Origin of the sequence: Oceanihabitans sp. 2_MG-2023 (assembly GCF_030547245.1) — a bacterium.
Lineage (GTDB): Bacteria > Bacteroidota > Bacteroidia > Flavobacteriales > Flavobacteriaceae > Oceanihabitans.
On sequence record NZ_JAUOQT010000007.1, the window covers coordinates 57,672 to 115,342 of the forward strand.

47 protein-coding genes and 3 tRNA genes (1 of these 50 only partly in view) are annotated in these 57,671 nt (G+C 31.2%); 32 read left to right on the top strand and 18 right to left on the bottom strand.

Going from position 1 to position 57,671, the window contains the following annotated elements; translation table 11 throughout:
- Both gyrA and Q4512_RS13835 read left to right on the top strand, forming a co-directional pair.
- Positions 1 to 772, top strand: partial view of a DNA gyrase subunit A gene (gene gyrA / locus Q4512_RS13830; protein WP_303425713.1) — the 3' portion only. It extends 1,778 nt beyond the left edge of the window; only the last 772 of its 2,550 coding nucleotides appear in the window; its start codon lies beyond the left edge, outside the window; the stop codon is at positions 770 to 772.
- Positions 773 to 803: 31 nt separating this feature from the next.
- On the top strand, positions 804 to 2,048 hold the full coding sequence (locus Q4512_RS13835) for a tetratricopeptide repeat protein (RefSeq protein ID WP_303425715.1): 1,245 nt from the start codon (positions 804 to 806) through the stop codon (positions 2,046 to 2,048).
- 51 nt (positions 2,049 to 2,099) lie between these two features.
- Here the strand turns inward: Q4512_RS13835 and Q4512_RS13840 are convergent, their stop codons facing one another.
- Positions 2,100 to 2,849 carry a C40 family peptidase gene (locus tag Q4512_RS13840; protein WP_303425717.1) on the bottom strand — a complete coding sequence of 250 codons (750 nt, stop codon included), beginning with the start codon at positions 2,847 to 2,849 and terminating at the stop codon, positions 2,100 to 2,102.
- A gap of 57 nt (positions 2,850 to 2,906) precedes the next feature.
- Positions 2,907 to 4,085 carry an acetyl-CoA C-acyltransferase gene (locus Q4512_RS13845; protein ID WP_303425719.1) on the bottom strand — a complete coding sequence of 393 codons (1,179 nt, stop codon included), beginning with the start codon at positions 4,083 to 4,085 and terminating at the stop codon, positions 2,907 to 2,909.
- A 124-nt stretch (positions 4,086 to 4,209) separates the two neighbouring features.
- On the opposite strand from Q4512_RS13845, the gene Q4512_RS13850 reads away from it, so the two are divergent.
- The 5 genes from Q4512_RS13850 (at position 4,210) to Q4512_RS13870 (ending at position 6,957) form a co-directional block, all read left to right on the top strand.
- Complete coding sequence (locus Q4512_RS13850; protein WP_303425721.1) at positions 4,210 to 6,258, top strand: HD family phosphohydrolase; 2,049 nt, start codon at positions 4,210 to 4,212, stop codon at positions 6,256 to 6,258.
- A 100-nt stretch (positions 6,259 to 6,358) separates the two neighbouring features.
- A tRNA-Ser gene (locus Q4512_RS13855) sits at positions 6,359 to 6,447 on the top strand.
- A gap of 29 nt (positions 6,448 to 6,476) precedes the next feature.
- Positions 6,477 to 6,551 (top strand) — tRNA-Pro (locus Q4512_RS13860).
- 29 nt (positions 6,552 to 6,580) lie between these two features.
- Positions 6,581 to 6,654 (top strand) — tRNA-Arg (locus tag Q4512_RS13865).
- 51 nt (positions 6,655 to 6,705) lie between these two features.
- A complete protein-coding gene (locus tag Q4512_RS13870; RefSeq protein ID WP_303425722.1) occupies positions 6,706 to 6,957 on the top strand; it encodes a GIY-YIG nuclease family protein in 252 nt (83 codons plus the stop codon).
- 162 nt (positions 6,958 to 7,119) lie between these two features.
- On the opposite strand, the gene Q4512_RS13875 is transcribed toward Q4512_RS13870, so the two are convergent.
- Together Q4512_RS13875 and Q4512_RS13880 are read right to left on the bottom strand one after the other, a co-directional pair.
- Positions 7,120 to 8,241, bottom strand: a complete 1,122-nt coding sequence (locus Q4512_RS13875) for a GTP cyclohydrolase (protein WP_303425723.1) — start codon at positions 8,239 to 8,241, stop codon at positions 7,120 to 7,122.
- Between the two features lie 15 nt (positions 8,242 to 8,256).
- On the bottom strand, positions 8,257 to 9,261 hold the full coding sequence (locus Q4512_RS13880) for a transporter (RefSeq protein WP_303425724.1): 1,005 nt from the start codon (positions 9,259 to 9,261) through the stop codon (positions 8,257 to 8,259).
- Positions 9,262 to 9,368: 107 nt separating this feature from the next.
- On the opposite strand from Q4512_RS13880, the gene Q4512_RS13885 reads away from it, so the two are divergent.
- From Q4512_RS13885 to Q4512_RS13900, 4 genes are all read left to right on the top strand, one after another.
- Positions 9,369 to 9,644 carry a DUF4834 family protein gene (locus Q4512_RS13885; protein ID WP_303425726.1) on the top strand — a complete coding sequence of 92 codons (276 nt, stop codon included), beginning with the start codon at positions 9,369 to 9,371 and terminating at the stop codon, positions 9,642 to 9,644.
- A gap of 118 nt (positions 9,645 to 9,762) precedes the next feature.
- Positions 9,763 to 12,168: a YfhO family protein gene (locus Q4512_RS13890; RefSeq protein ID WP_303425728.1), complete on the top strand. Its 2,406-nt coding sequence runs from the start codon at positions 9,763 to 9,765 to the stop codon at positions 12,166 to 12,168.
- 73 nt (positions 12,169 to 12,241) lie between these two features.
- Complete coding sequence (locus Q4512_RS13895; protein WP_303425730.1) at positions 12,242 to 13,531, top strand: glycosyl transferase family 1; 1,290 nt, start codon at positions 12,242 to 12,244, stop codon at positions 13,529 to 13,531.
- Positions 13,532 to 13,591: 60 nt separating this feature from the next.
- Complete coding sequence (locus Q4512_RS13900) at positions 13,592 to 15,049, top strand: oligosaccharide flippase family protein (RefSeq protein ID WP_303425732.1); 1,458 nt, start codon at positions 13,592 to 13,594, stop codon at positions 15,047 to 15,049.
- A gap of 87 nt (positions 15,050 to 15,136) precedes the next feature.
- Here Q4512_RS13900 and Q4512_RS13905 read toward each other — a convergent pair whose 3' ends face one another.
- Positions 15,137 to 16,237 (bottom strand): hypothetical protein, encoded by a 1,101-nt coding sequence (locus Q4512_RS13905; RefSeq protein ID WP_303425734.1) that lies wholly within the window; start codon positions 16,235 to 16,237, stop codon positions 15,137 to 15,139.
- 276 nt (positions 16,238 to 16,513) lie between these two features.
- On the opposite strand from Q4512_RS13905, the gene Q4512_RS13910 reads away from it, so the two are divergent.
- Positions 16,514 to 17,344: a TlpA disulfide reductase family protein gene (locus Q4512_RS13910; protein ID WP_303425736.1), complete on the top strand. Its 831-nt coding sequence runs from the start codon at positions 16,514 to 16,516 to the stop codon at positions 17,342 to 17,344.
- Between the two features lie 90 nt (positions 17,345 to 17,434).
- Here the strand turns inward: Q4512_RS13910 and Q4512_RS13915 are convergent, their stop codons facing one another.
- Together Q4512_RS13915 and Q4512_RS13920 are read right to left on the bottom strand one after the other, a co-directional pair.
- Positions 17,435 to 17,815, bottom strand: coding sequence for a RidA family protein (locus Q4512_RS13915; protein WP_303425738.1), 381 nt, complete (start codon positions 17,813 to 17,815; stop codon positions 17,435 to 17,437).
- Between the two features lie 74 nt (positions 17,816 to 17,889).
- Positions 17,890 to 20,625 carry a putative LPS assembly protein LptD gene (locus Q4512_RS13920; RefSeq protein ID WP_303425739.1) on the bottom strand — a complete coding sequence of 912 codons (2,736 nt, stop codon included), beginning with the start codon at positions 20,623 to 20,625 and terminating at the stop codon, positions 17,890 to 17,892.
- A 127-nt stretch (positions 20,626 to 20,752) separates the two neighbouring features.
- On the opposite strand from Q4512_RS13920, the gene Q4512_RS13925 reads away from it, so the two are divergent.
- The 9 genes from Q4512_RS13925 (at position 20,753) to Q4512_RS13965 (ending at position 32,953) form a co-directional block, all read left to right on the top strand.
- Positions 20,753 to 21,871, top strand: a complete 1,119-nt coding sequence (locus tag Q4512_RS13925) for an N-acetylmuramoyl-L-alanine amidase (RefSeq protein WP_303425741.1) — start codon at positions 20,753 to 20,755, stop codon at positions 21,869 to 21,871.
- A gap of 55 nt (positions 21,872 to 21,926) precedes the next feature.
- The gene (locus Q4512_RS13930; protein WP_303425742.1) at positions 21,927 to 22,874 is read left to right on the top strand and encodes an MlaD family protein; all 948 of its coding nucleotides are present in this window, start codon (positions 21,927 to 21,929) and stop codon (positions 22,872 to 22,874) included.
- Between the two features lie 12 nt (positions 22,875 to 22,886).
- The gene (locus tag Q4512_RS13935) at positions 22,887 to 24,200 is read left to right on the top strand and encodes a (Fe-S)-binding protein (protein ID WP_303425743.1); all 1,314 of its coding nucleotides are present in this window, start codon (positions 22,887 to 22,889) and stop codon (positions 24,198 to 24,200) included.
- A 136-nt stretch (positions 24,201 to 24,336) separates the two neighbouring features.
- Positions 24,337 to 25,128 carry a (Fe-S)-binding protein gene (locus tag Q4512_RS13940; RefSeq protein ID WP_303425744.1) on the top strand — a complete coding sequence of 264 codons (792 nt, stop codon included), beginning with the start codon at positions 24,337 to 24,339 and terminating at the stop codon, positions 25,126 to 25,128.
- Positions 25,129 to 25,168: 40 nt separating this feature from the next.
- Positions 25,169 to 25,654 (top strand): ABC transporter ATPase, encoded by a 486-nt coding sequence (locus Q4512_RS13945; RefSeq protein WP_303425746.1) that lies wholly within the window; start codon positions 25,169 to 25,171, stop codon positions 25,652 to 25,654.
- A 21-nt stretch (positions 25,655 to 25,675) separates the two neighbouring features.
- Positions 25,676 to 26,899, top strand: a complete 1,224-nt coding sequence (gene serB, locus Q4512_RS13950) for a phosphoserine phosphatase SerB (protein ID WP_303425748.1) — start codon at positions 25,676 to 25,678, stop codon at positions 26,897 to 26,899.
- A gap of 236 nt (positions 26,900 to 27,135) precedes the next feature.
- Entirely contained in the window at positions 27,136 to 30,093 is a 2,958-nt protein-coding gene (locus Q4512_RS13955) for a glycoside hydrolase family 3 N-terminal domain-containing protein (RefSeq protein ID WP_303425749.1), read from the top strand.
- Between the two features lie 111 nt (positions 30,094 to 30,204).
- Positions 30,205 to 31,341: an N-acetyl-alpha-D-glucosaminyl L-malate synthase BshA gene (gene bshA, locus Q4512_RS13960; protein ID WP_303425751.1), complete on the top strand. Its 1,137-nt coding sequence runs from the start codon at positions 30,205 to 30,207 to the stop codon at positions 31,339 to 31,341.
- A gap of 85 nt (positions 31,342 to 31,426) precedes the next feature.
- Positions 31,427 to 32,953 carry a GH3 auxin-responsive promoter family protein gene (locus Q4512_RS13965; protein WP_303425753.1) on the top strand — a complete coding sequence of 509 codons (1,527 nt, stop codon included), beginning with the start codon at positions 31,427 to 31,429 and terminating at the stop codon, positions 32,951 to 32,953.
- Here Q4512_RS13965 and Q4512_RS13970 read toward each other — a convergent pair.
- Positions 32,950 to 33,510 carry a hypothetical protein gene (locus Q4512_RS13970; RefSeq protein ID WP_303425754.1) on the bottom strand — a complete coding sequence of 187 codons (561 nt, stop codon included), beginning with the start codon at positions 33,508 to 33,510 and terminating at the stop codon, positions 32,950 to 32,952. The genes Q4512_RS13965 and Q4512_RS13970 overlap by 4 nt on opposite strands.
- A gap of 140 nt (positions 33,511 to 33,650) precedes the next feature.
- Positions 33,651 to 34,136 (bottom strand): hypothetical protein, encoded by a 486-nt coding sequence (locus Q4512_RS13975; RefSeq protein WP_303425755.1) that lies wholly within the window; start codon positions 34,134 to 34,136, stop codon positions 33,651 to 33,653.
- A gap of 111 nt (positions 34,137 to 34,247) precedes the next feature.
- Here Q4512_RS13975 and Q4512_RS13980 point away from each other — a divergent pair, with 111 nt between their 5' ends.
- Positions 34,248 to 37,175, top strand: coding sequence for an FAD-binding and (Fe-S)-binding domain-containing protein (locus tag Q4512_RS13980; RefSeq protein ID WP_303425756.1), 2,928 nt, complete (start codon positions 34,248 to 34,250; stop codon positions 37,173 to 37,175).
- Here Q4512_RS13980 and Q4512_RS13985 read toward each other — a convergent pair.
- Entirely contained in the window at positions 37,167 to 38,009 is an 843-nt protein-coding gene (locus Q4512_RS13985; protein ID WP_303425758.1) for a UDP-2,3-diacylglucosamine diphosphatase, read from the bottom strand. The genes Q4512_RS13980 and Q4512_RS13985 overlap by 9 nt on opposite strands.
- 205 nt (positions 38,010 to 38,214) lie before the next feature.
- Positions 38,215 to 39,099, bottom strand: a complete 885-nt coding sequence (locus Q4512_RS13990) for an anti-sigma factor (RefSeq protein ID WP_303425760.1) — start codon at positions 39,097 to 39,099, stop codon at positions 38,215 to 38,217.
- A gap of 168 nt (positions 39,100 to 39,267) precedes the next feature.
- On the opposite strand from Q4512_RS13990, the gene aroC reads away from it, so the two are divergent.
- The 8 genes from aroC to Q4512_RS14030 all read left to right on the top strand — a co-directional run bounded on the left by aroC (position 39,268) and on the right by Q4512_RS14030 (position 46,892).
- A complete protein-coding gene (aroC, locus tag Q4512_RS13995; RefSeq protein ID WP_303425762.1) occupies positions 39,268 to 40,329 on the top strand; it encodes a chorismate synthase in 1,062 nt (353 codons plus the stop codon).
- Positions 40,330 to 40,505: 176 nt separating this feature from the next.
- On the top strand, positions 40,506 to 41,825 hold the full coding sequence (locus Q4512_RS14000; RefSeq protein WP_303425764.1) for a dicarboxylate/amino acid:cation symporter: 1,320 nt from the start codon (positions 40,506 to 40,508) through the stop codon (positions 41,823 to 41,825).
- A 42-nt stretch (positions 41,826 to 41,867) separates the two neighbouring features.
- Complete coding sequence (gene gshB / locus Q4512_RS14005; protein ID WP_303425766.1) at positions 41,868 to 42,908, top strand: glutathione synthase; 1,041 nt, start codon at positions 41,868 to 41,870, stop codon at positions 42,906 to 42,908.
- A 24-nt stretch (positions 42,909 to 42,932) separates the two neighbouring features.
- The gene (locus tag Q4512_RS14010; protein ID WP_303425768.1) at positions 42,933 to 44,096 is read left to right on the top strand and encodes a sulfurtransferase; all 1,164 of its coding nucleotides are present in this window, start codon (positions 42,933 to 42,935) and stop codon (positions 44,094 to 44,096) included.
- 1 nt (position 44,097) lies between these two features.
- Entirely contained in the window at positions 44,098 to 44,925 is an 828-nt protein-coding gene (locus Q4512_RS14015; protein ID WP_303425770.1) for an N-formylglutamate amidohydrolase, read from the top strand.
- 9 nt (positions 44,926 to 44,934) lie between these two features.
- Positions 44,935 to 46,092, top strand: a complete 1,158-nt coding sequence (locus Q4512_RS14020; protein ID WP_303425771.1) for a flavohemoglobin expression-modulating QEGLA motif protein — start codon at positions 44,935 to 44,937, stop codon at positions 46,090 to 46,092.
- Positions 46,093 to 46,215: 123 nt separating this feature from the next.
- Entirely contained in the window at positions 46,216 to 46,482 is a 267-nt protein-coding gene (locus Q4512_RS14025; protein WP_303425773.1) for a hypothetical protein, read from the top strand.
- Between the two features lie 35 nt (positions 46,483 to 46,517).
- Positions 46,518 to 46,892, top strand: coding sequence for a hypothetical protein (locus tag Q4512_RS14030; protein WP_303425775.1), 375 nt, complete (start codon positions 46,518 to 46,520; stop codon positions 46,890 to 46,892).
- Between the two features lie 3 nt (positions 46,893 to 46,895).
- Here Q4512_RS14030 and Q4512_RS14035 read toward each other — a convergent pair whose 3' ends face one another.
- On the bottom strand, positions 46,896 to 47,312 hold the full coding sequence (locus Q4512_RS14035; protein ID WP_303425777.1) for a thiol-disulfide oxidoreductase DCC family protein: 417 nt from the start codon (positions 47,310 to 47,312) through the stop codon (positions 46,896 to 46,898).
- Between the two features lie 31 nt (positions 47,313 to 47,343).
- The gene (locus tag Q4512_RS14040; protein WP_303425779.1) at positions 47,344 to 49,509 is read right to left on the bottom strand and encodes an endonuclease MutS2; all 2,166 of its coding nucleotides are present in this window, start codon (positions 49,507 to 49,509) and stop codon (positions 47,344 to 47,346) included.
- Positions 49,510 to 49,663: 154 nt separating this feature from the next.
- On the opposite strand from Q4512_RS14040, the gene Q4512_RS14045 reads away from it, so the two are divergent.
- Positions 49,664 to 50,602, top strand: coding sequence for an alpha/beta fold hydrolase (locus Q4512_RS14045; RefSeq protein ID WP_303425781.1), 939 nt, complete (start codon positions 49,664 to 49,666; stop codon positions 50,600 to 50,602).
- Positions 50,603 to 51,220: 618 nt separating this feature from the next.
- Here Q4512_RS14045 and Q4512_RS14050 read toward each other — a convergent pair.
- Together Q4512_RS14050 and Q4512_RS14055 are read right to left on the bottom strand one after the other, a co-directional pair.
- Positions 51,221 to 51,919 carry a LytTR family DNA-binding domain-containing protein gene (locus tag Q4512_RS14050; protein WP_303425782.1) on the bottom strand — a complete coding sequence of 233 codons (699 nt, stop codon included), beginning with the start codon at positions 51,917 to 51,919 and terminating at the stop codon, positions 51,221 to 51,223.
- Positions 51,919 to 52,866 (bottom strand): sensor histidine kinase, encoded by a 948-nt coding sequence (locus tag Q4512_RS14055; RefSeq protein WP_303425785.1) that lies wholly within the window; start codon positions 52,864 to 52,866, stop codon positions 51,919 to 51,921. Before Q4512_RS14055 ends, Q4512_RS14050 begins: the two co-directional genes overlap by 1 nt.
- 230 nt (positions 52,867 to 53,096) lie before the next feature.
- On the opposite strand from Q4512_RS14055, the gene Q4512_RS14060 reads away from it, so the two are divergent.
- Positions 53,097 to 54,185 carry a serine hydrolase gene (locus Q4512_RS14060; RefSeq protein ID WP_303425786.1) on the top strand — a complete coding sequence of 363 codons (1,089 nt, stop codon included), beginning with the start codon at positions 53,097 to 53,099 and terminating at the stop codon, positions 54,183 to 54,185.
- A 207-nt stretch (positions 54,186 to 54,392) separates the two neighbouring features.
- Here the strand turns inward: Q4512_RS14060 and Q4512_RS14065 are convergent, their stop codons facing one another.
- The 3 genes from Q4512_RS14065 to Q4512_RS14075 form a co-directional block, all read right to left on the bottom strand.
- Positions 54,393 to 56,039 (bottom strand): serine hydrolase, encoded by a 1,647-nt coding sequence (locus Q4512_RS14065; protein WP_303425788.1) that lies wholly within the window; start codon positions 56,037 to 56,039, stop codon positions 54,393 to 54,395.
- A gap of 279 nt (positions 56,040 to 56,318) precedes the next feature.
- The gene (locus tag Q4512_RS14070) at positions 56,319 to 56,513 is read right to left on the bottom strand and encodes a hypothetical protein (RefSeq protein ID WP_303425790.1); all 195 of its coding nucleotides are present in this window, start codon (positions 56,511 to 56,513) and stop codon (positions 56,319 to 56,321) included.
- A gap of 332 nt (positions 56,514 to 56,845) precedes the next feature.
- Positions 56,846 to 57,565, bottom strand: coding sequence for a DUF6090 family protein (locus Q4512_RS14075; RefSeq protein WP_303425791.1), 720 nt, complete (start codon positions 57,563 to 57,565; stop codon positions 56,846 to 56,848).
- Between the last annotated feature and the right edge of the window lie 106 nt (positions 57,566 to 57,671).

A 57,671-nucleotide genomic window follows, 5' to 3' on the forward strand; every position in this document is an offset into this window, starting at 1 on the left:
AGTAATGGCATTTATTTGTACTCAAGATTTAAAAGATGAAGAGTACATAAATAGTAATTTTGTAATCATGGCTACTAAAAAAGGACAAGTAAAAAAGACTTCTTTAGAGCAATATTCTAGACCTAGAACTAACGGTATTAATGCAATTACCATTAAAGAAGGTGATGAGTTATTAGAAGCTAAACTTACAACAGGTGAGAGCCAAGTAATGTTAGCGCTTAAATCTGGAAAAGCAATTCGTTTTGAAGAAGCTAAAACACGTCCAATGGGAAGAAATGCTTCTGGAGTTCGTGGTATAAGACTTCAAAATGAAGACACTGATGAAGTTATCGGTATGATAGCTGTTAACGACATGGAAAGCAATATACTTGTTGTTTCCGAAAATGGTTATGGTAAACGTTCTAGCTTAGAAGATTATAGAATAACTAATCGTGGAGGAAAAGGAGTAAAAACTATTTCTATTACAGAAAAAACAGGTAACTTAGTGGCTATCAAGAATGTAACAGATACAGACGACCTAATGATTATTAATAAATCTGGAATTGCTATACGAATGGCTGTTAAAGATTTACGAGTAATGGGAAGAGCAACACAAGGAGTTAAGCTTATTAATTTAAAAGGAAATGACTCTATTGCAGCTGTTGCAAAAGTAATGCAAGATGAAGATGAAGTAGAATTGGATGAAGATGGAAATGTGATAATTCCTGAAATCACTCAAAATACTAGTGATAATGAAGATGGCACAACTCTTGATATTACTGAAGAAGAATAAACAATACAATTAATTAAACAAACTTTAAAAAATGAAAAAAAGAGTAATTATAGCTTTAGCACTATCTGTTAGTGTATTTTCTTTTGCGCAGAAAAAAGAGCTTAAAACTGCCGAAAAAGCAATTAAAAATAATGATTTTTCTGTGGCTAAATCTATTTTAGATAAAGTAGAAAGTACTTATCCAGATATGGATGAAAAGTCTAGTGACAAATTTTATTATTTAAAAGGTAAAGCCCTTTATGCTAATGGAGCTGGTAATGATGCCGATTTAGATTTAGCAATTGAGAATTTTGACAAAGTAAAAAGTTCTTATAAAGTTGAAATTGGAAATGTAAAGCAGAATTTAATAAATACCCTTTTAACTAATTCTAATGATCAATATCAAGCATCACAATATTTAGAAGCAGTAAAAGGATTTGAAAAATTATATAAGCTAATTCCAACAGATACTACTTATTTATACTATGCTGCATCTAGTGCAATTTCTGGGAAAGATTATGAATCTGCAGGTAAAAACTATGAAAAATTATTAGCATTAGGGTATACAGGAATTGAAAAACAATATGTAGCAACTAATGTAGAGACTGGTGAAGTGGAAGCATTTCCACAATCTCAAAGAGATTTATTTGTAAAAGCAGGATCGCATGTAAAACCAACGGAGAAAATTTCAGAATCTAAAAGAGGAGAAATAGTAAAAAACCTTGCTTTTATTTATTTAAATAGTGGAGAATCTGAAAAAGCATTAACTGCTGTTCAAGCTGCTAGAAAAATGGATCCTACAGATGCTAATTTAATTTTATCTGAAGCTAATCTGCATTATAAAAATGGAGATAAAGAAAAGTATAAAATGTTAATAGAAGAGGCAATTCAATTAGATCCAGAGAATACAGATTTAATTTTTAACTTAGGAGTTGTTGCATCTGACAATGGTGATATTGAAAAAGCTAAGGAATATTACAATAAAGTAATCGAATTAGAACCTGAAAATATAAATGCACAAACCAATATGGCTGCATTGATTTTAAGTCAAGAAAATGCTCTAATCGAAGAGATGAATGGTTTGGGTACATCGAATGCAGATAATTTACGTTACGACGAATTAAAAGCAAAACGAACAACCATATACCATAGCGCAATTCCTTACTTAGAAGCTGTTTTAAAAGTACAACCTAAAAATATCGATGTTGCTAAAACATTATTAAATATTTATGGTGCAATCGGAGATACATCAAAAGAACAAGGAATAAAAACATTAATCGATTCTTTAGGGAACTAAAAGACGAATTTATTCATAAAAAAAAGCCACTTATTATAAGTGGCTTTTTTATTATATAATCTTTTTTATTACTCGCAGTTTGTGTGTATGCAGTCGCTTATCAGCATTGTAAATTCCTGAGTGATCTAAACGATCTATTCTAACTTTACCATGTGCATGAATAATATAATTATCTTCCATAATAATGCCAACATGGATTATATCTCCTTCATTATTATCAAAAAAAGCTAAATCTCCTGGTTCACTTTCTTCAATAAAACTTAAAGCTTCACCTTGGGTAGCTTGTTGTGATGCATCCCTTAATAGTTTATATCCATTAAGTTTGTACACCATTTGTGTAAAGCCAGAACAATCTATTCCTAAAGGTGTTTTTCCTCCCCAAAGATATGGTGCATTTAAAAAGGAGAATGCGGTTTGTATAAGGTTTTCTTTCGGTTTAATAGTTTGCGTAGTAGATCCATCAAAAGTATGATCTAATAAGTTTAAACCGTTTAAAGAAGCTCCTAAAGTAACCGGATATAAATGTTGTTCTTTGTCTTGTACAAATTCAATTAAGTCATTAGAAAGAATTGGGGTTTCTTGATCTAAAGTACTGTACTGTTCTTCAGTAATTTCAATATATTGTTTATTATCAATCCAACCTTCATATTTATCAAATGCTAAACGAATTTTGCTCCAAGATTTACGTTGCTCCAAAACTTTAAAATAATCACCATATAAAACTTGCGAAACGAGTTCGGTTTTGTCTGAAGGTTCAAATCTTAAAGGAACAATGCTTAAGTTACAAATTCCGTATTGCATTAATTAGAATTGAATTTAGATTAGGTTTTAGATTAATTTATTTAAATTTCTAATTAGTTAGGAACGCTCGATAACAATTGCAGAAGCACCACCACCACCATTACAAATAGCAGCAGCACCAATTTTCGCATTGTTTTGCTCTAACACATTTAATAGTGTAATAATTATTCTAACACCAGAGCATCCTAAAGGGTGACCTAAAGAAACAGCTCCACCATTTACGTTTACATTGCTATCGTTTAAACCTAGAATTTTCATATTGGCTAATCCTACAACAGAAAAAGCTTCGTTAAATTCAAAATAATCTACATCCTTAATAGATATTCCAGCTTTATCTAATGCTTTTGGTAAAGCTTTAGAAGGAGCAGTTGTAAACCATTTTGGTTCTTGAGCAGCATCAGCATAACTTTTAATACTTGCTAAAGGTTTTAAACCTAAAGCATTCGCTTTTTCTCTACTCATTAAAACCATGGCACCAGCTCCATCATTTATTGTAGAAGCATTAGCAGCAGTTACGGTTCCATCTTTACTAAAAGCTGGACGTAGCGCAGGGATTTTATCCATTCTTACATTCGAAAATTCTTCGTCTTTATTTATAACAACAGGTTCTCCTCGTCTTTGCGGTACTTCAACAGGAACCACTTCATTGTTAAATTTTCCAGCTTCCCAAGCGGCAGCAGAACGTGTGTAAGACTGAATAGCATAAGCATCTTGATCTTCTCTTGAAAACTCATATTCTGTTGCACAAGCGTCTGCACAAACTCCCATTGCATTTTGGTCGTAAGCATCCACTAGGCCATCACGTTGCATGCCATCTTCCATTTTAGCTGGACCAAATTTTGTAGCAGTTCTAGCGTGAAAATAGTGCGGAATTAAACTCATGTTCTCCATTCCTCCAGCAACCACAATATCTGCGTCTCCTAAAGCAATAGCTTGTGCTGCTTGCATTACGGTTTTCATACCAGAAGAACAAACTTTATTAATAGTAGTACAGGGTACTGTATCTGGAATACCAGCATAAATAGCTGCTTGTCTTGCTGGTGCTTGACCAGTACCAGCTTGAACAACATTACCCATTAAAACTTCTTCCACCATTTCTGGATTTAAGTTTATTTTTTCTAGTGCTCCTTTAATTGCTATTGCTCCTAATTTAGGAGCAGGAATTGTAGATAATGCGCCTAAAAAGCTACCAATTGGTGTTCTTGCTGCAGATACTATTACTACTTCTTTACTCATAAGAATGTACTTTTAAATTTAATTATTGCGAAATTAATCAATTTTTAGCATAAATTAATACGATTAACATTTTATAAGTATTTAAAAAGTATATTTTATTACATTTGAAAATAGTATTACCTCTATGAAAGACTTTATCAACAATTTATATAAAAACCATGCACTAATATATAAGGTGCTACTATTTATAAGTGCCACCGTATTGATTGTGTATTTATTTCCTAAGCAAGGAAAATTTAAATATAATTTTGAACAGGGCAAACCTTGGCAATCTGAAAATTTATATGCGCCTTTCGATTTTGCAATTAAAAAAACTTCAGAAGAAATAAATAAAGAAAAGCTACTTATTGAAAAACAAGCAAGTTTGTATTTTAACTTAGAGGATAAAATAGAAAACAATGTTCGAATAAATTATAAAGCTGGTTTTTATGAGATTTTTCCAGATTCTCTTTCAGATGCATCTCTAAATAAATTATTTAAAACTGGTGAATTAATTTTAGATAATTTATATAATAATGGAGTATTAAGCGAAAACTATACTTTTTCCGAAGATAAAAAAAGTGTTATTCTTAACGCACAAACTACAATTAAGCAAACGTTGTTTTCAAATTTAGTGAAACAAAAAGATCTTTCTTCTATAGTAAATAAAGTTTTAGCAGATAGGGAACAAGATTATTTTCAAACTCAATTTCTAGCCTTATTTTTTGATGTTGTAGAACCAAATCTCACCTATAATAAATCGTTAACAGAAGGCGCTTTACTAGAAGATTTAAATAGAATAGCCTACACAAGAGGAAGTATAAAAAAAGAGACCTTAATTATCTCGAAAGGGGAAGTTGTAGAAGGAGAGAAGTATCAAACTTTAGAGTCTTTAAAAAACGAATACAAGTCGCAAGTGTGGACTGCTTCAAACTATAATTGGGTTGTTTTTGCTTATACTTTATTAGTGGCATTAGCTTTATTAATGCTATTACTATTTTTAAGAAAATATAGATTAGATGTTTTTAATAACAACACTAAAGTTACTTTTATATTTTTTAATGTTATTTTAATGGTATTGTTAACCACTTTGGTTATTAGCTACAATTCGAAATATTTATATGTAGTTCCAATTTGTATACTACCATTGGTTTTAAAAGCTTTTTTTGATGCTAGACTCGGTTTGTTTACACATGTAATAACTGTTGTATTATTAGGGTTAATTGTGCCTAATAGTTACGAATACATGTTTTTACAAATTATAGCAGGTATTGTAACAATACTAACGGTTTCTGAGTTGTATAAAAGAGCGAATTTATTTATTTCGGTAGGACAAATAACACTTATTTATATCATTGCATATTTTGCGTTTTTTGTAATTCATGAAGGAAGTGTAGATGCCATACATTGGGAGACTTTTGGTTTATTTGTGTTATGTGGACTAGCAACACTATTTGTACAACCACTTATATACGCTTATGAAAAATTATTTGGTTTAGTTTCCGATGTGTCTCTATTAGAATTGTCGGATACTAACTCAAAATTATTAAAAGAATTATCTAATAAGGCTCCAGGAACTTTTCATCATTCTTTAAACGTGGCTAATTTGGCTGAAGCTGCTGCGAATGAAATAGGAGCAAATGCTATGTTAATTCGAGTAGGAGCATTGTATCATGATATTGGTAAAATGAAGAACCCTACATTTTTTACCGAAAATCAATCTACAGGAATAAATCCTCATGATGAATTGTCTTCTATTGAAAGTGCGAATGTTATAGTAGATCATGTTATAGATGGTATTGAAATAGCAAGAAAAAACAACCTTCCAGATCGTGTAATAGATTTTATTAGAACCCATCATGGTACCAGCGTAGTTTATTATTTTTATAAAAAAGAGAAAGCTATAAATGAAGACATAAAGAAGGAAAACTTTATGTATCCTGGTCCTAAGCCATTTAGTAAAGAAACAGCAATATTAATGATGTGTGATAGTGTAGAAGCAGCTTCTAAAAGTTTAAAAGAACCAACATCTACCAAAATTGATAAATTTGTAGAGAATATAATAAATAAGCAAATGGAAGGCGAACAATTCTTGAATGCCAATATTACTTTTAAAGAAATTCAGTCTATAAAAAAAGTGCTAAAACACAAGCTTGCAAACATTTATCATTTACGAATAGAGTATCCAGAATAATTTTTTAAAAAAAGTAAAAAAAATGCTTGTGTTGTTTAAGATGAAAACTTACATTTGCATCCGCGTTTAAATATAAATGCGATGTTCATATAAAATTATTGGAGAGGTGCCTGAGTGGCCGAAAGGAGCGGTTTGCTAAATCGTCGTAGGTGGAAACACTTACCCAGGGTTCGAATCCCTGTCTCTCCGCAATTTTCAAATTAATTTTTGATAACCTTCGGGGTGTAGCGTAGCCCGGTTATCGCGCCACGTTTGGGACGTGGAGGCCGCAGGTTCGAATCCTGCCACCCCGACACTGTTTTCGTAGAAACATAAAAACTACGGGCTCTTAGCTCAGCTGGATAGAGCACCTCCCTTCTAAGGAGGCGGTCTCAGGTTCGAATCCTGAAGGGCTCACTTAAAGCTTCACAGAAATGTGAGGCTTTTTTGTTTTAAAAAACTATTACAATGACTTGCTTTACGTATATACTATTTTCAAAAATAATCGACCGTTATTATGTTGGTTACACATGCAGTGCATTAGAAGAAAGGTTAAGAAAGCATAACACCAACCATAAAGGTTATACTGGTAAATCAAACGATTGGGAAATAGTTTATTCTGAAAATTATGAGAGTAAAACCGAAGCGTATTCCAGAGAAAGAGAAATTAAGAGTAAAAAATCTAGAAAGTATATAGAGAATCTTATTCATAAAGAATAGAGCATTCCGCATTTCTTCGGAACGGTCTCAGGTTCGAATCCTGAAGGGCTCACTTAAAGCTTCACAGAAATGTGAGGCTTTTTTGTTTTTATGGTTTTTTTATTTAGTAATAAAAAAAGCTTCCAATTTCTGGGAAGCTTTTTTTGTTTGTAATAAAGTTACTTATTGTATAACTTTTTTAAATGTCTTTCTGCGTTTAATAATTTTAGGATTAAAGTGTTTCCAAATTTGTTGTATAGCAATATTGTTTGCTAATTCTGGAGTTCGTATACAGTTTTCTATTCCTAAGGCATCAAAAGTTTTGTAGCATTCATTAAATATAATTGCTGTAATACCTTTGTTTTGGTATTCTGGAGCAATTCCTATTAAATAAAAAATAACATCTTTACTTTCTCTTTTAGCTTTTAGAAGTTTTAAAAAGCCAAAAGGAAAAAGCTTTCCATTAATTTCTTGTAACACTTTAGAGAAGGAAGGCATAACTATCGCAAAAGCAATCATTTTATCGTCTTTATCGAAAACAAATTTTATGAATTCTGGATTAATAAAACTAATAAACTTCTTTTTAAAATATGCTTTTTGTATATCTGTTATTTCAACAAAAGAAGATAGAGACGCATAAGATGTATTAAACAAATTAAACATTTCATCGACATATGGCATAACTTCTTTTGTTTGCGTAAAATTACGCGCTTTAACTTTGTAGCGTTTTTTAATTAAATCATTTGCTTTTGTAAAAGAGGTTGGATCTATATTTCCAAAAGGAAAACTGCTTTCTATCCATTCCTTTTCTGGTAGGTAGTTATGCTTTTCTAAATGTGTTACGTAATAGGGGTGATTATACCAAGTAATCATAGTACCAATAACATCATAACCTTCGGTTAAAACACCAACTTTATCTAGATTAGAAAACCCTACAGGACCTTCTGTATACTCTAAATTATTTTGCTTGCCAATTTCTGCAACTTTGTCTAAAAGCGCTTTAGATACATCTAAATCATCCACAAAATCAAACCAACCAAAACGCATTTTCTTTTCATTTTGGTTATTAACTTCAAGCCAATTAATAATTGCAGCAACGCGTCCTACAATTTCGTCGCCTTTGTAGGCAAGAAAAAAATAGGCATCTGCATCGTTAAAAACAGGGTTTTCTTTTTTGTCGAAAGTTTTTAATTCTTGCGAAATTATTGGCGGTACCCAATATTTAGAATTCTTATAAAGCTGGAATGGAAATTTAACAAATGCTTTAAGCTCTTTCTTTGTGTGTACTTGTTTTATGGTAATCATAAAATCAATAGTTCTTTATTCTTCATCAAAATTCTGTTCTTGCTTTTCTCTATTGTTCTTTTTAGATTTTCTAGATTCTTTATTTCCTTTTTTACCTTTTTCTTTTTTACTTTTCTTACCATTTCCAAGTTCACCACCATTATCTATTTCTTTATCTTGATGAAAATCTAATCTATAAGATGCGCCAACAGTAACTCCAAAAACAGAAGGAGTGTCTTTAGTGTTTAGTGTTAGTGCAGTATCTAATTGAAAATTTCTATTCCAAAGATATGCACCTCCAAATCGAATTAAGTTATCTGCGTAAAAATCACTGCTTATTCCTTGAGCCTCACCAAAAACAACCCATTGTTCGTTTATAGATTTGGTAAGTGTTAATATATAAGAAAAATCAGATTGATCAGTACCAATCCTATCTTTTACAAAGTTCATAACATATACCCATCCACCTGCAAAGTTGTTTTGAGTTGCAACCATGATTTTTGGACTAAATCCTTCTACACCATACGCTGTGAACGGATTATCTTTAGTGTCAAAATTTGCACCAACATAAACTGCAACAGCAGGAACTAAGGACTTCCATTTAAATTTATGGTTCGCATTCCAGCTATATATGTTTGGTTTTTCATCTCCTGCTTTTTTGTACGGATCGTAGACTAGGTATTTTGCTCCAATAGTAAGTGTTTTAAAATTACTGAATTTGTCTTCGTTAGCAACTGTATTTGTAAAAGTTCTTTTAGTAGATTGATAAGTCCCTTCAATATTAAGCTCTAATTGCTCCCATAATAAACCATATCTAGCGGTGAAATCGATACCAAAACTTTTGTCATCTCGTTTTAAACGTGAATGGTTTTCATTTAACATATATGGTCCTGCTTCAAATTGAATAACATTTGTGCCTACTGAAAATGCACTTTTAGAAACACCTGGTCTGTTAGAGTTTATTACTTCTGTATATTGTGAGTATCCAGAAAGCGAAACAGAAAAAGCAAAAATTGCTATATAGAATTTTAAGAACTTCATGTTTTATGGGTTTATTTGGCTTCAAATATATATATTTTATATTTTTTTTAAGTATTTATAAGATAAATTAAGACTTAAGAATTGTATTTTTGTTAAAAAATGATTTTATGTTGCAATTAGCATCTGTTACTGGAGTTGTAAAAATTATCTTAATCATACTTTTAATCTATTATGGTGTGAAAATTTTATCAAGAATATTTGCTCCTATTTTATTAAAATTTATTACCAAAAAAGCGGAACAGCGTTTTGGTGAACAGTTTGGTGGTTTTAGAAATCCACAACAAACAAAAAAAGAAGGAGAAATTACTATAGATAAAATGCCAGAGAATAAATCTTCTAATAAGAATGTTGGCGAATATGTAGATTACGAAGAAGTAGAATAATGCTATTTTTTTTATTCTTTGTACTTCTATAAAAATTCCAAAATATTAGCTTCACATAAATTGGCTTAGTTTCAAAAATTATGATTATTTTTCAAACTTATTGTTATACATATAATTCATGCAGTTTTCTATAAAAAAAGTACTTCCTCATTTTCTTGTTCTAGTTGGTTTTGTAATTCTTTCACTTGCATATTTTAGCCCTGTTTTAAAAGGAAAGCAAATTTTTCAAAGTGACATCATGCAATATACAGGGATGGCTAAACAGCAAATCGATTATAGAGCAAACACTGGAGAAGAAACCTATTGGACCAATAGCGGATTTGGAGGTATGCCAACCTATATGCTTGGTGCAAAATACCCGCATAACTACATAAAAAAACTAGATTTAACTTTACGTTTTTTGCCTAGACCAGCAGATTATTTATTTCTGTATTTTATAGGCTTTTATGTGCTATTGTTAGTTTTAAAAGTAGATTTTAAACTAGCAGCTTTAGGAGCTTTAGCATTTGGTTTTTCTACCTATCTCATAATTATTTTAGGAGTTGGACATAATAGTAAAGCACATGCTATTGCATATATGCCATTAGTTTTAAGTGGAATAATTCTCACTTTTAGGCGAAAATATATAGTCGGATTTTTACTAACAACTGTTGCTATGGCTTTACAGTTGGTGGCTAATCATCCGCAAATGACATATTATTTAATGTTATTGGTTATTATTTTAGGAATTGCCTATTTAATAGATGCTTACAACAAAAAAGTGTTGCCACATTATTTTAAATCTGTTGGTTTGTTAGTTGTTGCTGTTATTTTTTCTTTAACATTAAATGCAACGAACCTTTTGGCTACGCAAGATTATGTAAAGGAAAGTACTAGAAGTAAAAGCGAATTAACTATTAATCCAGATGGATCACCAAAAGAAATAACCTCTGGACTTAGTAAAGAGTATATAACAGAATATAGTTACGGGTTTTTAGAATCTTTTAATCTATTTATCTCCAGAATTGTTGGTGGCGGAAATTATGAAAATGTAGGTAAAGACTCTGCTTATTTTGATTTATTAGTTGCTAAAGGAACCCCTCCTTTACAAGCAAAAGAATATGCAAAAGAAGCTCCTACTTATTGGGGAAATCAACCAATTGTTGAAGCTCCTGCTTATGTTGGTGCTGTTGTAATTTTTCTATTTGTTTTTGCGCTTTTCTTGGTGAAAGGACGATTAAAATGGTGGATTGTAGGCGGAACCATTTTCTCCTTATTACTTTCCTATGGAAAAAATTTAGGCTTACTTACAGACTTTTTTATTGATTATGTACCACTATATAGTAAGTTTAGAGCTGTTTCTTCTATTCAAGTAATCTTAGAATTATGCATTCCTATTTTAGCTATATTTGGTTTAACTAGGCTATTTAACAATTTTGAAAAAGATGAAGAAAAGCTTAAAGCTTTAAAATATACTGTTGGTATAACTGCTGGAATTGCTATTTTGTTTTTACTCTTTAAATCTGCTTTTAATTTTTCTGGTGTAAATGATGCATTTTTCAAACAAAAATATGGTCAGCAGTTTATAGATGCTGTTCGAGAAGACAGAAAAATGTTGTTTTCAAAAGACACTATTAGAACGCTTATTTTAGTGCTACTTTCTGCCGGAACTATATTTATGTTTTTAAAGAAAAAATTATCCGAAAACTTAGTAATTGTAGCTTTTGCAATATTGATAGTTTTCGATTTAGTTTCAGTAGACAGACGCTACGTCAATAATAACGATTTTGTTTCTGCCTTAAAGGTTAAAAAACCATATCAAGCAAATCCTGCAGATATTGAAATTCTTAAGGACACTACACATTTTAGAGTTTTTGATCTTACTGATAATTACTCCAGAGCATCCTTTTTTCATAATTCATTAAGTGGTTATCATGCTGCAAAAATGAGGCGCTATAACGAGCTTTTCAATTTTCATATTACTAAAAACAATATGAATGTTTTAAATATGCTAAATACCAAGTATATTATTGCAGAAGAAGAAGGAACTATTTTTCCGTTTACCAATACAGATGCGAATGGAAACGCTTGGTTTATTGAAGAATTAGAGCAAGTTGCAACTGCTAATCAAGAAATTATAGCTTTAGATAGTTTAGACACAAAAAGAAAAGCTGTGTTTCTTAAAACGGAAGCTATTAATGGGAATACAAGCTTTAAAGTAGATTCTCTTTCAAACATTACTTTAAAAGAATATAAGCCTAACTATATTAAATATCAGTCAAATAATAACAATCCTGGGTTTGCTGTATTTTCTGAAGTCTATTTTAAAGAAGGATGGAATGCATATATTGACGGAAAATTAGAAAAACATTATAACGTAAATTATGTATTACGTGGTATGAAAATACCAGCAGGACAGCATATAGTAGAATTTAAATTTGAACCAAAAGTTATACAAACAGGTAGTACAATTACCTTAACAAGTTCTATTCTTTTCGTTTTACTATTTATAGGGGGATTGTTTTTTATATTTAAGAAAAAGTAGCTATCATTCCTGTAAAACAGGAATCCACAATAGTTTCAATTTTTAAGATTCTTGCTTTTAAAGGAATGTCAAAATGAATAAAAAAAAAGTACTTATTATAAGCTATTACTGGCCACCAGCTGGAGGGCCAGGAGTACAGCGTTGGCTTAAATTTGTAAAGTACTTACCAGAATTCAACATAGAACCTATTGTTTATATTCCTCAAAACCCTAGTTATCCTTTAATAGATGAAAGCCTTGTTGAAGAAGTGTCTAATGCAACGACTATACTTAAACAACCTATTAGCGAACCTTATAAGTTAGCAGGAATTCTTTCTAAAAAAAACACAAAATCTATTAGTAAAGGCTTGATTCCTGATGTAAAAAAGCAAAGTATTTTACAGCGTTTATTATTGCTTATTCGTGGTAATTTCTTTATTCCAGACGCTAGAAAAGGTTGGGTAAAGCCATCGGTAAATTATCTTTCTACTTACATAAAGGACTATCATATTAATACAATTATTACAACAGGACCACCACATAGTCTTCATTTAATAGGCTTGAAACTTAAAGAGAGGTTAGGAGTAAATTGGATTGCAGATTTTAGAGATCCTTGGACAACTATTGGCTACCATAAAGAGTTAAAGCTTACCAGTGCTTCCAAACAAAAACATATCGATTTAGAACGTAAAGTTTTGCAAACTGCAGATCAAATTATTGTAACAAGTACAATAACAAAATTAGAGTTTCAAGAAAAAACAAAGCAACCAATAGCAGTAATTACAAATGGTTATGATGTTGAAAAAACAAAAGCAATTTCATTAGATGAAAAATTTACATTAGCACATATTGGTTCTTTATTAGCAAAAAGAAACCCGGAAGTTTTATGGAGAGTTTTAAATGAATTAATAACAGAGAATAATGAATTTGCAAAACAGTTTCAGTTAAAATTAGTTGGAGCTGTTAGTCCAAATGTAATTAATAGTATTGAGCGTTATGGGTTAACTATTCATTTAGATATGGTTGGATATGTTTCACATAGTGAGGCAATTATGTTTCAGAAGGAATCGCAATTATTGTTGCTGATTGAAATCGATTCAGAAGAGACCAAATGTATCATTCCTGGGAAATTATTTGAGTACATGGTTTCTAACAGGCCTATAGTTGCATTTGGTCCAAAAGGAACAGATGTAGAAAAAATTATAGTAGAAACCAATACCGGAAATTATTTTATTTATTCGGATTATGAAAAATTAAAAAGTGTAATTTTAATGCATTTTAAAGCATTTCAAGAAAACAAACTAAAATCGAATGCTATTGGATTGCAAAAATATAGTAGGAGAGAACTTACTGGTAAATTAGCAGAATTACTTCGTGAAAAATAGAATTAGCAAAAATGTAGTAACTTGCTTTTTGGAATTTAAATTTAGGGATTATATAATAATATGGGAATAGTTGCTTCACAATCCATTAAAAACACCATCGTTACCTATTTAGGTTTTGGTGTTGGAGCAATTAACACCTTATTTTTATATACCGCTTTCTTATCTCCTGAACACTATGGATTAGTAATTTATGTACTTTCTACTGCAAATTTAATGATGCCATTACTAATTTTTGGCGTTAATAATACTTTAATAAAATTTTACTCTTCGTACAAAACAAAGAAGCTTCAAAACAGCTTTCTAACTTTCATGTTGTTTTTACCTTTGCTTTTTGTTATTCCTGCTGGTCTTTTAGGTTCCTTATTTTATGAAACTATTGCTAATTGGTTAGCAAATGAAAATCAAATAATAAAAGATTATACATGGTTAATATATGTATTAGCCGTTGCTTTTGCATATTTTGAAATCTTTTTCTCATGGAGTAAGATTCACTTTAAATCGGTGTTTGGTAATTTTATGCGAGAAGCTTTCCATAGATTAGGTACAATGACTTTATTACTAGCAGTATTCTTTAATAAACTAACTGTAGATCAATTTATTTACGCAATAACTATAGTGTATATTATTCGTATGTTGATTATGATGGGCTATGCTTTTAGCATTCGTTTTCCTAAGTTAATCATTACTAGATCTTTTGATTATATTACTGTTTTAAAGTATAGTTTTCTTATCATTATTGCTGGTTCTGTATCCATGATATTATTAGAGTTAGATAAGTTTATGCTTGGTGAGTTAATAGAAATAGAAAATGTAGCATATTATAGTGTTGCCATTTTTATTGCAACAGTAATTGCTGTGCCTGCTAGAGCAATGCAACAAATTGTGAATCCGTTAACAGCTTCCTATTTAAATAATGAAAACCATTGGGATTTAGAACAACTCTATAAAAAAAGCTCTATAAATTTATTTATAATTGGAGGTTTTATTTTTGTTTTGATACTGGTTAATATCAATCAGTTATATGCTTTATTAAAACCAGAATATAGTCAAGGATTATTTATTGTAATTGTTATTTCTGCAGTAAAATTAGTAGATAATCTTTTAGGAAATAATAATGCTATTATTTTTAATTCTAATTATTACAGAATTATATTAACCTTTGGTTTCTGTATTGTATTACTTGCTGTTAGTTTAAATTATTTGCTCATTCCTATCTATGGAATAGAAGGAGCAGCAATTGCAAGTGTTATTGCTTTTACTATTTATGATGCATTAAAATTATGGTATGTAAATTTAAAATTTAAAATACATCCTTTCACAAGTAAAACAGGATATACATTAGTGTTAATTTTATTCCTTAGTTTAGGTTTTTATTTCTGGGAATTCCATTTCCATCCTATTATTAATATTGTTATTAAAAGCACACTGGTAGCAATTTGTTATGCATTTGTTGTGTTTAAATTCTCTTTATCTAAAGATATCACAACACTAATAAAAAAATTATTAAAAATTGAATAAGATATAGGCTTTCTAATAAAAGAAAACCCTATCAAGTTGCTTTGGGGCAAACTAATGATAGGGTTTTCAACTAACTAACCAAAATTTTTATCTTCTACTTTTTGTGCTTCTTGAGCTAGAGGTTGTTCTATTTGTATTTCTAGATGATCTGCTTGTAACTTTGCTATTTGCTCTAACGGATGCATTACTCGCTACTTTTCTATTGGTTCTTGGTATACTAGTAGATACATTAGAGTTTTTTCTAGGTGTACTTGTTGTTACTCTTGGTGTAGACCTCGTTTTTTGTTTTGTAGAAACCGAAGTTCTAGGTCTAGGTACATTTGTTGTTGTTCTAGGTTTTGTTGTATTCGTTATTACTCTAGGACTAGAATTATTAGTTCTAGGAGTACTTGTAGCTACTCTTGGCCTTGGAGTGTTATTTCTAGGAGAAGAAGTTGTTACTCCACTTCTAGGTCTTGGCGTGTTTGCACTTACTGTATTTCGAGGTCTATCGTTTCCTCTAGTAGCCAATTCACTTCTTCTGTTTATTGTGTTTCCTCGTCTACTAGCAACTGCAGAGGTACGTCTGTAATTGTTAGAAAAAGGTCTAGTATATTGGTATCTAATAGGTCTATAATTTTGTCTATATGGTCTATTAAATACAACACAATGATTAATATTAGGAATTCTAAAAAAAGCATGCCATGGTCTATAAACATAAAAGCGGTTATACATATTTATGTAACCTGTATGGTGTGAAAAACGGTTATATCTGTTATAGTGAACATATAAACCGCCAACTTGTGTTACAAAACCAAAATTATTATAGTTAATAAAAATATTTCCCACTTGGCTAACTCGACCATAGTAATCATAAAAAACTGGAACATGTTCTACTTGAACAATGGCGCCAAACTCATCATATTGCACATATGCATTATAATCGTATCCTGAGTTAAAACTAATATTTGTATTACCATGATTCACAGACACATTTATGTTAGGCCCATAATTACGCATGTAAAAATCAAATTGACCATCCGGAAAGATTGAAAACTCTACACCTTGTTCTACAAAAATGAAAGAATTTCCATAACCTCTAGAAGTGCTACTAGTATTAATATTGTCGTCTACTGTTGTGGTTGTAGTTGCGTTTACAGTAAATCCTGTTAAAAGGATTGTTGTTAAAATTGCTAAAATCTTTTTCATAATTGTAAGTTTTAAAATTGAACTTACTATAAGAGATACAAGCATCGTGCCAAAAAAACAAACCGGCTTTTAAAGCGCATTTTTACAGCTGTTTCATTGATTTTCTTTTTATCTAAGTAGAAAGTAAAGTTTCTATTTTGCAGTATTTTTTAATGCAATTATATGTAACTATTTTTTTTATAATATAATTTTTCAACTGTAATAGTCAATATTTTATTAATTCAACTATATTTGTAGTTATACAACTGTAAATATAGTTATAAAATATTTTCCTTCATGAGTACAAATAAAAAATTAGTAAATAGAAAAAATATAATATGTAAATTAATTCTAGCTTTAAGTTTTGTCTTATTTAATTTTTATGCTTTAGCACAAGAACAAGAAATTAAAAAGCCAGAATATGTAATCATATCAAATAACAAAATAATTACAAAAGAGCAACTTAATGCGATAGCTAATAAGGGCTTAATTAAAGCCATGAATAAAGGTGTTAGTATAGAAAAGTGGCGAGAACTATTAGAAACTATAGGGGATGAAGTAGGTGACAGAGAGTTTATTATTATTATAGACCTATTTACTGAAGAAGAGAAACAGCAACTCCAAGTAAAATTAGAGGGGACACCTAAAATAGAAAAAAAACAAAAAGCGCAAGTAAAGGAGCTGAAGTTAAATATAGGGGATATTGCAAGTGACTTTAGTGTGCAAATGGTAAACAACGAAGTTATCAGGCTCTCCAATTTAAAAGGGAAAGTTGTTCTAATTAATTATTGGGCAACTTGGTGTGCGCCGTGTTTAATGGAGTTTGCAGAATTTCCTGAAAAAATATTAGAACCTTTAAAAAACAAAGATTTTGTTTTAATACCTATTGCTATTGGTGAAAAAAAAGAGGTGGTTTATAATAAAATCAGGAAAATGAAAAAATACGGTGTTAATTTTAATGTTGGTTATGATCCCGAAAGTGAAATATGGAACCAATATGCAACAGGAGCAATTCCTAAAAACTTTATTGTGGATAAAAATGGAGTTATTAAGTATATTTCTATTGGTAATGCGGAAGGAAATGTAGACAAATTAGCAATAGAAATTAATAAATTACTCGAGGAATAGAGAGCTTCAATTTTGGTAATTATCTGGTTTAAAACCCCAAAATATTTGATTGCTATTTGGGGGTTTTAATGGTATTTAAAAATGTAAAATTTAAATAACAGCTATACAGCTAATCTCTACATTTACAAATTTTGGTAAGTTAGCAACTTCAACAGTTTCTCTAGCAGGAGCAGAGCTATCATTAAAATATTGACCATATACTTCATTTATTGGAGCAAAGTTGTGCATATCGCTAATAAAAATAGATGTCTTTATAACATTATCGAAAGTCATGTTTGCAGCAGCAAGCACGGCTTTCATATTTTCCATAACTTGTTTGGTTTCAGTTTTAATGTCGTCTAAAACTAATTCTCCTGTTTCTGGATGTAAAGCAATTTGTCCAGATGTATATAAGGTGTTTCCAGAAAGTACAGCTTGATTGTATGGACCAATAGGTGCTGGTGCGTTTGGTGTAGTGATTATTTTTTTCATGATTATAAAGTTATTCAATTACTAATTATTAAGTTGTATAAATAACTTAATAATCATAACTATTTTATTAAAACCTAAAGTTGATCATCAGGCTGTCTACGTTTTTCGTACTTGATATCTTTTAAAATACTAGATTTAATTCCTATAAAGAAATTCCAAGAACTTCTTGTACTAAACGGTACCCATGAAAAGTTCATTCGCCAACTTAATAAATCCCGTTCAAAACGCAACTGTGTATAGGTGAAACCTTGATTTTTTAAATCGTAACCAGAAGATGCTCCAACAGACCACCTTGGAGCAAATTCAATATCTCCAGAAAACATTAGCGAATGCGATGATATTTCATTTTGTCTTGCAGCATTCGAGTAGTTTACAGCGTATGCAAGACGTAAACTCCAAGGTATTTTATAATTATAAAATTCACTAGGTTTTTTTTCTTCTTGCTCATTGTTGTTTAATCTTTGGTCTGCAAAATCTTGATTAACACCAAATAAATCATCTGCTCGTCCACCACTACGTAAATTTTCTTCTCTGCTGTTTTCTCTACTTTCGTCGTTATCACCACTAAAAGTTTTACTATTTAATGTATAATTCATGGTTAGGTTTGCGCTTGTAAGTCTAAATAAGCTTCCTCCATTATTTACATTGTAAGTATCTATTTTACTGTTATTATTATCTAAAGCATAAGGGTCTAATACAGCTCCAAAGTTAATAGACATTTTATCATCCAGTATTTGTGTTCCACCACTTACACGTAAAGGACTCCACTGTAGTGAATCTCCAGCAAAATTATATGAGGTGGAAAAATTTAAATTATTTAATAAAATGATTTTTTTTGCTTCGGTTGCAGTACTATCTTTATCTCTTACTTTAGCTTCAAAATTATTAGAAAGATTTAACCCTAAAGAACTGGAAAAAGTTTGACTTGGAGAACCATAAATATTATCTTCAAAACGTGTAAAATCTACAGTTTCTACTTCTTCAGCAACTTCTCCATCTGCTGTAACAACTTCATAAGAATCCCAATACCTATCAAAAGAAGGGTTAATATTATAGCTTACCGAAGGACGCATAACATGCCTAATGGCTTTTAATTTTCTATCTTCTCCTTCTTTTTCAAAATTAAACATTCCGTAAAGTGTGGTTCCTAAACTTGTGCTAAAATTGTAAGTTCTAAAAGCATCAAAACCACTTTTTTCTATTTCAACTTCTTCTTCTAAATCCGTATCGTAATATTTGTCTATAGTTTTAAACGTCCAGTTTTCTTCATAATTGGTACTAGCACTTAAACTAAAATATTTGAAAAGTTTGAAGTTTGTAGACAAAGGAATGCTATGCTGAATACCACTTTTTGCATCGTCCCACATTGCTTTTTTAAAGAAAAGAGAATCTGTTGTAGTAATTCTATTTTCTGCACTTAAATTATACTGAAAGTTTATATTTTGTATAATTCCTTTTTTGGTTCCAGTTTCGCTTGCAAATGGAAAAATTCTACTAACACTTGTTTGTATAGTAGGAAGTGTCATTGTTATGCTCTCTGTATTTGTGTTTTGAGAATGAGTTGCAGTAGCACTAAAATTTACTTGTGGTTCGCCTTGAAATGTTTTAGAATAGGAGATAGAAGAAGACAACGTATTGTTTAAAAAATTGGCAACGTTTACTTGATTTATCGAGTTTTGATAATAGGTGCTACTTCCTAGGTTTACGGATGCAGAGAAACGTGAATTTGGACTAGCTTTTGTGTCTTGACTGTGTGACCAACGTATATTGTATATGGTACTTTTTGAGTAATCTGAAAAACCACGTTCGCTAGTAATTAGATTTTCATATCTAAAACCAAGATTACCGTTAAACTTGTAGCGAACATTATATTTGCTTTCTAATCGTAAACCATAACTACCATTGGTGTAATAATCACCAAGTACTGCTAAATCTAAATAATCACTTAAAGCAAAATAATAACCGCCATTTTGTAAAAAATATCCTCTAGAGTTTTGCTCACCAAAACTAGGGAATATAACACCAGAAGTCTGTTTTTTTGTCAATGGAAAATATGCAAAAGGCAATCCAATAGGAGTAGGGACTCCATAAATAAACATATTAGTTAATCCAGTAGCAACCTTTTCGTCAGGAACTACTTTGGCTTTTCGTAACAGAAAATAATATTCTGGATCCTCCCGGTTTTCTGAAGTTGTATATTTAGCGTTTTGTACAAAATACACCGAGTCGTTTTCTTTTTTAGAGACCTCACTATCAAAAAAACCGCCAGCTTGTTCTGTTCTAGAATTAAATATTAAAGCTTTTTCTGTATCAATATTGAAACGAATAGAATCTGGTTCTACAATTTGTGTGCCTTGTTTAAAAACAGGGTGTTGGGTGTATTCGCCTAGAGAATCTTTAACCCTTCCTGCATATACTTCATTTTTGCTATAATCGATTACAATTATTCCTGCTTTAATTTCCATGTCGCCATAAATAATTTCGGCTTCGTTATATAAATACAATTTTTGCTCTTTCTTATTAAAAGAAGTATAGTCTTTCGCTTTGTAACTAACAATGTCGGTAAGGAATTCCGATTTAGGCTTAACGGAGTCTTTTTTTGTAGAGTCTTGGCCTTTTTCGGTGAGTTCCAATGTAGAAACCGCTTCTTTTGGCTGTAAAACATCGTTTACATTAACTGCAATTGTGTCTCCTTTTTTTATAGGTGCAATCTCTCCTCCAGATTTAGGTCTGTCTTGTGCAAAGCCAAACATGTTAATAAACATGGTAAAACTTAAAGCAAAAAGTATTTGAAATTTATTTGTACGCAACGCTTTTAATGTATTTTTGTAAAAGTATGGCTCGGTTTTTGAATTGCCAAAATTACATATATTTTTTATGATTAATTTAATATTAAGCAATTTAAAATAATACAAGCCTAAAATAGTTATTATCTGTATGCAAACGAATAGATTATCACAATTCTTATCTTTTATAATAGTATTAACGTTTTTTGTTAATATATCTAATACATATGCACAACAAACAGAAAAATTTGTAGTAGTAATAGATGCTGGTCATGGAGGGCATGATCCTGGAAGACCAACAAAAAATGGGTATACAGAAAAGGATATTGCTTTAAAAGTTGCTTTGCAGGTTGGTAAAAATCTAGAGAGTAATAAAAATATTAAAGTTATTTATACCAGAAAAACCGATGTCTTTGTAACACTTCGTGGAAGAGCAAAAATTGCTAATGATGCAGATGCAGACTTATTTGTTTCTATTCATTGTAATGCAAACCACACACAAGCACATGGAACAGAGACATATGTATTAGGTGTTGGTAACACAGAACGTAATTTTAATGTTGCTAAAGCTGAAAATGAAGTAATATTTTTAGAAGATAATTACGAAAAACATTATGAAGGTTTCGATCCTAATGCTCCAGAATCTTTAATAGGCTTGACTTTAATGCAGGAGGAATATGTAGATCAAAGTATTATGTTGGCAGATTTAGTAGAAAAAGGATTTCAAAACAAATTAAAAAGAAAAAGTAGAGGAGTAAAACAAATTAGCCTTTGGGTGCTGCACAACACATACATGCCAAGTGTTCTTATTGAAACTGGATTTATTACAAATACAAGTGAAGGAAAATATTTAAATTCTTCTAAAGGACAACAAGAAATCTCTAAATCTATAAGTAATGCTATTTTAGACTATAAAGGTACTTTAGATCAAAATATAGGGGAATTTGTTTTTACTCCTCAGGAAGAATTTCCAAGTGTCACTAATGAGAAAGAACAAATTATTGAAAATGTAGTTTTTAAAGTGCAAATTGCTGCTAGCTCAAGAAAACTAGCTCCAAAGGCATATAATTTTAAAGGGTTAGATGCTATTTCTAGAGAAAAAGAAGGTGCTCTTTATAAATATTTTCATGGATATACATCCGACTTTACTAAAGCTAAGAATTTACAAGCAAACGCAAAAAGTAAAGGATATACATCCTGTTTTATAGTTGCTTTTAAAGATGGAATAAAAATTACTCTAGACCAAGCCTTAAAAACAAGTGCTAATTAGAGCCATTCTTTATAAATTTATTTCTAATTTTGTTTCATAACCAATCCAATTTATATTGAAGTTATCTAGAGAAATTAAAACAGCCATACTAGTAATATTAGGAATTGTATTCCTAATTATTGGTATTAATTATTTAAAAGGTATAAACATCTTTCAACAAAAAAATGAATTCTATACAGAATTCGATTATAATGCACTTACGCCTTCATCTCCCGTCACCATTAAAGGAAATAATGTAGGAAAGATAAATAGTATTAAATACGATTTCGAATCTGGTAAAACTCGTGTAGCTTTTACCATCGATAAAGATTTAAAGTTTTCTAAAGAAAGTAAAATGCGCCTTTATGAACTAGGATTAATGGGAGGAAACGCAATGGCTATCATTCCAGTAGAAGGAGGAGTTCCTGCTAAAAACGGAGACTTCTTACAGTCTGAAGTAGAAGACGGTCTTGTAAAAAGCTTAACAAGTAACTTTTCTGGATTAAGTTCTGGATTAGATGGTACATTAGAATCTGCAGATTCCCTTCTTGTAAGCCTAAATAAATTAGTAAAAGACGATACAGAAAAAGGATTAAAAAATGCTATTGGAGAATTAAACACTACCATAAAATCTTTTCAAACGTTATCGTATTCCTTTAACTCTTTAATTGCTAAAAACGATGAAACACTTACTTCTATGCTTTCTAATTTCGATAAAGTAAGTAAAGATTTAGGTGCACTTTCTGAAGATTTAAAAGATGTAGAATTATCAAAAACTGTTAAAACCTTAGATGAAACCTTACTTAATGTAAATACACTTTTAGCAGATTTAGATAAAGGAGAAGGTACTCTTGGTAAGTTACTTACAGACGATGACCTATACAATAACTTGGAGGTAGCTTCGCAACAATTACAAGAATTATTACAAGACTTTAAATTAAACCCTAGCAGATATGTAAAAGTTTCTGTCTTCGGAAAAAAAGATAAAGCAGGCTACGTGAAACCAGAAGACGAAAGACAATAAACCAACCATTACATGAATTACTTACCAAATATAATTTTTGCCATAGCCCTAATTTTAGGCTTTGGTTACTTTGCTAAAAATGTAAAAAAACTTGTTCGTAATATTAAACTAGGGCAAGATGTAGATGTTAGTGATAATAAGTCACTACGTATGAAAAACATGATCAACATCGCTTTAGGACAAAGCAAAATGGTAAAGCGTCCAGTTTCTGGGTTTCTTCATGTTGTTGTTTATGTAGGATTTGTAATTATAAATATTGAAGTTTTAGAAATAATCATCGATGGGCTTTTCGGTACACATCGTATTTTTTCTAGTGTATTGCCAGAAGCAGTTTATGGTTTCTTAATTGGTACTTTCGAAATTCTAGCAATTTTAGTTCTAGTTGCAGTAATCATTTTTTGGATAAGAAGAAACGTAATAAAATTAGCGCGTTTCTGGAAAGACGAAATGAAAGGTTGGCCAAAAAGTGATGGAAACTTTATTCTGTATTTCGAAATGGTTTTAATGACTTTATTTCTAGTCATGAATGCAACCGATGGTACTTTTCAAGAAGCAAATTCCGGAAATATTATTAGCCAATATATAGCACCTTTGTTTTCCGGTATAGCAGAGAGCACAGTGCATTTCATTGAAAGAGCAGCTTGGTGGTTACATATTGTTGGTATTCTTATATTCTTAAACTACCTGTATTTTTCAAAACACTTACATATCCTTTTGGCTTTTCCAAATACCTATTATGGTAGAGTAAATAATAAAGGAGAACTAAACAATTTAGCATCTGTAACTACCGAAGTTAAGATGATGATGGATCCAAGCGCAGACCCGTTTGCGGCAGCTCCAGAAGGAGCAGAAGACGAAGTTCCAGCAAAATTTGGAGCAAGCGATGTACAAGATTTATCCTGGGTACAATTATTAAATTCTTACACCTGTACAGAATGCGGACGCTGTACCAGCGAATGTCCAGCAAACCTTACTGGAAAAAAGCTTTCACCTAGAAAAATCATGATGGATACTAGAGATCGTCTAGAAGAAGTGGGTAAAAATATAGATACTAATAAGGGTACGTTTGTCGATGATGGCAAACAACTGCTTGGCGATTATATTACTAACGAAGAAATCTGGGCATGTACCAGTTGTAACGCCTGTCTAGAAGCTTGTCCTGTAAGTATAGATCCGTTATCTATTATTATAGAAATGCGTCGATACTTGGTAATGGAACAAAGCGCAGCGCCAACAGAATTAAACAATATGATGACCAATATTGAAAATAATGGTGCACCATGGCCTTATAACCAACAAGACCGATTAAACTGGAAAAACGAGTAGATTAATTTGGGCGTTACCACAAGGGTCGCGCTTTCGGCAGTCGCTTTTTTTAAGAAAAATAAAAAAGAGCTTCAACAATGCCTCTATCGCTAACGCAGTTAAAAACTAAAAATTAAATTTCGAAAATTACAACATAATGAGCGAACAACTTAACGTACCAACAATGGCAGAGTGTATGGCAGAAGGTAAAACACCAGATATTTTATTCTGGGTTGGATCTGCTGGAAGTTATGATGATAGAGCTAAAAAAATAACGAAAGCCTTTGTAAAAATATTAAACAAAGCAAACGTTAATTTTGCAGTATTAGGTACCGAAGAAAGTGCTACAGGAGATTTAGCAAAACGAGCAGGAAACGAGTTTTTGTTTCAAATGCAAGCCATGATGAATATTGAAGTGCTTAACATGTACGAAGTGAAGCGTATTGTAACTTGCGACCCACACTCCTTTAACTGTTTAAAAAACGAATACCCAGGACTGGGTGGTGTGTACGAGGTTATTCATCACACACAGTTTATAAAAGAATTAATTAGCTCTGGAAAGCTAGATGTTAAAGAAAGTGACTATAAAGGAAAACAAATAACCTTTCATGATCCTTGTTATCTAGGTAGAGCAAATTCTGAATACGATGCACCAAGAGATGTGTTAAATGCTCTTAACGCTAATCTCGTAGAGATGAAACGTAGCAAAGCAACAGCGTTATGTTGTGGAGCAGGAGGCGCTCAAATGTTTAAAGAGCCAGAAAAGGGAGATAAAGATATTAATGAGCTTCGAACAGAAGATGCTTTACAAACAAACCCAGATATTATAGCAACGGCTTGCCCGTATTGCATGACTATGATGTCTGATGGTGTGAAAGTAAAAGAAAAAGAAGCACAAATAAAAGTGATGGATATTGCTGAGTTAATTGCTAGTTCGCAAAATTTGTAATTAATACCTTTTCTGTAATTCATAATCCTTAATTTAAAAAATGTTAGTAGACTTTAATACATTACCAGAAGAATCTCGCGTTTGGATCTACCAAGCAAATCGTTCTTTTTCAGATCAAGAAATGGAAGAGATTTCTAACAAGCTAAATATATTTGTTGAAAATTGGGCGGCACACGGCGCAGATTTGCAGGCAGGATATAATCTTGTTTATAAGCGATTTATAGTTATCGGGTTAAACCAAAACATGAACGCTGCGACTGGTTGTTCAATTGATGCTTCTGTGCAATTTATCCAACAATTAGAAAAAGATTACAACGTAGATTTAATGGATAAAATGAATGTCTCCTACAAACAAGGAGAGTATATTGCTTATAAATCTTTAACTGATTTCAGAAAAATGGCAAAAGACAAAGCGGTTTCTAAAAATACTATAGTCTTTAATAATTTAGTAAATACAGTTGCTGAGTTTAAAGAAAACTGGGAGGTTCCAGCTAGCGAAAGTTGGCATAGCAGATTTTTAAATTAAGTATAGCAAATAAAAGCAAGCATGAGTAATGAGATTTTTTTATTAAACATTTCTGGACCAGACAGACCAGGATTAACTTCAAGTTTAACAGGTGTTTTAGCAGAATATGGCGCTAAAATTCTAGATATCGGTCAAGCAAATATACACGACACACTTTCTTTAGGTTTTTTGTTTGAAATTGGTTCTAAAAAAAAATCAGCAGCAGTTTTAAAAGATTTGCTTTTTAAAGCATACGAACTAGGTGTAACAGCCAAATTCAGCCCAATATCTTTAGAAGATTATGAAAAATGGGTTTCCCTTCAAGGAAAAGATCGCTACATCATTACTATATTAGGAGAAAAACTTGCTGCAGAACAAATTTCGGAAGTCACTAAAGTGATTTCAGAAATTGGTTTAAATATTGATGCTATTAAAAGGTTAACGGGGCGTATCTCACTTACGCAAGAAGAAGAGTATCCTAGAGCTTCTATACAGTTATCTATTCGAGGTAAAATTGATAATAAACCAGAATTGACTGCTAAATTTATGCAGATCTCTCATGATTTAGATGTAGATATTGCCTTTCAAGAAGACAATATTTATAGACGTAACAGACGTTTGGTTTGTTTCGATATGGATTCCACGCTAATACAAGCAGAAGTAATAGATAAGCTCGCAGAACTTGCTGGTGTTGGAGATCAAGTAAAAGCTATAACAGAATCTGCAATGCAGGGAGAAATAGACTTTAATGAAAGTTTTAAACAACGCATGAAACTTTTAAAAGGCCTAAGTGAAGATGTGTTACAGGATGTTGCAGTTAATTTACCAATCACAAAAGGAGCAAAAAGACTAATTGATACTTTAAAGAAGTATGGGTTCAAAACAGCTATTCTTTCTGGTGGTTTTACGTATTTTGGTCATTATCTACAAAAAGAATTAGGAATGGATTATGTGTATGCCAATCAATTAGAGATAAAAGATGGTGTATTAACAGGAGGTTATCTTGGTGAAATTGTAGATGGTAATAAAAAAGCGGAGTACCTTAGAGAAATTGCTACAAAAGAGGGTATAGATATTAGTCAAACCATTGCAGTTGGTGATGGGGCTAACGATTTACCAATGTTAAACTTAGCTGGTTTAGGTATTGCATTTCATGCAAAACCGACGGTTAAAGATAATGCACAAAGCTCTATATCTAGCATTGGGTTAGATGGTGTATTGTATCTTTTGGGATATCATGACCGGCATATTGATCTGCTAGAATAGCTTCTTTAATTTGCTTTCTTAAATTCTAAATAATTAAAGTTTCTAGACTTACGTGTGATATTTTTTGTTTTACCTTGCTTATAGTTGAATACTCTTTGTATTATTATACTTAAAAAGGATGCACTTTTAATAAACTAGTTAATAATTCTTCTAAAATCTATCATAAAGTCTGTAAAACTTCGTTTTAAAAATGTTATTTTGGCATAGTTTTTAAGCTATACTTGTAAAACAATTTTATGCGTCCATACTATATATTACTTTCAATAATTTTCTATTCTTTTTTTAGCCAAGCACAAGAGGTTAATCCGCTTTTAAAAGGGGATGGTGTTTCCCAAAATAAATGGGTAGATAGTTTGTATAACACTTTGACACTTAAGGAAAAGGTTGGTCAATTATTTATGGTTCAGGTTTTTTCTAATCAAGATTTAAAAAACAAAGCTAAAGTTGTTGATCTTGTTAAAAATCAAAAAATAGGTGGTGTTATTTATTCTAATGGTGGACCTGTTAGACAAGCAAAATTAAACAATGAACTACAAGCTGCAGCAAAAATACCATTGTTAGTTGGTATGGATGCAGAGTGGGGTTTGAGTATGCGTTTAGATTCTACTTATGCATTTCCATGGAATATGACACTTGGTGCAATTAAAGATAAATGGTTAGTAGAACAAACGGGAAGACAAATTGGAGAACATTGCAAGCGTTTAGGTGTGCATTTTAATTTTGCTCCAGTTGTAGATATCAATACCAATCCGAAAAACCCTATTATAGGAAATCGTTCTTTTGGTGAAGATAGAGATAATGTAACCGAAAAAGCTTTGGCTTTTATGAAAGGTATGCAAAGCGCAGGAGTTTTAGCAAATGCAAAACATTTCCCAGGTCATGGAGATACCGAAAGCGATTCACACAAAACATTACCTACGGTTCTTTTTGATGAAAAACGAATAGATTCTATCGAATTATATCCATATCGAAAATTAATAACAGAAGGATTATCTAGTGTTATGGTGGCGCATTTAAATGTGCCTAGTTTAGAATCTCGACAAGGGTTTCCTTCTTCTTTATCAAAACATATTGTAACCAATATTCTAAAAGAACGTTTAGGTTTTAAAGGCTTAATATTTACTGACGCTTTAACGATGAAAGGTGCTGCAGATTATGTCGAAAAATCTTTAGATGGTAGTAGCTCAAAAAATGTAATCACTGGTGGTGAAATAGACTTAATGGCTTTTCTTGCTGGAAATGATGTAATGCTTATGTCGGAGGACCCAGAAAAAGGAATTTTAAAATTCATGGAAGCTTTTCAATCTGGAAAAATAACAGAAGCACGTTTAGCACACTCGGTTAAAAAAATTCTGCAAGCAAAATATAAAGTAGGTTTAAACAATTATTCTCCAATTGGAACAAATAATTTAGTTGCAGATTTAAATAGAATTAAAGACGATGCTTTATATGAAGAGCTTTTAGAAAACGCCATTACAGTTGCCGAAAATAAGGCTGGCCTTTTGCCTTTACAACAGCTAGAAACTAAAAGTATCGCTTATGTAAAATTTGGTGATGATGATGGAACTGTTTTTTATAATGAGCTTAAAAAATACGCTCGCGTTCATGAGGTGAAAGCAGATAATATAGAGACGCTTTTAAATAAATTAAAGCCTTACAACACAGTTATTATAGGTTTGCATAGATCGAATGATAACCCTTGGAAAAGTTATAAGTTCACAGAAAAAGAACGCGCTTGGCTTCAGGAAATAGCAAATAACAATTCTGTTATTCTAGATATTTTTGTTAAACCCTATGCGCTATTAGACATTGATCCAATTAACAATATTAAAAGTGTCGTTGTTAGCTATCAAAATAGCGAAATTGCACAACAAAAATCTGCGCAAATTATTTTTGGAGCATTACCAGCAAAAGGAACTTTACCTGTATCTGCAGGGGTAGATTATGTGGTTGGTCAAGGAGATTTGTATAATGAAATAAGTCGCTTATCGTACACAATCCCAGAACGTGTTGGCATGAGTTCTAATAAACTAAAAAAAATAGATTCTATTGCAAACCATGCTGTAAATGGAGGGATGACACCAGGAATTCAGTTGCTTATCGCTAGAAAAGGAAAAGTTATTTACAATAAAAATTTTGGGAAACACACCTATAATCAAAATGCTGAAAAAGTAAAATTTAATGATATTTACGATGTAGCTTCATTAACTAAAATCCTTGCAACATTACCATTGTTGATGGAGTTAGAAGAACAAGGAATTGTTTCGTTAGACAGCAAATTATCTGAGATGCTTCCGGAATATAAAACGTCTAATAAAAAGAATGTAACTATTAAAACAATGCTTTCGCATTATGCTAGATTAAAACCTTGGATTCCTTTTTATTATGCAACATTAGATTCGCTTACCAAACGTCCGGACCCTAAATATTATAGAAAACATTTCGATCCTGAATTCAGTATTAAAGTTGCAGACGAATTGTATATGCGTAAAGATTATAAAGATTCTATTCAAGAAATAATTAAAGATACCGACTTGCTTACTAGAAAGCGTTACCGCTATAGTGATCTACCATATTACATTTTAAAGAAATTTATTGAGGAACATTACGACAAACCTTTAGATGAATTAGTAAAAGATCATTTTTATGAGTCTTTAGGAGCTAATTATACCATGTACAATCCAAACAACAAGGTTAGTAACATTAACATTGCGCCAACTGAAGAGGATGATTATTATAGATATCAAAAAATCCAAGGGTATGTGCATGATATGGGAGCAGCTATGCAAGGTGGAGTTGGAGGACATGCAGGAGTTTTTAGCAATGCTAATGATGTAGCTAAAATCATGCAGATGTATTTACAAAAAGGTTTTTATGGTGGAAAACGTTATTTAAAACCAGAAACTATAGACAAATTTAACACTTGTTATTTTTGTGATAATAATAATAGAAGAGGAATTGGTTTCGATAAGCCTCAATTAGGAGAATCTGGACCAACTTGTGGTTGTATTTCTATGACGAGTTTTGGGCATTCCGGATTTACAGGAACTTATGCTTGGGCAGATCCGGAAGAAGAAATCGTATATGTGTTTTTAGCAAATAGAACCTATCCTAAAGCAGGAAAAAACTTATTGCTGCGAGAAGATATTAGAACCAATATTCAAGCAGCTATTTATGATGCAATAATAGATTAAAAAATAGAAAGAAGACAAAGAAATTCAAAACCTATTAGAATGAAAATGGCAGTAAAACCTTTTCTCTTCTCTAGATGCTCTTGTCTATAATATTTAGAATAAATTCATTTTATGAAAATAGGAATTGTTTGTTATCCAACATTTGGTGGTAGTGGCGTAGTAGCTACTGAGCTAGGCTTAGAATTATCTAAACGTGGTCATGAAATTCATTTTATTACCTATAACCAACCTGTTCGTCTAGAATTATTAAGTAATAATGTACATTATCACGAAGTAAATGTACCAGAATATCCTTTGTTTCATTATCAACCTTACGAATTAGCACTATCTAGTAAATTAGTAGATATGGTGAAGCTACATCAAATTGAAGTGCTTCACGTGCATTATGCAATTCCACATGCTTATGCAGCATATATGGCACAAAAAATGTTGCGAGATGAAAATATTTACGTACCAATTGTAACCACACTGCACGGTACAGATATTACGCTTGTTGGCTCACATCCTTTTTATAAACCAGCAGTAACTTTTAGTATCAATAAATCGGATGCAGTAACTGCTGTTTCTAAGAGTTTAAAAGAAGATACTTTACGCTTATTCGATATTAAAAAGGAAATAGATGTTGTCACCAATTTTATTGATGTTAAAAAATATAATCACGGATTTACAGATTGCCAAAGAGATATGATGGCAACTGAAGATGAAAAGATAATTACGCATATTAGTAATTTGCGTCCAGTAAAAAGAATTGCGGATGTAATTAAAATATTCAATAATATTCAGAAAGAAATGCCTGCTAAATTAATGCTGGTTGGAGAAGGTCCTGATAAAGAAAAAGCAGAATTGTTATGTGAAAAGCTTAACATTTCGGATAAGGTGATTTTCTTTGGTAAAAGTAATGAAATAGATAAAATTCTTTGTTTTAGTGATTTGTTTTTACTCCCAAGTGAAACCGAAAGCTTTGGTCTTGCAGCTTTAGAAGCAATGGTGTCTTCTGTTCCTGTAATATCTAGTAATACAGGAGGTATACCAGAAGTGAACAAGCAAGGAGTAACTGGGTATTTGAGTAATGTTGGTGATGTAGAAGAAATGTCTAAAAATGCAATCTACGTATTAAGTGATTCAGAAAGACTTAATACCTTTAAGGCAAATGCTAAAAAGGAAGCGGAAAGATTTGATATTCATCATATTGTTCCGCAATACGAAGCCATTTACCAAAGAACATTAAATCGTTGTCTTATATCATAATTTTTTTGGGTTAATTATTTGCGGGAATAAGTTAATAGTATTATTAATTAGCATCTATTTTTGTTAATGAATAAAAAACTATATAATGACTATTTTAGGAAATATAATTAAAAGTGTAATTACATTAAAAGATGTTTTAAGTACTGCTCCAGATCCTATTGAATCTCAGAAAAAAGTCTTGTTAGATTTGCTAAATACAGCGAAAGAAACAGCATTTGGTACACATTATAAATTTTCAGATATTCTTAATGCTGAAAATATTCAAAAAGCATATTCTCAAAATATACCTTTTTTCGATTACAATAAAATAAACGAAGAATGGTGGTGTAAACTGCAAGAAGGAAAAGAAAATATAACTTGGCCAGGAAGCACATCTTATTTTGCACTTAGTTCTGGAACCACAGGGAAAACTAGTAAGAAAATTCCAGTTACAGACGCAATGGTAGAAGCGATTAGGCAATCTGGAATAAAACAAGTATTCGCTTTAAGTAACTTTGATTTGCCAGCAGATTTTTTTGAAAAAGAAATGATGATGCTTGGTAGCTCAACAGATTTAGAAGATAATAACGATCATTTAGAAGGCGAGATTAGTGGGATTAGCGCTAGTAATATTCCGTTTTGGTTTAAAAGTTATTATAAACCTGGGGAAGATATTGCTAAGATTGCAGATTGGGATGAGCGTGTTCAAAAGATTGCAGAAAATGCTAGAGATTGGGATATTGGTGCTTTAAGTGGTATCCCCTCATGGATAGAATTAATGTTGAAAAAAGTTATTGACTATCATAATCTAGAGCATATCCATCAAATTTGGCCAAACTTACAAGTGTATACTTCTGGTGGGGTAGCTTTTGGCCCTTATAGTAAAAGTTTTCATGCTTTAATGGGGAAACCTGTTACTGTTATTGATACTTATTTGGCTTCCGAAGGATATATTGCAACACAAATTAGACCAGAAACAGATGCGATGCAGTTAAATATAGACTCTGGAATATATTTTGAGTTTGTCCCTTTTAAACCAGAGTATATAACAGCATCTGGCTCTTTAGTTTCAAATGCACCAGTTGTTACGCTAGCAGAAGTAGAGATTAACCAAGATTATGTGCTTGTTATTTCAACAGTTAGTGGTGCATGGCGTTATTTGATTGGAGATACCATAAAATTTACTGATGTAAAACGAGCAGAAATTAAGATAACTGGTCGTACTAAATTCTTTTTAAATACTGTTGGTTCTCAATTGTCTGTTAATAAAATGGATGACGCGATGAAAGCCCTAGAAAAAGACTTTCAAATAACAATTCCGGAATATACTATTTGTGCCAAAAGAGGAGACGATGGTGAGTTCTATCATTTTTGGTATTTAGGGTCTGATTTGAAAAATGCAGATAATAAAGCTATTGCCAAACAGTTAGATGTATATTTAAAAAATGCGAATAAGAATTATAGGGTTGCAAGAAGTAAAGCGTTAAAGGGGGTTAAAGTAGTCGTAGTAGCTACGGATGTATTTTATGAATGGAATGGTTTGAATAAGAAAAAAGGAGGACAAGTAAAAATGGAACGTGTTATGAAAGAAGAGAAATTTAAAGAATGGGAAGCGTTTGTAAATAAGAATTAATTCACTAGGGCTTTATCTCTGTTTTCAACTAAAATCATTATTTCCTCAGGAGAAAGATAGAATTTTTTTATTCGGTTCTTATAGCTTAACGTTATATCTGCATGGTTTAAAATAAAGTTTTTCGTTTTTAAAATGTACTTTTCCATGCCTTGTGCAACAGCAAAAGTGTCTGCTGCACGTTCTGCTTCTACAATAGAATTTTCAGAAAATAAATAATTTATTCCAAAACGAATTAAATTCATTTTACTTCGTTTTTGATAATCTAAAATATGCCCTAATTCATGGCCAATCCAACCTACTAATATATCAGAAGGGATATCTTTGGTTTTAAACACTTGATTAGAAATTTTAAACGATTCACTAATTAGAATAATGTATTTTCGGTTTTTTCTTCCTCTAAAAAAACTACCAAATGTAGGTCTGGCTTGCATTGTAGATTTTTTAATGTTTTTTTTGAATTTAATCTCAATGTTGGTTTCTTGTAACTGCGGGAAATACTCTAAAGCTTTATTAGCTTCTTTTAAAATAGATTCTGGTATAATATGCTTTGCATTCATATAGAAAGTTTGTAGTATTAAGATTAATATCAGGGATAATTTTATTTTCATGAGATACTTATAATAATAAATACAAGTAGTATTTCATAAATTTTTATGTGAAAATAATCCTAAATAATAATTTCAATCAAAGCGTGTGATTAAAATGTGTATCTGGCACTAATACCTACGTCTATATCAAGGTTGTTGTTATTATAAGCGCCATCTCCAAAACCTAGTTCAGGTCTAAGGTCTAAAGATAAAAGCAAAGGGAAGTCAAATGTATATTCTACGCCAATATCTCCAGCTGCAAAAACAAAAGCGTCTTTGTGGTTGTCGTATTTATCAAATTTATAACTGGCAAAACCAGCACCAGCTCCAAAATACCAATTAAAGTCTCCTTGTATAGGTTTTACCCATTGAAATAAGCCTACAGCCTTTATGCCGCTATAATCCCTATCGCTACTCCATCCTAAATTCAATTCCATTCGGTTGCTTTCTAAAATGGCGCGTTGATAAGTAATGCTAGCTCCTAAACCATTAGCGTCTCCTAGACGTAAACCAATTGCATTTTCTGCTATTTCTTGCGCGTTTAAAAAGGATGTGAATCCTAAAGCTACAATTAAAATTAAAAATCTGGTTTTCATAAGTTTCTGTTTTATTCTTAAAATAATAACGTATTACTTTTATAATTATTGGCAAACTAATAGTAAATTTAAAGCTTTAATGAGTAGAAATTTATTATTAGAAATTTATAAATGAACAACGCTATTAACAATGCTTTAAAAAAACTGCAAAACGAATTGTTTGGCGATTTATATTTTGATGATTTAATTCGCTCTATATATGCAACAGACGCTTCTGTATATAGAAAATTACCTTTAGCTGTTGCTTTTCCTAAGAGTAAAAAGGATATAAAATTACTCCTCACTTTTGCAAATAAAAACAATACATCACTTATTCCTAGAACTGCAGGAACCTCATTAGCAGGACAATGTGTTGGTGAAGGAATAGTCGTCGATGTTTCAAAATATTTCACTCAAATAATACATGTCAATAAAGATGAGCAAACCGTCATTGTACAACCAGGTGTTGTTAGGGATACATTAAATAATTATTTAAAACCTTACGGTTTATTTTTCGGTCCAAATACTTCTACTTCAAACCGTTGTATGATTGGCGGAATGGTTGGTAATAATTCTTCCGGAACTACTTCTATTCAATATGGCGTTACACGAGATAAAGTAGTAGAATTACATACTATTTTAAGCGATGGAAGTGATGTTGTCTTTACGGAATTGTCTTCAGAAGCATTCCGAAAAAAAACAAAATTAGAAACTTTAGAGGGGAAGATTTATCGAACAATTTATTCCGAATTAGCTTCGGAAGCCGTTCAAATTCAAGTAAAAAGTGAATTCCCAAATTCAAAAATACACAGAAGAAATACAGGTTATGCAATCGATGAATTAATTAAAAATGAAGTGTTTTCTAATTCAACTTCAACTTTTAACATGTGTAAATTACTTTCCGGAAGTGAAGGTACACTTGCATTTACTACGCAAATAAAATTAAAACTAGAGGCTCTTCCTCCAAAGGAGAGCATTATGATTGCAGCACATTTTAATAGTATTACCGATTGTTTAAAAAGTGTAGAAACCGTTATGAAGCATGATTTACATACTTGCGAAATGATGGATAAAACCATTTTAGATTTAACAAAATATAATAAAACACAAGAAGAAAATAGAGCTTTTATTCAAGGAGATCCAGAAGCTGTTTTAATGTGTGAAGTAAAGGGGGACACCATTAATGATGCTAAAAACCAAGCAAATGAACTTGTAAGTATACTTGTAAAACAAGGTTTAAGTTATGCAAATCCTTTATTATTTGATGAAAATATTAATAAAGCTGTAGAATTGCGAAAGGCTGGATTAGGTTTATTGGGTAATATGATTGGCGACAAAAAAACCGTCGCATGTATTGAAGATACTGCAGTTGCCTTACCAGATTTAGCGAATTATATTGAAGATTTTACTGCTTTAATGAAAACCTATAACCAAAATGCAGTGTATTATGCGCATGCGGGAGCAGGAGAGTTGCATTTACGACCAATTTTAAATTTAAAGAAAAAAGAAGACGTTGTCCTTTTTAGAAAAATAACAACAGATGTTGCCAGATTGGTTAAGAAATACAATGGTTCTATGAGTGGTGAACATGGAGATGGTATTGTTCGTGCAGAGTTTATTCCGTTAATGATTGGTTCTGCTAATTATGAAATTTTAAAACGTATTAAAAAAGTTTTCGATCCTAATAATATATTCAATCCAGGGAAAATTGTCGATGCGTATGCAATGGATAAAAACTTACGTTACCAACCAAATCGAGTAGAGCCAGAGTTGGAAACAATATTAGATTTTTCTAAATCGCAAGGTATTCTTCGAGAAACTGAAAAATGTAATGGTTCTGGAGATTGTAGAAAACTTCCAGAGTTTGGAGGTACAATGTGTCCAAGTTATCGAGCAACTAGAAATGAAAAAGATACAACCCGAGCAAGAGCAAATGCATTGCGTGAGTTTTTAACAAACTCAGAGAAAGCGAATAAATTTAATCATATAGAATTAAAACAGGTTTTCGATTTATGTTTGAGTTGTAAAGCGTGTACAAGCGAGTGCCCAAGTAGTGTAGATGTTGCTAGCTTAAAAGCAGAATTTCAATACCAATATCAGAAAGAAAATGGGGTCTCATTGCGTACTAAATTATTTGCATATAACAACAATTTAAATCAATTAGCGAGTCGACTACCTAAGCTGGCAAACTTTATTTTTTCTAATAGTTTTACGTCATCTGTATTAAAGAAATCTTTCGGGATTGCTAAAAAAAGAAGCTTACCTATGATTGAAACTAAAAGTTTATATAAAGAATTTAAAAAACCTATAAATCAAGAAGTTAGTGAAATTTTTATTAAAACAATTTATTTGTTTAACGACGAGTTTACCAATTTTTTAGATACTTCAATTGGATTAGATGCAATTTATATTTTACAACGATTAAATTATAAAGTAGAACTAATAAATCACGAAGAATCTGGTCGTGCATTTATATCGAAAGGCTTATTAGAACAAGCTAAAAATGTTGCTGCTAAAAACGTTAAAATTTTCAAAGATTTAATTACTTCAAAAACCCCTTTAATTGGTATCGAACCTTCCGCAATATTTGCATTTAAAGATGAATATATAAAACTTGTTGACGATAAAGTTTCCGCAGAAAAAATAGCAAAAAACACTTTTCTAATAGAAGAATTTATTCAGCAAGAAATACAATTAGGAAACATAACTGCTTCGCAATTCACAAAAGAAACTAAAACGATTAAGTTTCATGGGCATTGCCATCAAAAAGCACAAGCAAGTCAACTATCTAGTTTTTCTGTTTTAAACCTTCCAGAAAACTATAAAGTTACTATCATTCCTAGTGGTTGCTGTGGTATGGCAGGAAGTTTTGGTTACGAAAAAGAACATTATCAAGTAAGCATGCAAATTGGGGAGCAAACCTTATTTCCTGCAATTCGAAAAGCAGCTAAAGAAACTATTATTGCAGCCAATGGTACAAGTTGTAGGCATCAAATAAAAGACGGAACAGCAAGAGAAGCATTGCATCCTATTACTATTTTAAGAGAAGCATTACTTTAATTTTTTAGCATCTGGATCTACAATAGTTATTGCGGCAATTAAATCTTTCATTTCCATTTCTTTAATATCCTCATCTGCAAAAAAAGGGGAAAGCTTATCTTTATTGTAGTTGTAAATTTTCCAACGTTTAAATTGGTATTCTAAAGCAGTAAAATTTTCAATCCAATCACCAGAGTTTAAATAGGTTGTTTTACCAAATTTATTAGCTTTAACAATCATTTTTGGTTGATGAATGTGACCACAAATAACATAATCATAACCATTTTCTATGGCTAAATCTGTCGCTACTTCTTCAAAATCATTAATATATTTAATTGCTCCTTTTACACTGTTTTTAATCTTTTTGGATAGCGAATAACGTTCTTTTCCCATGTTTACTAAACACCAATTAATAAATCTGTTAATTACAATTAGTAAATCATAACCATAACCTCCAAGCTTGGCTAACCATTTCGCATTTTGTATAGAAACATCGAAAACATCACCATGAAAAAACCATGCTTTTTTGCCGTCTAATTCTGTAACATATTTATCTACAATAGATATTTTACCAATATGAGAGTCGCTAAACTTTCTTAGCATTTCATCATGATTTCCAGTTATATAAATCACTTCTGTGCCATTAGAAGCCATGGTAATAATCTTTTTAATAACTTTTAAGTGTGCAGGAGGAAAGTAACGTTTACTAAATTGCCAAATATCGATAATATCTCCATTTAGAATTAGTTTTTTTGGTTCAATACTGTTTAAATAGGTTAGTAGTTGTTTTGCGTGACAACCAAAAGTACCTAAATGTACATCAGATATTACAGCAATTTCAACTTTTCTTTTCATTTTCAAAACAATATAATTTTAGGCTTTAATAATGATACAAATAACAGACACTAATGTTATTTAAATATTACCTCTTAATTATATAATTACTAGTTAATTGTAAAGTTTGTGTTATGCGTATTCTAATTTAGAATATTGCTAAACCAACAAAAAGATAAAAGCCTCGATAAACGAGGCTTTTACAAATCTATATTTTAAGTACTACTTAGTTAATTTGAGCAGTTCCACTAATTAGTGCGTTTATATTGGTTGTTACACTTAAAGCATTAGAATTAATACCTTCTGTACCACTTATTGGTTTTAAGAAAAATGGAGTATTAGCATCACCATCAAGGTCTGGTTCAATAGAAATTACAACTGGCAAACCATTAATGTTTCCGTCTACACCAGCTGGTAAGTTGGATAAGAAATCTTCTCCAGGAAATAATGGAGCAGGTTCGTTACCACTATAAGGTGAAGCGCTATCTACACCATTAGCCATTGTAAATTGACCTGTAGTTACAGGAGTAGATCCAGTATTAAAAACTACCCATCCTTCATATTTCCAGCCAGTTGCTAATGTTGGTAAGTTAATTAAACCAGCGGTTGTTCCATTTTGAATAAACCAAATACCATAATCTTCATTTCCATTATCAATTCCACCAGTATTATCTGTTGGAGTAGTCTTTAAAAAAGATCCTGAAAAAGGATTTGTAGTATTTACAAAGTTACCAACCATTGTAGTAATGTTTAGTGTTGCAGCATTAGCAACAAAATTACCACTTAATATTTTTGTATTAGAAGGTGCAGCATCATCATTTACAGTAGGCTCAATAGACAAGATAAAAGCAGTTGCTACATCTAAATCTGCTGTAGGAATACTAAAGTTTTTAGAAGTAGATGCAGCAGTTGTATTAAATCTTCCAGTAGAAACAGGAGATCCACCAACCATAATCCATCCTTCATACGTTAAGTCTCCTTCTAGCGGCTCTATTCCGGTAAGGTTTACAGTTAATGTAGACATAGGTGTTGAGGCCGAATTATCATCACTACTACATGCAGCAATCAATAAAACTGCGGCGAATAATAAAATTGTTTTTACGTTTTTCATATCAATCATTTTTTAAGGAACAAAAATAAACTTATATTGTTTTAGAGCAAACTAAAATTAAGATAATATTATGAATCTTAACACATTAAAATATTGTTCTAATTATTTTTTTTATTTCTCTAATAATAGGTATACTTTAGCAACAAATAACATATTAGCAACAAAATAATGGCCGGAAATTCTTTTGGAAACATATTTAAAGTCACCACTTTTGGTGAATCTCATGGAGTAGCAATTGGTGGTGTAATCGATGGATGTCCATCTGGAATCGCATTAGATTTTAATGCTATTCAAAAGGAGCTAGACCGAAGAAAACCAGGTCAATCCATAATTGTAACACAACGTAAAGAACCAGATACAGTAGAGTTTTTTTCCGGAGTTTTTGAAGGATTAACTACTGGAACTCCCATTGGTTTTGTAATTAAAAATGCAAATCAGAAATCCAAAGATTACACACATATTAAAGAGGTATATCGACCAAGTCATGCAGATTATACATACGATAAAAAGTATGGTGTTCGCGATTATAGAGGTGGAGGGCGCAGTTCTGCTCGAGAAACCGCTTGTAGAGTCGTTGCAGGTGCAATTGCAAAGCAAGTACTTAAAAATATAAAAATAAATGCATTTACATCTTCGGTAGGTGAAATATTTATTGATAAACCGTATCAAGATTTAGACTTTTCTAAAACAGAAACTAATATTGTTCGCTGTCCAGACCAAGCTAGTGCCGACAAAATGATTGCTCGAATTAAAGAAATACGCAAAGAAGGAGATACCATTGGAGGTACAGTAACTTGCGTATTACAAAATGTTCCTGTAGGTTTAGGAGAACCGGTTTTCGATAGACTACACGCAGAACTTGGTAAAGCAATGCTATCTATAAATGCAGTAAAAGGATTCGAATATGGTAGCGGATTTTGTGGAGCTAAAATGAAAGGTAGTGCGCATAACGATATCTTTAATGCAGACGGAACTACGAAAACAAACCTGTCTGGCGGAATTCAAGGTGGAATTAGTAACGGAATGGACATCTATTTTCGAGTAGCTTTTAAACCAGTTGCAACTATCATGCAGAAACAACAAACTATAAATAGCAATGGTGAAATCGTTGAAATGCAAGGAAAAGGAAGACATGATCCTTGTGTGGTTCCTCGTGCAATACCAATTGTAGAAGCAATGGCAGCTTTGGTTTTAGCAGATTATTATTTGTTAAATAAAGTGAATAATTAGAAGCTTTTTCTCGCTTTCTGCTATATCTTTTTTTGCCACTTATTAAAGCAAAAAAAGGATGCCGCTTCAATCAAGGCTAGGCCAAGCAAGAACAATTGTCATTCCTACTAATTTTAGGGATTCCTAATAAAAATAGATGGTTAACTAAACAGATTTTACTTTCAGAAAAAAGATATATGAAAAAACTAGCACTACATTGGAAAATTATAATAGGAATGATCCTAGGTATTATTTTTGGATTTTTAATGAACACTATAGATGGAGGTAAAGGATTTGTAACCGATTGGATTGCTCCTTTTGGAACCATTTTTATAAATCTATTAAAATTAATTGCTGTACCACTAATTCTTGCATCGCTAATTAAAGGTATTTCCGATTTAAAAGATATTTCAAAAATTAAATCCATGGGTTTAAGAACCATTGGAATATATATAGGTACTACTTTAGTCGCAATTATAATAGGCTTAACTATTGTAAATTTAGTAAAGCCAGGAACAGGAATGCCTGCCGAAACTATAGAAAAAATCAAAACGACATACCAAGGGAATGCAGATATTATGATTGGTAAAGCAAAAATGACTAAAGATGCAGGACCATTACAAGCATTAGTAGATATTTTTCCAAGTAATATTTTCACCGCTTTAGGAGAAGCTAAAATGCTACAAGTTATCTTTTTTGCACTATTTGTAGGTATATGTTTATTACTTATCCCTAATAAAAAAGCAAAACCATTAGTCAAATTCTTTGATTCTTTAAATGAAGTAGTTATGAAAATGGTAGATCTAATTATGCTATTTGCTCCTTATGCAGTTTTTGCTTTACTAGCAAATGTTATTATTGCTTTCGATGACACAGAAATTCTTATTAAACTGCTTTGGTATGCACTTTGTGTATTTGGTGGGTTATTATTGATGATTGGTTTTTATTTAATTTTAATCAAGTTTGTGGTAAAAAAATCTCCACTTTGGTTTTTAAAAGAATTAAGTCCAGCACAATTATTAGCTTTTTCTACGAGCTCAAGTGCAGCAACACTTCCTGTAACCATGGAGCGTGTAGAAGAACATTTAGGGGTAGATAAAGAAGTCTCTGGGTTTGTTTTACCCGTTGGAGCTACTGTAAATATGGATGGAACCAGTTTATACCAAGGTATTGCAGCCGTATTTATAATGCAAGTTATTTGGCCAGAAGGATTAACTTTTACTAACCAATTAGTTATTATTGCCACTGCTTTACTAGCATCAATTGGTTCTGCTGCTGTACCAAGTGCAGGAATGGTAATGTTAGTAATTGTATTAGAATCTATTGGTTTTCCTGCCGAATTATTACCAATTGGACTAGCGCTAATATTTGCTGTAGATAGACCTCTAGATATGTGCAGAACTGTTGTTAATGTAACAGGAGATGCAACCGTATCTATGATTGTTGCAAAGTCTTTAGGGAAACTAGGAAAACCTAAAGTGAAAAACTGGGACGACAATTATGAACAAGTAAAATAATTTTTCTATTTTTAATTTACTAACCAAACAAAACGAATTATTATGAATGTTTGCTTTATAATGTATCCTTGGAGTGAAATTGATGCTGAAAACGATACAAGTTTAGCACTAATTAAAGAATGTGCAAAAAGAGGACACGGCGTTGCAATGTGTACACCTGCAAACCTTACCATTAGAGATAGTGTTACGAATGCTTTTTGTAATGTAATTGGTAGAATGGAAAAGGTACCATCCTCTTTAAAAGCATTTTATAATAAAGCTCAATTACGAGAAGAAATGTTACCTCTTGCTGGTTTTGATGCTATTTTTTTTAGAGCAAATCCGCCGTTAGATCCAATTATGCTTAATTTTCTAGACTCTGTAAAAGATGATGTATTTATTATAAATTCTTTGCAAGGAATGCGTGAAGCAAATAACAAACTCTATACCGCAGCTTTTGGTGATGCTCATAGTAATATTATACCAAATACTCACGTATCTAAAAATAAAGAATATCTAGTACAGCAGATTAAAGAATCTAAATCCGATAAAATGATTATCAAGCCATTAAATGGTTTTGGTGGGTCTGGAGTAATTTTAATAGAAAAATCTGCAATGAGTAATATTAATTCGCTACTAGATTTTTATATTAATAGTAATTCCGATGGTTCTTCTAATTATGTAATTCTTCAAGATTATATAGAAGGGGCAGACCAAGGAGATGTTCGTATATTATTACTTAATGGAGAACCAGTTGGTGCTATGAAACGTATTCCAGGTTCCGACGATCATCGATCTAATGTTTCTGCAGGAGGAAGTATTGCCAAACATTCGCTTACTAAAGCCGAAAAAGCATTATGCAAACAAATTGGACCAAAATTGGTGAAAGATGGGCTTTATTTTGTTGGTATCGATGTTATAGGAGGAAAACTTGTAGAAGTAAATGTGATGTCTCCAGGAGGAATCACATACATTAACAAAGTGTATAAAAGTAAAACTAAAGTAGAAGAACGTGTAATAGACTTTCTAGAAAGTAAAGTATTAGATAAACTACAAGCTTTCGATAGAAGATCCCGTTTACGTAAAACGGTAGATGAAGCATAGCGGTCTTCCGAAACTCCTTAATTTATGAATAATCTTATTATAGAAACACCTATAGTTTCAACAGCATGGTTACATGAAAAATTAAATGCTTCCAATCTGGTCATTTTAAATGGAACCATCCCAAAAATTGAAAAAGGAGTTGCTATTTTTCCGGAAGAAATACAAATACCAAACACACGCTTTTTCGATATAAAAAAGAAATTTAGCAATATAAACGATCAATTCCCAAGTGCTTTTCCTTCCGAAGAACAATTTACAAATTCTGCTCAAGAATTAGGGATAAATAAAGATACAGCAATTGTTGTATATGATGAAAAAGGAATTTACTCAAGCGCTAGAGTTTGGTGGTTATTTAAAGCTTTTGGTTATACCAATGTAGCAGTCTTGAATGGAGGTTTTCCAGAATGGAAACAAAATGATTTTCCAACAGAAATAAAACAAATTCACAAAGTAAAACAAGGTGATTTTGAAGCGAAGTTACAACCTGGTTATATGTTGTTTTTTCAAGATATTTTGAAGATTCAAGAAGATCAAAATTATACCATTTTAGATGCAAGAGCTACAGGTAGATTTTGTGGTGATATTCCAGAACCAAGAGAAGGGTTAAGAAGTGGAAGTATTCCAAATTCTAAAAATCTTCCTTTTGAAGATTTACTAGTAAACCATAAACTAGTATCTAAAGATAAAATTAAATCGATTTTTAAAAAAGTAACTTTAAATGAAGATAACCTCGTGTTCTCTTGTGGGTCAGGTATTACAGCTTGTGTTTTAGCACTAGGAGCCGAATTAATAGGTTATAAAAATATGTTGGTTTATGATGGTTCATGGACCGAATATGGAAGTTTAGTAAATAAAGAAAAAACTATGCATTGGACAAAAAATGAATTGGTTGCTTACACCTTATTATATGCTGCAAATTCTAATTTTGAAGAGGATAATAAAGAAAGAAATCTGATAATTGAAAAAGTAAATATGCAAACGTTTCAAAAAATTCATGATGAATTTGATGCGGATAATGACTACCAAAGCATACAGAAAATTCAAGCAGGATTAAAAGAACATCATTTTAATCAAGACGATGTAAATACATTACTGGCCGAAATAAAAAAGATGTTCTTTGCAGATGGTGAGTTTGATGTCTACGAACGTGCTATGTATAGAAGTTTAAGCAAATTATTAAGTGTATAAAATGCAAAAACTAACCATTGCACAAATTATTTCTAAAATTGAAGCCGAAGAATGCTTTCATGCAGTTGCTTCCGATTATTCTTTTACTTTAAAAATAGAAAGTTATGTACACTATGCTTGTGCAGCTGTACACGATGGACATCAATTTAGAAAAGAACTTTGGAATAATTGTTTGCATACAGCATATGAACGTTGGTACGAAGAAGACCCCGAAACCAAAAATATGGTGCAAACGCATCCTATTGTAATTGCAGGAATGGATTCTAGATTTGAATACGATTTAAATAGAACTCCTGAAACTGCAATTTATACTGATGCTTGGGGAAAACAGCTTTGGAAAAATCCACTTCCAGAAGCTATGAAAACTAAAAGCTTAGATAAACATACCAATTTTTATAAAGTAGTACATGCGCTTATTCAAAAGTTAGAAGAGAAATTTGGCCTTTGTGTAGTTTACGATATGCACAGCTACAACTGGAAACGTTGGGATAGGGAAGTACCAACATGGAATTTAGGTACATCGAATCTAGATACTAATAGATTTGAGGAAACTATCGAGTCTTGGCGAAAAAGTCTTAGCGAAATGAAACTGCCAAATGCTATAAAAAGTAGCTCTAAAATTAACGATACTTTTCAAGGCAATGGTTATTTTTTAAAATATATTACCAATAGCTTTAATAATACATTAGTTTTGGCAACCGAAATTGCTAAAGTGTATTGTGATGAGCAAAACTATATAATGTATCCAGAAGTGGTTGCTGCTGTAGAAAACGAATTACAAACTAGGCTAACAGAACACGCAACAGCATTTTATAAAAAATACAGATAGTTTCCATTTATGAATGCAGCAAATACAGATACTAAAAATTTACTTAAAATAGACAGTAGAATTGACGAGCTTGTAAAAAAAATAGAGCTCTTAAGCTATGTAAACCCTACAAATATTGAAGCAGAAAAGGAACGTTTCTTTTCTAGTAAATATTTAACAGATCCTATATTTACTTATCCAACAATAAATTTTGATCGTTTTAAATTACATCGTGAATTATTCGCGCAACCCATTGAACAAATTGAAGATAAAGAAATAAGAGCTTTATACGAAGATATTATTTATGCATATTCTGGCCTTATTAAGTGCATTGAAACTATTGGTGAAGGAAGAAAATTTTATTATAATTCGCTACATTCCTTTGGAACACCAACAGAAGACGATGTAGAAAACGCAAAATTTATACTTCATTTTGATGAGGAAGATGAAAAAGACGAACAATTTCTTCCTAAGTATACGATCGAAGAAACAGAACAAAAATTTCGAGATTATTCTACACGATACGATTTTACTTACCACATAAAGCTTTCCAATAAAATGAGCGCTATCGCTATGGTTTTAAACAATATACAAACCTTAGTGATCAATGAAAATCATACGTTTTCTGAAAATGAAATTGCAGTATTAACCAATCATGAAATTGGTGTACATATGGTTACAGCTATGAATGGTTTATTGCATCCGTTGAAGATATTTTCACATGGTTTTCCTAATTATGAAGAAACGCAAGAAGGATTGGCTGTTTTTTCTGAATACATGAGTAATAATTTAACAGTAAGAAGATTAAAAGAACTGGCTTATCGTGTAATTGCGGTAGATAGTTTGGCTAAAGGGTATTCGTTTTCAAGAACTTTTAGGCAACTTCATAATCAATATGATTTAGATAGAGAAACCGCATTTTACATTACTGTTAGAGCGCATCGTGGAGGAGGGTTTACTAAAGATTATTTGTATTTAACTGGCCTAAAAAAAATATACAACTACTACAAGCAAGGTAAAGATTTAAAATTTTTACTCACAGGAAAAATCTCTTTAGCATATTTAGAGCCTATACAATCCTTACATAATAAAGGGTTTGCTGTTCCTGTTAAACATATAACAGATTCTTATTTGCAAAACAAAAACACAAATAAAACCATAGATTTTATTTTAGATAGTTTAAAATAGTATAGTTGTTTATCGGTTTTTTTTGCATTCTTTATTTTCTTATCTAATATACTTGTTCTATATCGAGTTAATTTTTTAGTATTCAATACTAAACATACATTTGACTAATAAATTTAAGGTCTCATGAAACTTGTATCAACCCTCTTTTTGGTTACTTTTTCTTTTTTTACTACAATTGCTCAAGAAAGTGAATTAGTAAACGAATTAAAAGTTTATACAATAACAACAGAAAATATATCTATTAAAACTATAGATACATTAGAATTATCTTTTATTGTAGATCAAAAATCAATAGCAAGAAAGAAATCCTATAAATACATTATTGAAAACACACTTTCTGGAAGAAAACATTTAATTTTTAAAAGAAAGAGAAGTAATAAACTTTGCTAATTATACACGATTCCCCAATCTAATAACCTGCTGAAATGAAAAAAAATATCGCTTTAAATCTTATTGTAGTATTAACGGTGCTTTCTACTTTGTTTTCTTGCAGTACAGATGCTGATGATAATTTTAATGAAACAAATACATTAGTTGGTGTTTGGCAACGTATAGACTCTAATGATAGTTTTGAAAATAAATTTGTTTTTTATGCAGATAATTCTGGGATTAAAATAACTTCGGAAACGTATGATAATGCAACAGCCATTTCTAATGCAATTTCTTTAGAATGGAGTTCTGCAAACAACTATTTATCCTTATTAATGAATGAAGAAATAAGCACACCTTATTCTTTTAATGAAGATGGACAGCTTATTCTAAGTAATATTTCTGAAATTCCTTTTACTAGAATAGACTAGTAGTTAGCCTAAAAACTTCCCTTTTAATTCAGGTGTTGGTATCATACAAGATTCTTTTTTACCATACCATCTATATCTATTTTTTGCAATATAATTGTAAACGCCATTTCGTATAAATGTGGGAACAATTAAAAAAACCACCAATATATTATTAGGAAAGCCTAAATGTTTTGCAATATATAATGCAGCTGTAGATTTAACTTTTAATCCATTTTCTTCAGAGTAGAGTAGTATCGAATCGGTTTTTACGGTATCGATATTGTATTTTTCTATAATACTTTTACCAATATCACTTTGCAGTGCAGCAAAACGAAATACATCTTTTTTATCCTGTTTAATTACATATTGCACAGTGCTGTTGCATAAGTTACAAACACCATCAAATAAAATTAAATGCTTATGTTTAGGTAAATTGTTCATTTATATTCTAATCGTATTCTAAAAATTAAAACTATTTTATTGCTTCTACTAGTTCTAGTTGTTCTATACTAACATTAGTCGTAAAAATACCATAATTTACTACAGCTTTATTTTTTTCAATTTTATCAATACTTCCAACAGCACGACCATCTTCCATACGAACGCGATCACCAACTTTTAAAATGGCTTTAGGTTTTTCTGGTACAATAGCTTTTTTCTTGGCTTCCTTTTTCTTTTTTCTAATGACTTCTACTTTCTTTTCCGCTTCTTTTTTTACTTGAGTTTCTTTTGCTTTTATCACTTTTTTCTGCTTCGCAGAAACCTTCTTTCGCTTCGAATTTTCAATCTGAACCAGTTTAAACAATTCAGCCATTAAAGCTTTCTTTTGTTTATTATCGAAGAATTTTTCAGCCAAATCATTTACTTTTTGACCTAGATAAATTAAGCGTTGATTGCTATCATAAAGTTCTTGATAGTTCTCTAGTTTTTTTTGCACTTTCGCATTAATCTCTTCTAGCTTATCTGCTTCCGCAAGTTTTTTCTTTTCGTTTTCTTTTAAGGACTGCCCAGTTTTTTCTAGTTTGCTTCGTTCTTTTTGAAGCTTTGCAATGGTAGCATCAAAGCGCACTTTACCACGTTCGATCTTCTTTTTCGATCTGTTTATTAAACTATACGGAATACCATTTTTCTGTGCTACTTCAAAAGTAAACGAGCTTCCTGCATTACCAACTACCAATTTATAAATTGGCTCTAAACTTTTTTCATCAAAAAGCATATTGGCATTTTGCATATTAGGCATTTCGTTGGCCAACAATTTTAAATTAGAATAATGCGTGGTTATAATCCCAAAGGCTTCTCGATGGTAAAACTCTTCCAAAAAGGTTTCGGCTAAAGCACCACCAAGTTCTGGATCGGAACCGGTTCCAAATTCATCAATTAAAAAAAGTGTGTTTTTATTACACTTTCTTAAAAAATAATTCATCTGTTTTAGTCGGTAACTATACGTACTTAAATGATTTTCTATAGATTGGTTATCGCCAATATCACTTAGGACTCTATCAAACAAACATGCAGAACTACGTTCATGCACAGGAATTAGCATGCCGCTTTGCAACATAACTTGTAATAAGCCAACGGTTTTAAGCGTAATACTTTTACCTCCAGCATTAGGACCAGAAATAACAATAATTCTACTATCTTGTTTTAATTCTATGGTCTGCGGAAATGTTTTTTCTTTCTTTTCTTTATTATTTAAAAACAATAAAGGATGATATGCATCTCGTAAATATAATTTTCTATCGGTATTTATTTCCGGAAGAATAGCATCCATAGATCTTGCATATTTGGCTTTTGCTGAAATCACATCGATATCGATTAAAAAGGCTTGATACTTTTCTAATAAAGGTAAAAAAGGTCTTATAAAATTGGTTAACTCTTTTAGGATTCTAACAATTTCTTCCGCTTCTTCAAACTCTAAATTATTCAGTTCTCTGGTGTGTCTTAAAGTCGCTTCTGGTTCAATGTAAACAATACTTCCTGTTTTACTGCTTCCCATGATAGCACCTTTCACTTTACGTCTGTACATCGCTTTTACTGCAAGTACGCGTTTGTTTTCTACAACCGATTCGCGAATATCATCTAAATAATCTAATTGGTGATACTGGTTTAAAGCAGAAGTAAAACTGCCATTTATTTTACCTTTTAGTTTATTTATACTTTGTCTTATTTCATAGAGTAGTGCAGAAGCATCATCTTTTATGTCTCCAAAACGGTCTACATTTGCATCTACTCTTTCAATAATTTCTTTGGTAACTTCTATATAAAAAGCAAAGTCATTAAGTTTAGGGTAGTATTCTTTAAATTTTTTAAGAAAGGTTACTATTTCATTACAAGTTAAAGAAATGGAAACTATCTTTTTTAAGCTATGTATTTCTAAAAAAGTATTTTCAATTTTTAGCAGTTTTAATTCTTTCGTAATCGTATCAAAACCATGATTTGGTATTCTATTATCATTATGAAATGAAGATAAATATTCGTCAACAAGTTGCAGGGCTAATACTAAGTCTTCTTTCGTTTTATAAGGTGTTATTTTTAAAGTTTCAGCATTACCCAAAGGCGTAATACAAAGTTCGCTTACTTGTTGTAAAACGGTTGAAAACTCTAAATCTTGTAATGTTTTTTCGTGAATATGAATCATAATATTTTCCACGAATGTGGAAATCTTCCTTTTGCTTTAATAAATACTTTTTTAAGAATAACAAAGTTAGGGATAATGTTTTAAAATAACACACTAACTAGCTAATGTTAGTTGTATTTATAGTTAGCTTTGCACGAACTAATAATTTAACTAAATGAAACCATTTTTAGTACTAGTGTTTTCGGTTTTACTTTTTAATTGTTCAGACGAATATAAAAAGTTTAAAAAAACACCAGATTATATTACGAATGCAAATATTTCGGATAAAGCTTATTTTGAAGCCTATAACGAAACCCTAAAATTATGGGATGTTGCTTTTGAAGAATTATACATTCCTACCACAGATGGCGTTGCACATGTACTAGTTAGCGGACCAGAAAACGGAGAACCTATAGTTTTATTACATGGCATGAACGCGAGTTCTACCATGTGGTATCCAAATATTAAAGCGCTTAGTAGTAACCATCGGGTGTATGCTATAGATTTTATATTAGAGCCAGGAAAGTCTTTATTGTACACCGATTTAGAGAGCGTAGACCAGGTAATCGATTGGTACCAAGAAGTTTTCTTTGCTTTAAAATTAGAGAACTTTCATGTAATTGGTGCTTCAAGAGGCGGTTGGTTAGCAGTAAACTTGGCTTTAGACAACCAGAAAAGTATTAAAAGCATGGTGTTATTAAGTCCTGCGCAAACCTTTACTTGGATTAAACCAAGTGTGGATTTATTTAAAAATATAGTGACACTACTTTCGTCTAAAGAAAAACGCATAGCTCAAAGCCTAGAAAGCATGTCTAGTAATGTACCTAATATTAGCAAAGCTTATTTAGAGCAATATTATATCGCTACCGAAAAAGATTCGGTGAACCAATTTATGTCGCGCATGCAACCATTTTCTAACGACGAATTAAAATCTTTACAAATGCCAGTGTTGGTATTAATTGGTGATGATGATATGATTAATGAAAAACGCACCATAGAAATTGCCAAAATGCTACCACAAGGAAAAGGAGAAATTATAGAAAATGCAGGACATTTTTTATCTATCGATCAAGCGGAAATAGTAAATGCCAAGATGTTGGGGTTTTTGGAGTAGGTTAGGAGGTATTTGTTGTATATGGTGGTGTAAAGGATTTCCTCAAACCCTTTGCAAGAATCTTTATTGTGTTTTATTTCAGTTGCCAAGCGCTTTCTGTATATAGGTGTACATCTGAATCTAAAAGATTATTTTTTTCCAATATTGTTTCATCAATTAAATTTGTGAATAGAGCATATATATTGTGTGTAATGTAATTGCGTTGCTTTGTAATTAACTCTAATGATATAACCATATTTTGGTCAAATAACTTATTATCTTTTCCTATTCTTATTAGAGTTCCAAGAGTTGCTTTTTTATAATTACCTCTAACTCCATTTTGCGTCAGAAATATTATTAATTCTGCTTCTAGTTTTCCTGAAGCTAAGCAACTTTTCCTAATTCAGATGTAAATTCTTCTGAATTCATAAGTAAATTATAGAACATTATTCCTTCTGTCGGCTCTCCTGTGTACATGGGATTTGTCAAATTACACAACGGTTTGTGTATGGTTAGTTGCGGAAAAACAGTTAGGATTTTCCAGCGTACTACGAAGTGAATTAATTCAAGTGAATTTCCTGCGAGGAAATTCCGTAGCAATTAATTATACACGTTGTTGTAGCACGTTTTTAAATAATTTTATTTTATTAATCGATTTACATTAAGCTTATACATTTTGCCTATTGGAATTTTATGATCCTGAATAAGTATTCTATTGCCTTCAATTAGTACTATTTTATCAATTGAAATAATAAACGATTTATGTACTCTTATAAATTGATTTTCAGGCAAATTATGAGTAAAGGATGTTAAGGTTTGATGTGAAACGATAATTCTATCAATCATATTTATTTTTACATAATTTCCATAGGCTTCTATAAATAGAATGTCATTAAGTTTAATCTGATAGTATTTTTTATCTTCTTTTATAAATATTTTAGCGTCTTCATTATTTTCTGAATTTTGTATTGATATGGATTTATTAGCCAATGCATCAGAAATTTTACTAACAGATTTTACAAAACGACTAAAATTAAATGGCTTTAATAAATAATCGTCAATATTCAACTCATAACCTTCTAAAGCAAATTCTTCATAGGCTGTGGTAATGATTATCTTTGGCTGATTAGAAAGTGTTTTTAAAAACTCTAAACCAGAAAGTTTAGGCATATTAATATCTAAAAAGATAAGGTCAATAGAATGTTTATTTAAATACTCAAGAGCTTCAAAAGCATTATAACAACTTTTTTGAAAGGATAAATACGACAGATTACTCGCATAATCTTTAATATTATCATGTGAGGCTGTCTCATCGTCTACAATTATATATTTTATCATTACTTAATTATTTCTAAGGTTGTTGTATAGATGTTTTCTTCCATACTATTACACAGTTTATGGCTATTTGGATATATTAAATTTAATCGATCTTTTAAATTTTTCAGTCCAATGCCTTCATTTTCTGAAATGTCTTCAGTATCATAATTATTTTTAACGGTGAAACTTATTTTAGTATCATCTTCAATAAGTTTTACATGAACAAATGCATTTTCAGTTGCCCTTTCAACACCATGCTTAAAGGCGTTTTCTAATAAGATGATAAACAGTAAAGGCGCTACACTTGTATCTGAATTTTTAATCGTTTTTTCAAAATTAACATCAATATCTTTATGGTATCTAGCCGTTTGCAAATCAATAAAATTTATTAAATAGTTTACTTCCTCTTTTAGTTTTACACTTTCTTTCCCGCTATCGTAAATGGTAAATCGCATTAAATCTGATAATTTTAAAACATAGTCTTGAGCAGCATCAGCATCTTTCTTTATTAAGGAATATAAATTGTTTAATGTATTAAAGAAAAAATGTGGGTTTATTTGATTTTTTAAAAGCATCAGTTCTGCTTCTAATTTATCACTTTTAAGTTTCTGAATGCCTTTTCGGTATTTAAAGATCCAATAGAAAATCAAATAGAATATTTCAATCGACAAAAGAATTCTAATCGCATTAGTAAAAAATCCATCAGTTCCTGTAGTTATTTGAACTCCGTATACTAATAAGGGAATACTAATTCCGAAGAAAAGATATTTTAGGGTTGGATTAGTAGCTCCAAATTTTATCTTTTCAGTTTGAAAGAGATAATATAAAATTGTGTAAAAGACTGTTAATCCCAATAATCCAGATAGAACTGTAAATATTTCGCTTTGGGCGTTTCTTAAAATCACCATTAATACAATAATGATTCCAGATAAAATAGCAGAAAGTTTAAATAGTTTTTTGTGTGTCATGTTTTCTAATTGTTTATGATTTTGACACAAATCTATATTGCATATTCAAGGTTACAATTTTTATTTTATGAACGTCTCTTATCATATTGTAAGCGTATCAAATTTATTGATAAAGATACTTTAAATATCATAATGAGTTGATTACCATTTGATACGTTAACTTAATCAAAATAATTCTAAATGACGAATATTCAGTTCTAGGTTTGCATCGAATTTAAAACTAAATACATATGAAAACTTTAATTACAATTATTACAATCGCATTATCGACCTTATCCGTAAATGCACAAATGACAGCTGAAAGAGAGCTACAAAAAGCTTTAGATGAATCTACAGCTATTGCTTTGAAAGAGCATAATGTTCCTGGTATGGCAATCGCAATTATTAAAAATGATCAAGTGATTATTAAAAAAGGATATGGATTTTCTGATATAAAAAGCGGAGAAGCAGTTAACAGTACAACAGGCTTTAATATAGGATCTATATCAAAAATGTTTACCGCTTGGGGAATTATGAAATTAGTAGAAGAAGAAAGACTTCGATTAGATGCTCCTGCTTCCAATTATATTTCAGGGTGGAAATTGCCAGCTAGTGAGTTTGATGCTAATAAAGTAACCATTAGAAATTTATTACAGCATACAGCTGGTTTATCTGTGCATGGTTATAATGGGTATGAATCTAAAAATGAATTAACATCCGTTAGGCAATCACTATCGGGAACTTCCAATCCAGATGAAGCCGTAAAGCTTATTATGGAGCCAGAAAGTAAATGGCAGTATTCTGGTGGAGGCTATTCTATTTTGCAGCTAGTTATTGAAGAGGTGACTGGTAAATCGTTTGCAGATTATATGCAAAAAAACATATTTAAGCCTTTAAAAATGAAACATACAAGTTTCGATATCAATAAAAAGATATTAAAAAACTCTTCTAAAGCGTATGATGAAGAAGCAAAGGAAATTCCGTTGCGCCTTTTTAATGCGCAAGCAGCAGCGGGTTTACATACAACCATAGATGATCTAATTCTATTTGCAAAAGCATCATTTTCAAGAAACCCTGTATTATCTAAAAAAAGTATTTCACTTTTAACTGCACCAACTGAAATATCAAATGGAAATTATGGAATGGGTTATATGGAGATGAATCGTTTTGGAGATTTCACATTGAACGGTCATGGAGGTTCTAACGAAGGTTGGCATTCTGGTTTCATGCTCGATTTTAAATCAAAATCTGGTATTATTATACTTACCAATGGCTCTAATGGAAGGAATGTCTTATTTGGAAGTATGAAAGATTGGGCTCAATGGCATGGAAGTAACTAATTATATTTCTTTTTATTTAAGCAGTGAATGACTAATCTAGAGGCATTCACTGTTTTTACGCGTAATGTGCTACAACGGTCTTATATATGAAAAGTAGCGGATTTTATGCACTAACTTTTCGGATTGGTACTGACTTTAAATTTATGAAAATCAATTTGAATTAAGGACTTAAACCGCCATTTTTTATATACGTTGTTAGCCATAGTTTTATATCTTTTCAAATTCTAATCCCATAATTTTCATTGAAACAATTTTTCCACCCTTATTTCTTAAGAACTGAATTGGGTAGTTTGGAATATTAAATAGGTCTTTAGATAATGTATCTATTTCAGCGCTATATGCTCCTTTTCCATAATAAAATTGCAACGCACCATTTTCAAATTTAATTTCTTTAGCTACTTGTAAACTCTTATTTAAATAAATGCCTTCAAGTTCTTTTAATTCTAATTCTGTATGCTCATAGGGTTCAAGTTCTTTGAAAATCCAAGGTTTTTCATTTTCGTTTGCATAAAACTTGTATTGCTTGTTATTGGCTTGAACATCAAATTCCATAATTATGCCGTCCATCAAAAACTTTTGATTATCAAGAGGCTTTAATTTTCCTATTTCTTCTCCATCAGCTGTTGTTAGGACTAATTCTTTGTTCTTTAGTTTAATAATTCCAGTTTTTACATCTTCATATTCATTACCCAAAAAGATGTAATTCCCCTCATATTTTTTAAGGACATCATTGGGCAGTTCAATAATTGTATTCTCTTGTTCTTGATTCGTGTCAATTTCCTTTTCACTTGGAATGTATAAATCCACAAGTTGAAAAAATCGGTCTTCGAAGTCTTCTTCAAAAGTGTTTTGTGTAGTAAAAATTGCAATATCTAATTCCGGAAAGTATAAATATTTAGAAACGAAGCCTCCCATAATCATACCGTCAAATCCCATAGCAAAATAACCATTATGTGTTTCAAATTCAACTCCTAAACCATAGTCAATTATGGTTCCATCATTTAGCTTCGCTTTAGTTTGCATTTTCTTCCACAAATAAGGTGTGCCAATGGTTGCATTTCGCATACCTTGATGCCATTTAAACATATCTTTTGGTGTAGTCAAAATTTGACCATCTCCATTGTAGATTGCAGAGTGCAAATGCATTTTGTAGTAAGCATCATCATCTTCAATATATCCTATAGCTCTATTTTTTATTATGGTGTACGTACTATTTTTCTTGATGGTACTTTCCATTTTCAGTGGTGAAAAAATATGCTCTTGTAGATATTCTATGAAAGATTTTTCTGATACTTTTTCAATAATATCAGCAAGTAAAATGTAGTTTACGTTGGTATATTCAAAATACTCACCTGGTTTAAAGTTGAGTTCTTTTAAATTTACTATTATATTGCTAACTCTTGTTTGTGTGAGTAAATCGTTAAAAGACAAATCTGTTAAATGGAAATATGGGTCTACTTCGGGTATTCCGCTTGTTTGATTTAGCAATTGCTCAATTGTTGGGTCTCCTTTTTTATATCGAGGTAGGTTGTCGATATATTTGTAAGCAGGCTCTTTTGTAGATAATTTCCCTTCATTTTCTAATAATAAAATTGCTGCTGCTGTAAATTGCTTCGCAATTGAACCAATATCAAATACAGTTTCATTTGTAATAGGAATATTATAATCAAGATTTGAATTTCCGTACTGTTTTTCAAGTATAATTTCATCTCCTTTAAATACGGCTATTGAAAATCCAGGTGAATTTTCGTCTACTTGGTACAAGTCATCTATTTTAGGTTGAAGGTTTTGAGCATACCCCAAATTTGAAATTAGTAGAGCTAAAATGATAAATACAAGTTGTTTTTCGGTCATATTTTTTCTTTCTCTAAAGACTCAATTAAATTCTTATTGTTACAGTTGATGAGTGAGTTTATTATAGCTAACTCGTTATATAATAACTAAAGTCTCTTTTATTCATTAATAAAACACTTTTAATCTAAAAGATAGTAAAACGAAACTCACCATTAATGCGCTAATCTACAATACGTAGTAATACGTATTTTTTTGCAAATTTTTTCATTTTCCATGGCGTGCACTTTTCTATAAGGAGCACCATTTCGTTTGCGTTAATAATTCCGAAATTTATTTTAGCTATTCTGTTTTTTTATTGTCAATATATTTCATTAACAATCCTAATAACAAACCAGAAATTAGAGAAAGTATTATTTTTTTTCCAATTCCGTCGAAAGTGAAATCACCAGCTAAAAAATCAATAGCACTGTTTGAAATTAGTACAAAAATTCCAAAAATTATGCCTTTGTAATACCAATTTAATTTTGTCATCATCTTTATATGAGTTAGTTTACTTTGTTTTCAATGCATGGCAATTAGTTATATAATAACTAAAGGCCCTATTATTTATTAATAAAACGTTTTTAGTCTAAAAGTCAGTAAAGTAAATTTACCATTTAACCCGCTAATGTACAATACGTAGTACTACGTATATTTCGTAAAGATATTCACAGTACTTTGCTTGACGAAGGTATAACAAGACTTCGTAATCTTCTTACGGGAAACCGTATAGGCAAGCAGAAAATCGGCGAAGACTTTTATACGTAGGCGAGAAGCTAGTAATTAGTATATGTGTGGTTGTGCTTTCGTTATTTTTAACTCAGCTATTATTTTAATTCTTTGTCGATTTGAGAAATAATATCCATAAGACTTTCTTGGTTTATGACAAATGTTCTCCAATAATAAAAATTCTTTGATTCGAAATAAATATTAAGATCAGCAATTAAATTTTCATCCGTTAAATCACTAAGGTTTTTATATGGCTTATAAGTTAATATAGGAGCATATTTATAATTTAAATCCGATGAACCTTGTCTTAAGATTTCAAATAAATTTTCATTGGTAGGTGCATTAAAAGTATAGAACCTTTGAATATTTGAGTATAAGGTGTCATTTATTATAAGGTCAGAATTGCCATCAGCAATCATTGCATCGTATGCACTTGTGTTGGATCGAAAAGGCATATCATATCCAAATAACTCCGAATAAGATATTTTGCTAATAGTATCAAATTCGGCAAAGGAAGTTATTTCTTTGCGAGGATTAAATGAAGGTAAAACCTTTTTAAAGTACATAATCTCTCTTCCCCAATAAGGTTTTAATTCTTCGATTAACTCTAAATCTTTAAACATATCCGAACGAATTTCTTTCAAAATAGTGGTAGCTTTCCGTTTGCTCTTTTGAACTTCATTCCAATTATTAATCTGCAATGCAATCAAAATTCCAATTACCACCAATAGAATTTCGCCAATAGCATAAACCAGATATTTGCTGAATTTATTTTCGATCAGCATTTTTTGTCTAATTTTTCTAAAGAATTTTAGCATTGGTTAGCGGTTTTTTATAATGAAGCACAACGTTAGGTATATGAAAAGTAGCAGAGCAATAATGCTTTTATTTTCAGTTTAGCAATAAAATAGTAGAAAAGCACAA

Bases quoted from the DNA above. Each gene is read 5' to 3' on its own strand.
- Q4512_RS13835 (WP_303425715.1), top strand. From the start codon at position 804: ATGAAAAAAAGAGTAATTATAGCTTTAGCACTATCTGTTAGTGTATTT.
- Q4512_RS13840 (WP_303425717.1), bottom strand. From the start codon at position 2,849: ATGCAATACGGAATTTGTAACTTAAGCATTGTTCCTTTAAGATTTGAA.
- Q4512_RS13845 (WP_303425719.1), bottom strand. From the start codon at position 4,085: ATGAGTAAAGAAGTAGTAATAGTATCTGCAGCAAGAACACCAATTGGT.
- Q4512_RS13850 (WP_303425721.1), top strand. From the start codon at position 4,210: ATGAAAGACTTTATCAACAATTTATATAAAAACCATGCACTAATATAT.
- Q4512_RS13870 (WP_303425722.1), top strand. From the start codon at position 6,706: ATGACTTGCTTTACGTATATACTATTTTCAAAAATAATCGACCGTTAT.
- Q4512_RS13875 (WP_303425723.1), bottom strand. From the start codon at position 8,241: ATGATTACCATAAAACAAGTACACACAAAGAAAGAGCTTAAAGCATTT.
- Q4512_RS13880 (WP_303425724.1), bottom strand. From the start codon at position 9,261: ATGAAGTTCTTAAAATTCTATATAGCAATTTTTGCTTTTTCTGTTTCG.
- Q4512_RS13885 (WP_303425726.1), top strand. From the start codon at position 9,369: ATGTTGCAATTAGCATCTGTTACTGGAGTTGTAAAAATTATCTTAATC.
- Q4512_RS13890 (WP_303425728.1), top strand. From the start codon at position 9,763: ATGCAGTTTTCTATAAAAAAAGTACTTCCTCATTTTCTTGTTCTAGTT.
- Q4512_RS13895 (WP_303425730.1), top strand. From the start codon at position 12,242: ATGAATAAAAAAAAAGTACTTATTATAAGCTATTACTGGCCACCAGCT.
- Q4512_RS13900 (WP_303425732.1), top strand. From the start codon at position 13,592: ATGGGAATAGTTGCTTCACAATCCATTAAAAACACCATCGTTACCTAT.
- Q4512_RS13905 (WP_303425734.1), bottom strand. From the start codon at position 16,237: ATGAAAAAGATTTTAGCAATTTTAACAACAATCCTTTTAACAGGATTT.
- Q4512_RS13910 (WP_303425736.1), top strand. From the start codon at position 16,514: ATGAGTACAAATAAAAAATTAGTAAATAGAAAAAATATAATATGTAAA.
- Q4512_RS13915 (WP_303425738.1), bottom strand. From the start codon at position 17,815: ATGAAAAAAATAATCACTACACCAAACGCACCAGCACCTATTGGTCCA.
- Q4512_RS13925 (WP_303425741.1), top strand. From the start codon at position 20,753: ATGCAAACGAATAGATTATCACAATTCTTATCTTTTATAATAGTATTA.
- Q4512_RS13935 (WP_303425743.1), top strand. From the start codon at position 22,887: ATGAATTACTTACCAAATATAATTTTTGCCATAGCCCTAATTTTAGGC.
- Q4512_RS13940 (WP_303425744.1), top strand. From the start codon at position 24,337: ATGAGCGAACAACTTAACGTACCAACAATGGCAGAGTGTATGGCAGAA.
- Q4512_RS13945 (WP_303425746.1), top strand. From the start codon at position 25,169: ATGTTAGTAGACTTTAATACATTACCAGAAGAATCTCGCGTTTGGATC.
- serB (WP_303425748.1), top strand. From the start codon at position 25,676: ATGAGTAATGAGATTTTTTTATTAAACATTTCTGGACCAGACAGACCA.
- Q4512_RS13955 (WP_303425749.1), top strand. From the start codon at position 27,136: ATGCGTCCATACTATATATTACTTTCAATAATTTTCTATTCTTTTTTT.
- bshA (WP_303425751.1), top strand. From the start codon at position 30,205: ATGAAAATAGGAATTGTTTGTTATCCAACATTTGGTGGTAGTGGCGTA.
- Q4512_RS13965 (WP_303425753.1), top strand. From the start codon at position 31,427: ATGACTATTTTAGGAAATATAATTAAAAGTGTAATTACATTAAAAGAT.
- Q4512_RS13970 (WP_303425754.1), bottom strand. From the start codon at position 33,510: ATGAATGCAAAGCATATTATACCAGAATCTATTTTAAAAGAAGCTAAT.
- Q4512_RS13975 (WP_303425755.1), bottom strand. From the start codon at position 34,136: ATGAAAACCAGATTTTTAATTTTAATTGTAGCTTTAGGATTCACATCC.
- Q4512_RS13980 (WP_303425756.1), top strand. From the start codon at position 34,248: ATGAACAACGCTATTAACAATGCTTTAAAAAAACTGCAAAACGAATTG.
- Q4512_RS13985 (WP_303425758.1), bottom strand. From the start codon at position 38,009: ATGAAAAGAAAAGTTGAAATTGCTGTAATATCTGATGTACATTTAGGT.
- Q4512_RS13990 (WP_303425760.1), bottom strand. From the start codon at position 39,099: ATGAAAAACGTAAAAACAATTTTATTATTCGCCGCAGTTTTATTGATT.
- aroC (WP_303425762.1), top strand. From the start codon at position 39,268: ATGGCCGGAAATTCTTTTGGAAACATATTTAAAGTCACCACTTTTGGT.
- Q4512_RS14000 (WP_303425764.1), top strand. From the start codon at position 40,506: ATGAAAAAACTAGCACTACATTGGAAAATTATAATAGGAATGATCCTA.
- gshB (WP_303425766.1), top strand. From the start codon at position 41,868: ATGAATGTTTGCTTTATAATGTATCCTTGGAGTGAAATTGATGCTGAA.
- Q4512_RS14010 (WP_303425768.1), top strand. From the start codon at position 42,933: ATGAATAATCTTATTATAGAAACACCTATAGTTTCAACAGCATGGTTA.
- Q4512_RS14015 (WP_303425770.1), top strand. From the start codon at position 44,098: ATGCAAAAACTAACCATTGCACAAATTATTTCTAAAATTGAAGCCGAA.
- Q4512_RS14020 (WP_303425771.1), top strand. From the start codon at position 44,935: ATGAATGCAGCAAATACAGATACTAAAAATTTACTTAAAATAGACAGT.
- Q4512_RS14025 (WP_303425773.1), top strand. From the start codon at position 46,216: ATGAAACTTGTATCAACCCTCTTTTTGGTTACTTTTTCTTTTTTTACT.
- Q4512_RS14030 (WP_303425775.1), top strand. From the start codon at position 46,518: ATGAAAAAAAATATCGCTTTAAATCTTATTGTAGTATTAACGGTGCTT.
- Q4512_RS14035 (WP_303425777.1), bottom strand. From the start codon at position 47,312: ATGAACAATTTACCTAAACATAAGCATTTAATTTTATTTGATGGTGTT.
- Q4512_RS14040 (WP_303425779.1), bottom strand. From the start codon at position 49,509: ATGATTCATATTCACGAAAAAACATTACAAGATTTAGAGTTTTCAACC.
- Q4512_RS14045 (WP_303425781.1), top strand. From the start codon at position 49,664: ATGAAACCATTTTTAGTACTAGTGTTTTCGGTTTTACTTTTTAATTGT.
- Q4512_RS14050 (WP_303425782.1), bottom strand. From the start codon at position 51,919: ATGATAAAATATATAATTGTAGACGATGAGACAGCCTCACATGATAAT.
- Q4512_RS14055 (WP_303425785.1), bottom strand. From the start codon at position 52,866: ATGACACACAAAAAACTATTTAAACTTTCTGCTATTTTATCTGGAATC.
- Q4512_RS14060 (WP_303425786.1), top strand. From the start codon at position 53,097: ATGAAAACTTTAATTACAATTATTACAATCGCATTATCGACCTTATCC.
- Q4512_RS14065 (WP_303425788.1), bottom strand. From the start codon at position 56,039: ATGACCGAAAAACAACTTGTATTTATCATTTTAGCTCTACTAATTTCA.
- Q4512_RS14070 (WP_303425790.1), bottom strand. From the start codon at position 56,513: ATGATGACAAAATTAAATTGGTATTACAAAGGCATAATTTTTGGAATT.
- Q4512_RS14075 (WP_303425791.1), bottom strand. From the start codon at position 57,565: ATGCTAAAATTCTTTAGAAAAATTAGACAAAAAATGCTGATCGAAAAT.